General features: G+C 34.7%; 60 protein-coding genes (2 of these 60 cut by a window edge). 32 read left to right on the forward strand and 28 right to left on the reverse strand.

Annotated features, from left to right (window positions below):
* The 7 genes from ACHRV3_RS20075 to ACHRV3_RS20105 form a co-directional block, all read right to left on the reverse strand.
* On the reverse strand, positions 1–941 hold the 5' portion of the coding sequence (locus ACHRV3_RS20075) for a glycosyltransferase family 2 protein (protein WP_395435910.1). The gene continues 31 nt to the left of window position 1, outside the view; 941 of the gene's 972 nt are visible here — the first part of the coding sequence; it begins with the start codon at positions 939–941; its stop codon lies beyond the left edge, outside the window.
* 120 nt (positions 942–1,061) lie between these two features.
* Positions 1,062–1,697, reverse strand: coding sequence for a sialic acid O-acetyltransferase (locus ACHRV3_RS20080; RefSeq protein ID WP_395435911.1), 636 nt, complete (start codon positions 1,695–1,697; stop codon positions 1,062–1,064).
* Entirely contained in the window at positions 1,697–2,707 is a 1,011-nt protein-coding gene (locus ACHRV3_RS20085) for a 3-oxoacyl-ACP synthase III family protein (protein WP_047776191.1), read from the reverse strand. The genes ACHRV3_RS20080 and ACHRV3_RS20085 overlap by 1 nt, the downstream gene beginning before the upstream one ends.
* Positions 2,697–3,785: an aromatic ring-hydroxylating dioxygenase subunit alpha gene (locus tag ACHRV3_RS20090; protein WP_395435912.1), complete on the reverse strand. Its 1,089-nt coding sequence runs from the start codon at positions 3,783–3,785 to the stop codon at positions 2,697–2,699. Before ACHRV3_RS20090 ends, ACHRV3_RS20085 begins: the two co-directional genes overlap by 11 nt.
* Before the next feature lie 6 nt (positions 3,786–3,791).
* Positions 3,792–4,529, reverse strand: coding sequence for an SDR family NAD(P)-dependent oxidoreductase (locus ACHRV3_RS20095; RefSeq protein ID WP_395435913.1), 738 nt, complete (start codon positions 4,527–4,529; stop codon positions 3,792–3,794).
* 3 nt (positions 4,530–4,532) lie between these two features.
* The gene (locus ACHRV3_RS20100) at positions 4,533–5,585 is read right to left on the reverse strand and encodes a 3-oxoacyl-ACP synthase III family protein (RefSeq protein ID WP_395435914.1); all 1,053 of its coding nucleotides are present in this window, start codon (positions 5,583–5,585) and stop codon (positions 4,533–4,535) included.
* 5 nt (positions 5,586–5,590) lie between these two features.
* Entirely contained in the window at positions 5,591–5,821 is a 231-nt protein-coding gene (locus tag ACHRV3_RS20105) for a phosphopantetheine-binding protein (protein ID WP_047776198.1), read from the reverse strand.
* 255 nt (positions 5,822–6,076) lie between these two features.
* Between ACHRV3_RS20105 and ACHRV3_RS20110 the strand changes: the two genes are divergently transcribed.
* Both ACHRV3_RS20110 and ACHRV3_RS20115 read left to right on the forward strand, forming a co-directional pair.
* Positions 6,077–7,153 (forward strand): DegT/DnrJ/EryC1/StrS family aminotransferase, encoded by a 1,077-nt coding sequence (locus ACHRV3_RS20110; RefSeq protein WP_395435915.1) that lies wholly within the window; start codon positions 6,077–6,079, stop codon positions 7,151–7,153.
* A gap of 54 nt (positions 7,154–7,207) precedes the next feature.
* Positions 7,208–7,780: an L-threonylcarbamoyladenylate synthase gene (locus ACHRV3_RS20115; protein ID WP_047776201.1), complete on the forward strand. Its 573-nt coding sequence runs from the start codon at positions 7,208–7,210 to the stop codon at positions 7,778–7,780.
* A gap of 382 nt (positions 7,781–8,162) precedes the next feature.
* Here the strand turns inward: ACHRV3_RS20115 and ACHRV3_RS20120 are convergent, their stop codons facing one another.
* A complete protein-coding gene (locus ACHRV3_RS20120) occupies positions 8,163–9,287 on the reverse strand; it encodes a cysteine desulfurase family protein (RefSeq protein ID WP_230001537.1) in 1,125 nt (374 codons plus the stop codon).
* Positions 9,288–9,370: 83 nt separating this feature from the next.
* On the opposite strand from ACHRV3_RS20120, the gene ACHRV3_RS20125 reads away from it, so the two are divergent.
* The gene (locus ACHRV3_RS20125) at positions 9,371–10,357 is read left to right on the forward strand and encodes a hypothetical protein (protein ID WP_395435916.1); all 987 of its coding nucleotides are present in this window, start codon (positions 9,371–9,373) and stop codon (positions 10,355–10,357) included.
* 144 nt (positions 10,358–10,501) lie between these two features.
* Here the strand turns inward: ACHRV3_RS20125 and ACHRV3_RS20130 are convergent, their stop codons facing one another.
* Positions 10,502–11,053 (reverse strand): Smr/MutS family protein, encoded by a 552-nt coding sequence (locus tag ACHRV3_RS20130; RefSeq protein WP_395435917.1) that lies wholly within the window; start codon positions 11,051–11,053, stop codon positions 10,502–10,504.
* Positions 11,043–11,228, reverse strand: a complete 186-nt coding sequence (locus ACHRV3_RS20135; protein ID WP_230001531.1) for a hypothetical protein — start codon at positions 11,226–11,228, stop codon at positions 11,043–11,045. Before ACHRV3_RS20135 ends, ACHRV3_RS20130 begins: the two co-directional genes overlap by 11 nt.
* Positions 11,229–11,333: 105 nt before the next feature.
* Between ACHRV3_RS20135 and ACHRV3_RS20140 the strand changes: the two genes are divergently transcribed.
* Positions 11,334–11,612 carry a DUF2752 domain-containing protein gene (locus ACHRV3_RS20140; RefSeq protein WP_395435918.1) on the forward strand — a complete coding sequence of 93 codons (279 nt, stop codon included), beginning with the start codon at positions 11,334–11,336 and terminating at the stop codon, positions 11,610–11,612.
* Between the two features lie 20 nt (positions 11,613–11,632).
* Here the strand turns inward: ACHRV3_RS20140 and ACHRV3_RS20145 are convergent, their stop codons facing one another.
* The gene (locus ACHRV3_RS20145) at positions 11,633–12,334 is read right to left on the reverse strand and encodes a DUF1003 domain-containing protein (protein WP_395425978.1); all 702 of its coding nucleotides are present in this window, start codon (positions 12,332–12,334) and stop codon (positions 11,633–11,635) included.
* Positions 12,335–12,526: 192 nt separating this feature from the next.
* Here ACHRV3_RS20145 and epsC point away from each other — a divergent pair, with 192 nt between their 5' ends.
* The 3 genes from epsC (at position 12,527) to ACHRV3_RS20160 (ending at position 14,863) form a co-directional block, all read left to right on the forward strand.
* Positions 12,527–13,318, forward strand: a complete 792-nt coding sequence (epsC, locus tag ACHRV3_RS20150) for a serine O-acetyltransferase EpsC (RefSeq protein ID WP_047776320.1) — start codon at positions 12,527–12,529, stop codon at positions 13,316–13,318.
* A 1-nt stretch (position 13,319) separates the two neighbouring features.
* Positions 13,320–14,207 carry a cysteine synthase CysM gene (cysM, locus tag ACHRV3_RS20155; RefSeq protein ID WP_230001527.1) on the forward strand — a complete coding sequence of 296 codons (888 nt, stop codon included), beginning with the start codon at positions 13,320–13,322 and terminating at the stop codon, positions 14,205–14,207.
* A 212-nt stretch (positions 14,208–14,419) separates the two neighbouring features.
* Positions 14,420–14,863, forward strand: a complete 444-nt coding sequence (locus tag ACHRV3_RS20160; RefSeq protein ID WP_395435919.1) for a hypothetical protein — start codon at positions 14,420–14,422, stop codon at positions 14,861–14,863.
* Here the strand turns inward: ACHRV3_RS20160 and ACHRV3_RS20165 are convergent, their stop codons facing one another.
* Positions 14,864–15,850, reverse strand: a complete 987-nt coding sequence (locus ACHRV3_RS20165; RefSeq protein WP_240478080.1) for a sensor histidine kinase KdpD — start codon at positions 15,848–15,850, stop codon at positions 14,864–14,866.
* A 221-nt stretch (positions 15,851–16,071) separates the two neighbouring features.
* On the opposite strand from ACHRV3_RS20165, the gene rlmD reads away from it, so the two are divergent.
* From rlmD to ACHRV3_RS20180, 3 genes are read left to right on the forward strand one after another with little or no spacing between them, the layout of a single operon-like run.
* Positions 16,072–17,484, forward strand: a complete 1,413-nt coding sequence (gene rlmD / locus ACHRV3_RS20170; protein WP_047776222.1) for a 23S rRNA (uracil(1939)-C(5))-methyltransferase RlmD — start codon at positions 16,072–16,074, stop codon at positions 17,482–17,484.
* A gap of 11 nt (positions 17,485–17,495) precedes the next feature.
* Positions 17,496–18,023 (forward strand): DUF6452 family protein, encoded by a 528-nt coding sequence (locus ACHRV3_RS20175; protein WP_395435920.1) that lies wholly within the window; start codon positions 17,496–17,498, stop codon positions 18,021–18,023.
* The gene (locus tag ACHRV3_RS20180; RefSeq protein WP_047776226.1) at positions 17,995–18,801 is read left to right on the forward strand and encodes a DUF6048 family protein; all 807 of its coding nucleotides are present in this window, start codon (positions 17,995–17,997) and stop codon (positions 18,799–18,801) included. The genes ACHRV3_RS20175 and ACHRV3_RS20180 overlap by 29 nt, the downstream gene beginning before the upstream one ends.
* A 284-nt stretch (positions 18,802–19,085) precedes the next feature.
* Here the strand turns inward: ACHRV3_RS20180 and ACHRV3_RS20185 are convergent, their stop codons facing one another.
* Both ACHRV3_RS20185 and ACHRV3_RS20190 read right to left on the reverse strand, forming a co-directional pair.
* Complete coding sequence (locus ACHRV3_RS20185) at positions 19,086–19,322, reverse strand: hypothetical protein (protein ID WP_047776321.1); 237 nt, start codon at positions 19,320–19,322, stop codon at positions 19,086–19,088.
* Positions 19,323–19,471: 149 nt separating this feature from the next.
* A complete protein-coding gene (locus ACHRV3_RS20190) occupies positions 19,472–20,635 on the reverse strand; it encodes a class I SAM-dependent RNA methyltransferase (protein ID WP_395435921.1) in 1,164 nt (387 codons plus the stop codon).
* 159 nt (positions 20,636–20,794) lie between these two features.
* Between ACHRV3_RS20190 and ACHRV3_RS20195 the strand changes: the two genes are divergently transcribed.
* From ACHRV3_RS20195 to ACHRV3_RS20250, 12 genes are all read left to right on the forward strand, one after another.
* Positions 20,795–21,559 carry a bifunctional 2-polyprenyl-6-hydroxyphenol methylase/3-demethylubiquinol 3-O-methyltransferase UbiG gene (locus ACHRV3_RS20195; protein ID WP_047776229.1) on the forward strand — a complete coding sequence of 255 codons (765 nt, stop codon included), beginning with the start codon at positions 20,795–20,797 and terminating at the stop codon, positions 21,557–21,559.
* 90 nt (positions 21,560–21,649) lie between these two features.
* The gene (locus ACHRV3_RS20200; RefSeq protein WP_047776231.1) at positions 21,650–22,318 is read left to right on the forward strand and encodes a ZIP family metal transporter; all 669 of its coding nucleotides are present in this window, start codon (positions 21,650–21,652) and stop codon (positions 22,316–22,318) included.
* A 191-nt stretch (positions 22,319–22,509) separates the two neighbouring features.
* On the forward strand, positions 22,510–23,322 hold the full coding sequence (murQ, locus tag ACHRV3_RS20205) for an N-acetylmuramic acid 6-phosphate etherase (protein WP_230001517.1): 813 nt from the start codon (positions 22,510–22,512) through the stop codon (positions 23,320–23,322).
* A 236-nt stretch (positions 23,323–23,558) separates the two neighbouring features.
* On the forward strand, positions 23,559–23,780 hold the full coding sequence (locus ACHRV3_RS20210; protein ID WP_047776235.1) for a DUF6095 family protein: 222 nt from the start codon (positions 23,559–23,561) through the stop codon (positions 23,778–23,780).
* A gap of 27 nt (positions 23,781–23,807) precedes the next feature.
* Entirely contained in the window at positions 23,808–24,038 is a 231-nt protein-coding gene (locus ACHRV3_RS20215) for a hypothetical protein (protein ID WP_395435922.1), read from the forward strand.
* Positions 24,023–24,337, forward strand: a complete 315-nt coding sequence (locus ACHRV3_RS20220) for a type II toxin-antitoxin system RelE/ParE family toxin (protein ID WP_395435923.1) — start codon at positions 24,023–24,025, stop codon at positions 24,335–24,337. Before ACHRV3_RS20215 ends, ACHRV3_RS20220 begins: the two co-directional genes overlap by 16 nt.
* On the forward strand, positions 24,325–24,897 hold the full coding sequence (locus ACHRV3_RS20225) for a pentapeptide repeat-containing protein (protein ID WP_047776237.1): 573 nt from the start codon (positions 24,325–24,327) through the stop codon (positions 24,895–24,897). Before ACHRV3_RS20220 ends, ACHRV3_RS20225 begins: the two co-directional genes overlap by 13 nt.
* Before the next feature lie 2 nt (positions 24,898–24,899).
* Positions 24,900–25,475, forward strand: coding sequence for a DUF1572 family protein (locus ACHRV3_RS20230; RefSeq protein WP_395435924.1), 576 nt, complete (start codon positions 24,900–24,902; stop codon positions 25,473–25,475).
* Between the two features lie 155 nt (positions 25,476–25,630).
* Positions 25,631–26,002, forward strand: coding sequence for a DNA topoisomerase IV (locus ACHRV3_RS20235; RefSeq protein ID WP_395435925.1), 372 nt, complete (start codon positions 25,631–25,633; stop codon positions 26,000–26,002).
* A 17-nt stretch (positions 26,003–26,019) separates the two neighbouring features.
* Positions 26,020–26,790 carry a TerC family protein gene (locus ACHRV3_RS20240; protein WP_047776241.1) on the forward strand — a complete coding sequence of 257 codons (771 nt, stop codon included), beginning with the start codon at positions 26,020–26,022 and terminating at the stop codon, positions 26,788–26,790.
* A gap of 614 nt (positions 26,791–27,404) precedes the next feature.
* On the forward strand, positions 27,405–28,886 hold the full coding sequence (locus ACHRV3_RS20245; protein WP_230001507.1) for a hypothetical protein: 1,482 nt from the start codon (positions 27,405–27,407) through the stop codon (positions 28,884–28,886).
* A gap of 68 nt (positions 28,887–28,954) precedes the next feature.
* Entirely contained in the window at positions 28,955–30,748 is a 1,794-nt protein-coding gene (locus ACHRV3_RS20250; RefSeq protein ID WP_395435926.1) for a cytochrome-c peroxidase, read from the forward strand.
* A gap of 364 nt (positions 30,749–31,112) precedes the next feature.
* Here the strand turns inward: ACHRV3_RS20250 and ACHRV3_RS20255 are convergent, their stop codons facing one another.
* The 9 genes from ACHRV3_RS20255 to ychF form a co-directional block, all read right to left on the reverse strand.
* Positions 31,113–33,836: a DNA gyrase/topoisomerase IV subunit A gene (locus ACHRV3_RS20255; RefSeq protein WP_395435927.1), complete on the reverse strand. Its 2,724-nt coding sequence runs from the start codon at positions 33,834–33,836 to the stop codon at positions 31,113–31,115.
* Between the two features lie 354 nt (positions 33,837–34,190).
* Positions 34,191–34,394, reverse strand: a complete 204-nt coding sequence (locus ACHRV3_RS20260) for a DUF1016 N-terminal domain-containing protein (RefSeq protein ID WP_395435928.1) — start codon at positions 34,392–34,394, stop codon at positions 34,191–34,193.
* 14 nt (positions 34,395–34,408) lie between these two features.
* Positions 34,409–36,280, reverse strand: a complete 1,872-nt coding sequence (locus tag ACHRV3_RS20265; protein WP_395435929.1) for a DNA topoisomerase IV subunit B — start codon at positions 36,278–36,280, stop codon at positions 34,409–34,411.
* Positions 36,281–36,443: 163 nt separating this feature from the next.
* Complete coding sequence (pncB, locus tag ACHRV3_RS20270) at positions 36,444–37,619, reverse strand: nicotinate phosphoribosyltransferase (protein WP_047776246.1); 1,176 nt, start codon at positions 37,617–37,619, stop codon at positions 36,444–36,446.
* A 75-nt stretch (positions 37,620–37,694) separates the two neighbouring features.
* Entirely contained in the window at positions 37,695–38,678 is a 984-nt protein-coding gene (locus ACHRV3_RS20275) for a transglutaminase domain-containing protein (protein WP_395435930.1), read from the reverse strand.
* A 42-nt stretch (positions 38,679–38,720) separates the two neighbouring features.
* Positions 38,721–39,701 carry a transglutaminase domain-containing protein gene (locus ACHRV3_RS20280; RefSeq protein WP_395435931.1) on the reverse strand — a complete coding sequence of 327 codons (981 nt, stop codon included), beginning with the start codon at positions 39,699–39,701 and terminating at the stop codon, positions 38,721–38,723.
* Positions 39,702–39,704: 3 nt separating this feature from the next.
* Positions 39,705–40,229, reverse strand: a complete 525-nt coding sequence (locus tag ACHRV3_RS20285; protein ID WP_047776252.1) for an NADPH-dependent FMN reductase — start codon at positions 40,227–40,229, stop codon at positions 39,705–39,707.
* Positions 40,230–40,396: 167 nt separating this feature from the next.
* Complete coding sequence (locus ACHRV3_RS20290; RefSeq protein ID WP_395435932.1) at positions 40,397–41,311, reverse strand: YihY/virulence factor BrkB family protein; 915 nt, start codon at positions 41,309–41,311, stop codon at positions 40,397–40,399.
* Positions 41,312–41,633: 322 nt separating this feature from the next.
* Positions 41,634–42,728 carry a redox-regulated ATPase YchF gene (ychF, locus tag ACHRV3_RS20295; protein WP_047776258.1) on the reverse strand — a complete coding sequence of 365 codons (1,095 nt, stop codon included), beginning with the start codon at positions 42,726–42,728 and terminating at the stop codon, positions 41,634–41,636.
* 313 nt (positions 42,729–43,041) lie between these two features.
* Between ychF and ACHRV3_RS20300 the strand changes: the two genes are divergently transcribed.
* Positions 43,042–45,717 carry a TonB-dependent receptor domain-containing protein gene (locus ACHRV3_RS20300; RefSeq protein ID WP_395425958.1) on the forward strand — a complete coding sequence of 892 codons (2,676 nt, stop codon included), beginning with the start codon at positions 43,042–43,044 and terminating at the stop codon, positions 45,715–45,717.
* Positions 45,718–45,789: 72 nt separating this feature from the next.
* On the opposite strand, the gene ACHRV3_RS20305 is transcribed toward ACHRV3_RS20300, so the two are convergent.
* Both ACHRV3_RS20305 and ACHRV3_RS20310 read right to left on the reverse strand, forming a co-directional pair.
* The gene (locus ACHRV3_RS20305; RefSeq protein WP_395435933.1) at positions 45,790–46,956 is read right to left on the reverse strand and encodes a hypothetical protein; all 1,167 of its coding nucleotides are present in this window, start codon (positions 46,954–46,956) and stop codon (positions 45,790–45,792) included.
* 168 nt (positions 46,957–47,124) lie between these two features.
* Positions 47,125–47,475: a 4Fe-4S dicluster domain-containing protein gene (locus ACHRV3_RS20310; protein ID WP_047776265.1), complete on the reverse strand. Its 351-nt coding sequence runs from the start codon at positions 47,473–47,475 to the stop codon at positions 47,125–47,127.
* 134 nt (positions 47,476–47,609) lie between these two features.
* On the opposite strand from ACHRV3_RS20310, the gene ACHRV3_RS20315 reads away from it, so the two are divergent.
* From ACHRV3_RS20315 to ACHRV3_RS20340, 6 genes are all read left to right on the forward strand, one after another.
* Entirely contained in the window at positions 47,610–48,674 is a 1,065-nt protein-coding gene (locus ACHRV3_RS20315; RefSeq protein WP_395435934.1) for an acyl-CoA reductase, read from the forward strand.
* Between the two features lie 93 nt (positions 48,675–48,767).
* Positions 48,768–49,838 carry a 3-phosphoserine/phosphohydroxythreonine transaminase gene (gene serC / locus ACHRV3_RS20320; protein WP_395435935.1) on the forward strand — a complete coding sequence of 357 codons (1,071 nt, stop codon included), beginning with the start codon at positions 48,768–48,770 and terminating at the stop codon, positions 49,836–49,838.
* A 213-nt stretch (positions 49,839–50,051) separates the two neighbouring features.
* Complete coding sequence (locus ACHRV3_RS20325) at positions 50,052–51,002, forward strand: D-2-hydroxyacid dehydrogenase (RefSeq protein WP_047776271.1); 951 nt, start codon at positions 50,052–50,054, stop codon at positions 51,000–51,002.
* Positions 51,003–51,106: 104 nt separating this feature from the next.
* Complete coding sequence (locus ACHRV3_RS20330; RefSeq protein ID WP_047776273.1) at positions 51,107–51,667, forward strand: hypothetical protein; 561 nt, start codon at positions 51,107–51,109, stop codon at positions 51,665–51,667.
* A 205-nt stretch (positions 51,668–51,872) separates the two neighbouring features.
* Positions 51,873–52,304 (forward strand): DUF6146 family protein, encoded by a 432-nt coding sequence (locus ACHRV3_RS20335; protein WP_395435936.1) that lies wholly within the window; start codon positions 51,873–51,875, stop codon positions 52,302–52,304.
* 33 nt (positions 52,305–52,337) lie between these two features.
* The gene (locus ACHRV3_RS20340) at positions 52,338–52,640 is read left to right on the forward strand and encodes a DUF6787 family protein (RefSeq protein WP_047776276.1); all 303 of its coding nucleotides are present in this window, start codon (positions 52,338–52,340) and stop codon (positions 52,638–52,640) included.
* A gap of 197 nt (positions 52,641–52,837) precedes the next feature.
* On the opposite strand, the gene ACHRV3_RS20345 is transcribed toward ACHRV3_RS20340, so the two are convergent.
* Together ACHRV3_RS20345 and ACHRV3_RS20350 are read right to left on the reverse strand one after the other, a co-directional pair.
* Complete coding sequence (locus ACHRV3_RS20345; protein WP_395435937.1) at positions 52,838–53,128, reverse strand: hypothetical protein; 291 nt, start codon at positions 53,126–53,128, stop codon at positions 52,838–52,840.
* Between the two features lie 6 nt (positions 53,129–53,134).
* Complete coding sequence (locus ACHRV3_RS20350; protein ID WP_395435938.1) at positions 53,135–53,854, reverse strand: phosphodiester glycosidase family protein; 720 nt, start codon at positions 53,852–53,854, stop codon at positions 53,135–53,137.
* A gap of 135 nt (positions 53,855–53,989) precedes the next feature.
* Between ACHRV3_RS20350 and ACHRV3_RS20355 the strand changes: the two genes are divergently transcribed.
* The 3 genes from ACHRV3_RS20355 to ACHRV3_RS20365 all read left to right on the forward strand — a co-directional run bounded on the left by ACHRV3_RS20355 (position 53,990) and on the right by ACHRV3_RS20365 (position 56,427).
* A complete protein-coding gene (locus ACHRV3_RS20355; RefSeq protein WP_395435939.1) occupies positions 53,990–54,655 on the forward strand; it encodes an ABC transporter ATP-binding protein in 666 nt (221 codons plus the stop codon).
* 219 nt (positions 54,656–54,874) lie between these two features.
* Positions 54,875–55,639 carry a TIGR02757 family protein gene (locus tag ACHRV3_RS20360; RefSeq protein ID WP_395435940.1) on the forward strand — a complete coding sequence of 255 codons (765 nt, stop codon included), beginning with the start codon at positions 54,875–54,877 and terminating at the stop codon, positions 55,637–55,639.
* Positions 55,640–55,878: 239 nt separating this feature from the next.
* Complete coding sequence (locus ACHRV3_RS20365; RefSeq protein WP_395435941.1) at positions 55,879–56,427, forward strand: hypothetical protein; 549 nt, start codon at positions 55,879–55,881, stop codon at positions 56,425–56,427.
* A 524-nt stretch (positions 56,428–56,951) separates the two neighbouring features.
* Here ACHRV3_RS20365 and ACHRV3_RS20370 read toward each other — a convergent pair.
* Positions 56,952–57,671, reverse strand: the end of a protein-coding gene (locus ACHRV3_RS20370; RefSeq protein WP_395435942.1) for a serine hydrolase domain-containing protein. 750 nt of this gene lie beyond the right edge of the window; only the last 720 of its 1,470 coding nucleotides appear in the window; the start codon falls outside the window, past its right edge — the gene reads right to left on this strand; it ends in the stop codon at positions 56,952–56,954.

Consider the following 57,671-nt stretch of genomic DNA (forward strand, 5'->3'; position numbering starts at 1 on the left):
ATAAAAAATTTGATTCGAGTTCCAATAGAGGCCTGATTTAAGAACTCTTTAATTGCAGTCTTTTGATTTGTGTTATCAATTGTTTTATCGTTCACCGTTTTTAAAGCTTCATTTGCTGAGGCTTTCAATAATGATTTCACAACACGCTTTATATTTGCCGTTCGCGACTGAGAAATTAATTCGTAAATTTCTTTAACATTCTGATAGGAAGAATAACGCTGAAAAAAAGGCTTCTGCAAAGAGTATATTCCTCCTGCATGCCATCTGTAAACGGAACTTTGAAAATTCATATAAGCTCCTTTTCCATTGCACAGCACCAACGCATAAAGCGTATTGTCCTTACTATGAACAAATTTTCTATATTCAAGAGGATCAACAGCCGTTTTTCTAAACAGTGATGTTAAAGTATAGGTACAATAAGGATCAAATAAATTATCAAAGTCAATTGTATAGATATCCGGTAGTGCATCTTTAAAGTCATTCGGAACCATTTCACTTTCCTTTTTTGTAAAAAAGTCCGTCCATGTGATGACATAATCTGCATTGTTTTCTAAGAAATCAACTTGTTTTTGCAATTTTAAAGCATCGATCCAATAATCGTCTCCTTCACACAGCGCCATGTATTTTCCTTTTGCTTCAGGAAATGTAATGTCGCTCCAGATATTAATGTCTTTTCTGGAATACTGATTAACTGTTTGGTAAATCGGTTTAATGATTAACGGATATTTAGCTGCAAATTCTTTAACAATAACCGCAGTATTATCTGTCGAGGCATCATCATGTACAATTATTTCAAAAGGAAAATTCGTTTCCTGAATTAAAAACCCCTTTAAAGTCTCACCTATAAAATCCTCATGATTAAAAGTAGTACATACAATACTTACTAAAGGCGCTCCTCCATTATTTATCCAATTTGAAATAATAGCATTTTGATCTTTCATACTAGATATTTTTTATTTTTTTTTAAGCTTAAACACAAGGCATTATACATAAAGAATTACTGCTCCGTTTTCACAGCTGTTTTGTGATCTTATAAATTCTCCTGAGGCTCTTTAATTGAATTAAAAATCCATCTTTCTGGCAGGAACGCCAAAAACCGTAGTATATTCTTTTACATTTTTTATTACCAAACTGGCTGCTCCGACCGTTGCTCCTTTTCTGATAATTACATTTGGTAAAACTGTTGCTCTTGTATTTAGACAAACCTCGTCTTCCAGTATTGCGTATCCGCCCGTGAAGCTGTAAGCGTTCAGGTGACACCATTTTCCTATTTTAGAATCGTGTCCGATAGCGACAAAGCCTTGTATCGTTACAAAATCATCTAAAACCGAATCGTTACTAATATTAGAATACATAAAACAAATGAGTCCTGTGCCCAGTTTTACATTGGTATGAATAATTACGGTAGGATGTATTAAATTAATAAACTGTCCTCCTTTAGCAATGATTAACTCGATATAATGCTTTTTCCATTTTACGCTACCCAAAGCGCAGCAAAAGACATCATTCTCCTCAATTACATAATCTTCAACAGTACCGATAATTTCAGGATACCCTTCAAAACCAACTAAGGCATCCGCTTTATCGTCTAAAAAACCTTTTACTACATAGTCTTTTTCATAACCTTCACACTGTAGGGCTAAATTATAAACTTCACGTCCATAACCTCTTGCTCCTATTATTATTAAGTTTTTCATTATTCTATTATTAAATTACAGGCTCCCCAGGAATATCCAACTCCAAAACCAGCCAATACCATATTTTTACGATGCTCCAACTTTCCTTCTTTTAAGGCTTCATATAAGGCAATCGGAATTGTTGATGAAACGGTATTACCGCAATGTTGCATACTGATATAAAACTTATCTTCTGTTATTTTTATTTTCTTTCTAAGATAATTCAGCATGTATTTATTGGCCTGATGAAAAACAAACAAATCAATATCATCTTGACTCAAGCTTGCTTTTTCAAGCATTCCCTGAATCAATTTCGGAACAAATTCACCTGTGAAATTAAAAATCTCACTGCCGTTCATAAACAAATTTTTATCGTTTCGAACATTTCCGAATTCATCACTTATATCTTCATTATCCTCTAAAACCGGAAAACGCATTCCGCCTTGTTTTACTATTAAGTTCTCAGCACCTTTACCGTCAGTTCCAAAAACAAAATTACCAATGGAGCAAAACCCTTTTTCACTGGAAATTAAGGTTGCAGCAGCAGCGTCTCCGAAAATCGTTTTATTGCTTTTATCTTTTGGATGTATAAACTTAGTATAGGTTTCTGAAGTGATCAGCAAAATATTTTTAGCCATTTCGCCCGCAATTAAACCCTTAGCGAGACTTAAACCATATACAAAACCGGAACATCCTAAATTATAATCTAATGCGCCAATTGTGGTTTCAAGACCTAATCTCTCCTGAATTATACAGGCGGTTGTTGGCAAAAAATAATCCGGACTTTGTGTGCAAAATAATAAAAAATCAATTTTTGATCGATCAATATTGTGCTCTTTGAATAATTTTTCGGCAGCTTTTACAGCCATATCCGACGAAAATTCGTCTTTGGCACTAATATGTCTGACATTTATCCCTGTTTTAGAACTGATTTTCTCAATATCCCATTCCGGAAATTCCTGATTAATCAAATCATTAGATAAAATTTCTTCTGGCAAATAATACGAAATAGCTTGAATATTAGCTTTCATGCTGTAAAAATTTTAAATACGTTTTTTGAAAATGATGTACACGTTCTTCCTCATCCGATAGTTTTCCGGACAAATTCGTGTGTCTTACTCCTTGCTGAACTAGTTGACAAACTGTTTTATCTTCATCAAATACTTGTCGGTTGAAGTTGATTAATGATTCTTCAAAACCTTTAATCAAAATCGATTTTTCCTTCGTACTTTCAGTTGATGCTGTAAAAACATAACTTGTAAATTTTGAAACATCGGGAGAAACTGGCTCAATAACAGAATAATTATACGATATACCGTGTGTAGTTGAGATCAATAAATTTGGAAAAATCAATATGTGCTTATACCCTCCAATGTCGTAAGCTCTTGGTGAAAAATAAGTATCTATTTTTTTATAACCTCCTTTATCTCTTGCAATATTCAATTCACTGGTCCAACTGGAGTTGTTTTCGTCAAATTCGAAGTCTAATCCGGATGGCTCTAACTTGGCAAGCGTTTCGGCATGAACCAAACCTACATGATAACTTTCTAAGGTATTTTCAACAATAACTTTCCAGTTAGAATTAATGTGCATGCTATTAACGTCTATTTTATCTCCTAAAGACAAAGACATTTCTTCCAATTCATTATAAAAAACACCTATAAAATCTTCCAGAGGTTCTACATTTTCATTTGCGGAAACAAAACATAAATTACCACAAAATGAAACTTTAAATTCTTTAAGTTTCATTTCGCAAAGCTCCTCTTTAGAAAACTTTTTAAACAAGGGTTTCTTCGGAATTCCACTTGGAATCCCATCTTTATCATATGCCCAGCCATGGTAAGGACACATTAAAGGTCTGTTCCCTGATTGTTCTTGCTGAATTATCGAAAACCGATGCGAGCAAACATTCAAAAAAGCTTTAATGTTTCCTCTAACATTTTGAACCACAATCGGGGTATCTGAGATTTTTAGTGTAACAAAGTCATTGTCTTTTTCAAAATCAGATTTAAACCCTACAAAATGCCACACTTTATTAAACAGCATTTCGCTTTCCTGGGCGAAAATAGTATTATCATAATAATGTACAGCAGGTATATTTGAATTCATATTCTTTTATTTCAGTGTAAATCCCCCATCAATAATCAGATCAGAGCCTGTCATCCATTTACTTACATCACTTAGCAAATACATGATTAATCCCGCAACATCGGCCGGTTCGCCATAACCTAAAGGATACTCCGATTCTGCTTTCTTTAATTCTTCATCAGATACTACATCGCTTGCCTGCTCAGTCATTGCCGTTTTTATAATTCCGGGGCTCACACTATTAGATCTTATCCCTTGTGATGCCAATTCTGAAGCTAGAACCTTTGAGAAAGCACTCAAAGCTGCTTTTGATGCGGTATACATTGCGGTACCGGGAACTCCTAATTTTGAAGAAATGGACGATACAAATACTAATGATCCTCCTTTTTTCAATAATTTACCTTTCATTAATTTCTGACTCAACACCACATTACTGTCAAAATTGGTACCAAAAACAGCATTTATTTTATTCTCATTTAAGAATTTAACCGGTAAATATTCTACCACACCGGCATTAAAAACAACACCGTCATAAGGAGTACTTTCGCTTATTAAGGTTGCTAAATTAGCAGAATCAGAAAGATCGATTACATGTACTTTATGATCATTTCCTTTTAATAAAGATAATGTTTCATTTAATTTTTCAACATTTCTTCCGATAATGGTCAATTTTGCACCCAACTCAGAAGCAGTAATAGCGATCTGTCTTCCTATTCCTGAAGAGGCACCGGTAACCAATATGTTTTTATCTTCTAATGTAATCATAATTTATAATTCAATTAATTCTAGAGATTCTATTTTGCAGTCTTTTGCTAACATTGTGCCCCATGATAAACCTACACCAAATCCGCACATGATTAAATTTGACGGTTTATTTAAAACTGCTTCTTTTAACTCAGAAACAATAGTCAGCGGAATGGTTGCAGAAGACGTATTTCCGAAATTTTTCAAAGAATACGGGACTTTCTCTAGTGGTAGTTTTAATTTTTTTGCGATCATTTTGTTCATCATCATATTGGCCTGATGAAAAACAAAATAGTCAATCTGATCTTTATCAAGTTCAAATGCAGCAATAAGTTTGTTGACGGTTTTTGGCGCTTGTGTAATGCCAAAGCTAAAAACATCCATTCCGTCTAAAACCAAATCGCAAGAACTTCTTTCTATTCCTTTTTCGATTGTTTGTACTTGTAGTGAATCAGAGTTGATTCTGTTTCTTGATCCTCCGTCGGGAACAATAATGGTTTTATAGCCCGCTCCGTCAGAACCTAAATCAAACAACAATTCTGCATTATCTGAAAGTTCTAATGCAGTTGCAGATCCTGCATCTCCAAAAAGAGGTAACGTACTTTTGTCTGTTTTTGAAACAATCTTACTGATTGTATCTCCTGCCAGCAATAATCCTTTTTTAATGCCGGTTGTTTTCATCATACTTGCCAAAATCGACAAACCATAAACATAACCGGAACATCCTAAAGGCACATCAAAAGCAATACAGCTTGTTGGCAATCCCAGTCTGTCCTGAAGTATCGCCGCAGAAATTGGTAAAATATAATCGGCCGTCTGCGAAACAAAAACCAAAATTTCTATTTCTTCTTTTTGCCAGTTCAGGTCTTTAATTACTTTTTCAGCAGCCTCACAGCACAAATCAGAAGTACAGATTTCTTTAGCGGCAACACGTCGCTCTTCCACTCCGGTTACATCTATAAATTTCTGAATTTCATCTTCTGCCAATATATCTAAATCTATATTGCGCTCCGTATTTTTCGGAACACAACATGATATACCTTTTATTGCAATATTATTTACTGAAAAAGTAGCCATTTCAATTACCCTTTATTTTTGATTATTTCGAAGATATCATTTAATGTATTGGAAGATTTAATATCATCTCCCGTCAATTTCACTGTGTATTCTTCATCTGCCATTGCGATTAACGACAAAGCCGTAAGAGAATCCCATTCTTCCAAATCTCTAAAAACAGTTTCTTGTTTTATTAATGTTGCATCTGTATCATCTAAAATGTCTGCAAAATTTTGCAAAAAAGTGTTAATCTCCATAGTATTCCTAAATTTGTATTATTTTAATTCTGTTTTTATTTTTGTACCAGACAAAAGGGAAATCCTTTACTTTATTCTAAGAAAACGATTCTTAAAATATTGTTTTTCAAAGCCTCAAGTACATCTAATAAAGGTTCTCTTTTTTATAATTCCCGCTTATGCTGATAAATCAGCATTCTTTTGTTATTTTTACCCCGCAAATATAACAATAGTTTGCCCTTAAAGGTTAATTAAACTTACTAAATCCATAATAAAATGATTCCTGTTACCAAAACTTTTCTACCTCCACAAGAAGAATACAATTCTTATGTAAAGCGTGCCTGGGATAAAGTTTGGCTCACAAATCGTGGTGAACTCACATTAGAACTTGAAGATAAACTTAAAAAATATCTGGACGTTCCTCATATTACAATTACTAACAACGGTACAATACCGCTGCAAATTGCCTTAAAACTATTTGGCAAAGGCGGAGAAATAATCACTACACCTTTTTCTTACGTAGCTACTTCGGCTGCTATTGTATGGGAAAATTGCACTCCTGTTTTTGTTGACATCAACCTGGAATACCTAACCATAGACGAAACTAAAATTGAAGCTGCTATAACTTCAAAAACAACTGCCATACTGGCTACTCACGTTTTTGGAAATCCATGTCATATTGAGGCCATAGAAGCTATTGCAAAAAAACACAACCTGAAAGTGATTTATGATGCTGCACATTGTTTTGGAGTGACCTACAACAAGCAATCAGTATTTAACTTTGGAGATGTAAGCACTTGCAGTTTTCATGCCACCAAATTATTTCATACCGGAGAAGGTGGTGCCATGTTCTGTAATGACGATGCAACACAACAGCAATTGTTTTACAGTCATAATTTTGGACATAACGGACCATTAGCCTTTCACGGCCTTGGAATTAACGCGAAGATTTCAGAACTGCAATCGGCCATGGGATTAGCTCTTTTTCCTTATATGGAGCATATTATTGCGGAAAGAAAAAAGGTAACTGATTTTTACAATACCCATTTGAATTTCAAAAACCTTAAAAGCATAAAAATCAGAGAAAATACAGAGTGGAATCATAGTTATTACCCTTTACTTTTCGAATCTGAAGCTGTCTTATTAAAAGTTCAGGAGGCATTAGCAGAGGAAAACATTATACCAAGACGTTATTTCTACCCTTCCTTAAATACCATTACTTATACTAATGGTGCTGAAATGCCGGTATCAGAATCTATCGCCTCCCGAGTAGTTTGCCTGCCGTTATACGTGGGTCTTTCTACCATTGATCTGGAGAAGATTGTCGCTATTATAAACAAATTAACTTCATAAAAAGCGGTATCGTTTTTTACGAAGTATTACAATTACAAAGTAAATTTTTCAATTATGAGTCAGGATATCAATCAGGAAATAATCAACGCCTACGAAGTTATTAAAGAAGGCGGAATCATCCTTTACCCTACCGATACGGTTTGGGGAATTGGTTGTGATGCCACCAATCCGGAAGCAGTTGCCAAAATATACAAACTCAAACAACGTGCAGAAACACAAAGTATGATTGTTTTGATGAATGGAGAAAAAATGATGTACAACGTTTTTAAAAACATTCCTGAAGTTGCCTGGCAGCTTTTAGACTTGTCTGAAAAACCAACTACCTTAATTTTAGATGAACCGAGAAATGTTGCCGCAAATATAATTGCAGCTGATAATTCGCTTGGAATTCGCCTCGTAAAAGAACCTTTTTGTTTTAAACTATTAGAGCGAATGAAAAAGCCATTGGTTTCTACTTCTGCTAATATTTCAGGACAACCAACACCCATCGCTTTTAAGGATATCAGTCCCGAAATTGTAAAAGGTGTTGACTATGTGGTAAAATTAAATCAGGATAAACTTGCCGGAAAACCTTCAACGATTATCAAATTAACGAACGATTCTCAGGTGAAGGTTATTCGCAAATAGATTTTTGTGTAAAATGTAAAATGGTCTTGGTTAAATTGTTGATTTGAAAAATGTAATGACTTGATTTAACTCAGGTGCGTAAAGATTTTAATCCAGGTTCGCAAAGTTTAATTGTAGCATTACGACTTCTTCTTAATTTTATATCTATTCTTTTTGCGCGCAGATTTGCCAGATTAGGCTGATTTTATTTACTTTTTATAAAAAATCTGTGCAATCTGCCAAATCTGCGTGCAAAAGAAAATCTTTCCGAGCCTTTTTAATCGCAAAGTAAAGACAAGGTTTTACGCAAAGTTCGCTATATCTACACGCTTTGCACCTTTAGGCCTCTAAACCTAAAAACTCAGAAACTCAGCCTCTCAGAACCTCAGAAACTTTAAAAAAACTAAACCGTTTTCAAACTCTCAATCAGCCAGTCAATATCTTCTTTGGTGTTGTAATGGCTGAATGAAATTCGCAGGTTTGGAAGTTTTAAATCTTCTTCTGAAAGCATTTCTTTTAAAACATGGGAAGGTTTAATACTTCCGGATTGGCAGGCACTTCCTCTGGAAACTGCGATTCCTTTCATGTCTAAACTAAACAAAAGCATAGCAGTTTTATCGGAAGAAAAAGGAAGAATGATATTGATGATATTGTAAAAATCCTCTTTTTTACCGTTGATTCTAAAGCCTGGGAAATGAATTTCAAGCTGCTCAATAAGATACATTTTCAAATCTGAAATATATGTTCTTTCCTGATCTAAATTTTCATAAGAAAGCGCCAACGCTTTTGCCATTCCGGCAATTTGGTGCACTGCTTCTGTACCTGCGCGAAGTCCCTTTTCCTGCTCTCCTCCAAAAATAGAAGGCTGTAATCCCGAATTTCTTCGAATAAAAGCAAATCCGACTCCTTTGGGGCCGTGAAATTTATGCGCACTAGCCGAAATAAAATCAACAGGCGTTTTTTGCAGGTCTATTTCTGTTTTGCCGACAGATTGCACCATATCAGAATGAAACAAAGTATTGTATTGCTTACAAATAACACTTACTCTATCCAGATCCAGAATAGTACCGGTTTCGTTATTTACATGCATTAAACTTACGATAGTCTTCTTTTCTTCAGACAACAAATTGGACAAATGAGTCAAATCAATGCTTCCATCGGGATTGATTTTTACATAATCAACCTGAATAGTATACTCCGCTTGCAAAGCCAAGGCGGTATACAAAACAGCATGATGCTCAATTTTAGTCGTAATAATACGTTCTATTTTAAGATCCTTTACTGCAGAACGCAAGATCCAATTATTGGCCTCAGTTCCACCTGAGGTGAAAATAATTTCCTGTGCGGAGCAGTTTAGGTATTTGGCAATACTTTTTCTGGAAAGCTCCAGAATTGTTTTGCCGTTTCGTCCAAAGCTGTGAGTTGAAGATGGATTACCAAAATCATCGGTCATGACTTTTGTTATTTCCTGAATAACTTCAGCACGCATAGCAGTTGTCGAGGCGTTATCGAGATATACTTTTTTCATTGCGGCAAAGTTAAGAAATATCAATTGTGAATTCTTAAATATCAATTGCCAAATTTTTCACTATTTTTGACCCAAATATATTTATGATGAGAAAATATGCATGCCTTCTGTTATTCGCCCTTATATTAAACGGCTGCGATGATGGTGATGTAACTGTTGAAACATTAGATTTTAGCGACATCAAACAAGCTTCTAGTTGTCCTAGTAGTAACAATCAATTGGTTTATAAAATTAAAAGTCAGGAATCACTGCTTTTACAATTAGACAAAGACACCTTCAAAAACGAACCAACACTTCCTGGAGATCCAAATACATATCAGATTGATGATAATAAATTCAAGCTTTACTATAGAAGCTACGATGGACCTGTAGCAATAACAAACATTTGCGACTTCATTCCTCCCACAACACCTAATGTGATTAATGAATGGTATGCAAAATCCGGAAGAATTGAAATTGCGACTACAGCAATAACATCTACAAACACAACCACCAATGCTATCACAATTACAGGATACAGTCATAATATTGTCATTAAAAATATAACCTATTCAGTATCCAGTCTGGATATCACACAACCTCAGGTTGTTTTTGGTGATTTTACAACAACCGTAGCTGATGTGGATAAACTGGATTTAGCCTTCACCAGACCACTAGTACAATGTCCTACTTCAAAACAAATCTACACCTACAATACCAAATCTGCAATGACAATTGATGCTATTGATCCACTATTAATTAAAAATGAAGTAACAGCTGCAAATTCCCCAAGAAGAGGGTTAATCGGGTCAAATGTAAACAAGCTTTTGTATAAATTATTTACTGGCCCTCCAGTTAGTGACGATTACTTTTGCGGTACAACTATACCAACTACACCTACAGTAAAAGAAACCTGGACCGGAGTCGATGGTGTAGCTAATACAAGTGGTATTATAGAGGTAACCACAACTACAGCTGTAAACAATCAGTTCAAACACACAATTGTACTTAAAAATACTTCTATAAAAAAAGGAAACAACTTTGTTAATTTAGGAACCAGTTATGTATTGGGGGAACTATTAACGAAATAACCGACCTTAATTCCTGTTTGTAAAAAAGTTTTTTTTCTTACAAAAAACAAGTCCGTTTTCATGCTAATTTAATTTCAAAATTAGTTCTGAAAACGGACTTTTTTTTGCCGTATATTTTAGGTGATCTCACACCCAAAAAGTACTTTACTTGTTATTTTGCCTAAAATAAACTTCGGTCGCTCCTAAGCCATATTTTTGATAATTGGCATCTTGAAAATCTACTCCGTCATATCGACCCAACAAAAAGTCAAGTTCTGATTTTAAAATTCCTTCGCCAACTCCGTGAATAAAAACTATTTTCGGAATCCGGTTTCTAATCGCAAATTCGATGTGTCTTTTTGCCGTCTCTGTCTGCAAAGTTAAAATATCATAGTTCGACATTCCGCGTTTGTTTGGAACCAGTTTTTCGATATGCAAATCGAATTCCGGAGCCGAAATTTCGCGTTTATCTTTGCGTTCTTTCACAAAACTTCTTGGTTTTGGCTCTGTTTTCTCTTTTGTAATCTCATCTAAATCAATTCTTTTAATAGAATTCATTAAATTACTGGTATCTTGAATTTTAAGTAATTCATTGACAAAAAATGTCATCATAAATCCATCCTCCGTTTCAATCAAAACCTCCTTATTTTTAACTGAAACCACTACTCCGTTTATGGCCTCGTCTAAAACAGAAACCTTATCTCCTTTACTTAACATCTTCTTCTTCTTTATCCTGGTTTTTACTTGGTGTTTTTGCACTCAACTGCATCATTCCATACATGAAAACCACTATGGCAATTATCATGATATAGACATTTTTCTCTGCCGAAACCTGCTCATATAAAGCGACCGATATGGCAAGTAGCATTATTAAAATTTTAAAAGCTTTCATATTTTTAAATCATAAGAACTCAAAAGTAAGAAACTTTAAAATAGCAGTTCTTACCTCCGGAAACATTATCATATATTTTTTGTAAAATTGTAAAAATTAAAACCCATGAGTTTAGAACATTATATGCTCCCCTGCCCTTTTAAAATGCTCTTTGGAACAGAGTGTTTAGGCTGTGGTTTTCAACGCGCTTTATTCTTACTTTTTCAGGGTGAGTTTTTAGCCGCTTTTAAGATGTATCCTGCACTCTATTCTACCCTTCTTTTTTTGGGTTTTATCCTTTTGTATTATTTCGACAAATCAAAAAACTACGCCAAATTACTTTGGATTTCCGGAATCTTAAATGCCCTTTTTATGGTTGCAGGATATTGGTATAAACACTTTTAAATTCAAATATTACACTCCAATTATTTTTTAATCTGGTTCAGAATATCATCCATCATTTCGATTTGTACTTTCTGAATTTCGATTAACTCCTGTTGTTGGTGCATGATCAAATGATCAATTTTATCGTGAATCATTCTAATTTCCAATTCCGATTTTAAGTTAATCATATAATCTTTTTTGGCACGATTTCTATCTTTTTCTTCCTGACGGTTCTGACTCATCATAATTACCGGAGCTTGTAATGCGGCAATACAGGATAAAATTAAATTAAGCAAAATAAAAGGATAAGGGTCGAAACCTTTATTCACCAAAATCCAGACATTCAAAGCAATCCAAACGATGATAAAAAACAGAAATGAGATTATAAACGTCCAACTCCCTCCAAAATCAGCTACCTTATCGGCTATTTTTTGTCCAAAACTTCTGTTCTCATCTTCATCCTCAACAATACTCACTATTGATTTATCTTCTTTTAATGACTCAATAACATTCTTTTCAAGATCCGAAAGGGCTCCAATCTCCGTAGATAAATAATTGGAGATGTATTTCTGACGATAGGCATTCAATTCCTTAACCGCTATAAAATCACTATCGCAAAAAGTCGGATAATCTTTTACAATAAGGCCTAAAATAGGATCGTGAATCGATTTTCCCGAAATTTTATCCTTTGCAGGGAAAGACAAATTAGAAATAGCACTTTTAAAAGTCGGATTGTTTTTCATTTTAATTTGTTTTTATTGCTAATTTAAGCATTTAACTTATTCCGAATCACAATAAATTAGTAGTCTGTTATTTTTCTTTATTTATCACAAATCCAATTCGCAAAACAAAATTTCTTTAGGCAAATCATGCCTTTGTTTCCAAAAAACACCTTACTTTTAAGGCTTCAAAAATATTCATTCAATTTTACAATTGTGTCAAAAGAACTTATCATACAAAATATAAAAGCGTTAAAAAGTCATTTAAATATAAATTACGGGATCAAAACCAAAACGGAAGACTTTACCGAAAAGCTTTTTTACACTCTTTTTGATTCTAATGCAGCGTTAGACCAAAGTATCCAGGAACTTGAAGTACGATTTAAAGAGATTGCTATTCTGGCCTGCAAAAAACCGGAAAACTTGTGCGAGTCGATCTGGGAACGTTTTCTGGAAAAACTTCCGGGTGTCTTAGAAAAACTAAATGAGGATGCAGAGTATATTTTAGAAAACGATCCTGCCTCTAATAGTATTGACGAGGTTTATTTAGCCTATCCGGGCTTTTATGCCATTGCTATTTACCGATTAAGTCACGAATTGTACCTTATGGACTTGTTACTCTTCTCGAGATTAATGAGTGAATATGCACATCGAATTACCGGAACCGACATTCATGCCGGTGCTACTATTGCTTCACCGTTTTTTATTGATCATGCCACCGGTATTGTTATTGGAGAAACCACCGTTATCGAAAAACATGTCAAAATTTACCAAGGTGTTACTTTAGGTGCTTTGAGTGTAAGCAAAGAAATGAAAAATGCCAAGCGCCACCCAACCGTGGAAAAAAATGTTTGCATTTACGCAAATGCGACCATTTTAGGGGGAGAAACCGTTATTGGCAAAAATAGTATTGTAGGAGGAAATGCCTGGATCACCAAATCGATTCCTGCCGATTCTATTGTAACAAATACCACCACTACAGAAATTAAAATAAAAGAAAAAAGATAATATGGGCCCACAGAAACTGCTAAACCTAATTGGAAATACACCATTGATGGAAACAGTCAATTTGGTTAAAAATAAAAATGTAAAACTGCTATTAAAATTAGAAGGAAATAATCCCGGCGGAAGCGTAAAAGACAGAGCAGCTTATAACATGATCGCATCGGCACTTGAAAGAGGCGACATCAAAAAAGGAGACAAACTAATTGAAGCAACCAGTGGAAATACAGGAATTGCACTTGCGATGATCGCTCAATTGTTTCAAATAGAAATAGAATTAGTATTACCGGAAGATTCTACAAAAGAACGAACGCAGACCATGCGTGCTTATGGCGCTACAGTGATCTTAACACCTGCCAGTGAAGGAATTATCGGTTCGCGTGACTATGCCGACAAAAAGGTTGCAGAAGGCGGTTATTTGATGTTAAATCAATTCGCCAATGAAGACAACTGGAAAGCGCACTATAAAACTACCGGACCAGAAATCTGGAACGATACTGAAGGAACGGTAACCCATTTTGTTTCGGCAATGGGAACCACCGGAACAATCATTGGAACTTCGACTTATTTAAAAGAAAAAAATCAGGACATTCAGATCATTGGTGCACAACCAAGCGATGGTTCTCAAATTCCGGGAATTCGCAAATGGCCAAAAGAATACTTACCTAAAATTTTTGATGCTTCAAAAGTTGATACTGTGATTGATGTCAGCGAAGACGAAGCGCGTCAAATGACCAAACGTTTAGCCCTAGAAGAAGGTGTTTTTGCAGGAATGAGCAGCGGAGGTTCTGTTGCAGTAGCTTTAAAAATAGCAGAACAATTAGAATCGGGAGTTATCGTAGCCGTAATCTGCGATCGTGGGGATCGCTATCTTTCTTCTGATTTATTTGATTAAGAAAAAGAGACTAAGTTTCTGAGATGTTAAGTCAAAAAGTTTTCTTTTCATTGTAAATCAAAATTTATCATTTTAGCCTCTCAGAATCTTATTCAAATTAAACAGAATCTTCCATTATTAGGACTAAACTCAGTCACTTCAAACAAAAAATTCCATTCCAAAATTAAACTCAGTACCTTAGCTCCTCAGGAACTTAGTCACTTCAAACAAAAATGCTTACAAAATCAAATTTCAAAGAATGGTTTAACAGGTATAAATATGCTGAATTAGCAAGTACAACAGCAGCACTTCTAACCTCATTCTTTAGCACAATCTACAACGGATTAACAACAGCCTACCTTATTACCTTTGCCGAATACCTGGCCTTTTACGGAACTATTCTGGTTTCTTCTTATAGAAAAATTGCACAGCAGAATAAACTTCAAAACAAAACAACCACATTTAGCGAGATGGTATCTCTTGTCAAAAATTTAGTTTTAGAGTTTGGATATCCGGCGTTTTTAGATTTTTTAGTCGTTCGCCCTTTTTGTATGTATTGGATGCCAATCTTATGCGGGAACTATTTCTTCGGAATTATTCTGGGAAAAATAACAGCAGATACTTGTTTCTATTTTTTCACCATTATCAATTACGAAATCATCAAGAAAAGATCCTGATTAGAGTTCAAAAACGATTTTAAATTCAGCTCCTTTATTTTTTCCTTCACTGGTAGCACTTAAGATGCCTCTATTTCTCTCTATGATTTTTTTACAGAGATAAAGCCCAATTCCGGTTGAGGATTCTTTTGCTGTCCCTAATCGGCTCATTGTGGTGAACTTTTTAAACAATTCATCAATTTGATGTTTATCAAAACCAATCCCCTTGTCAGTGACCGTAATAATCAATTCTTCATCTTCAAAATAGATTCTCACTTTAATTTCACTGTCAAAATAAGAAAATTTTATTGCGTTACTGATCAGATTCACTAAAACCTGCACCAACAAACCTTCTTCGATTCTCAGTTTAGCTTCAGATAGCTCTAAACTCAAAGTCAGCTTAATATTTTTATCAATCAGCCGTTGTTCAACCTGCTCATTGATAAAAGGCAAAATATTAGGGAATACAATCGTTTTTAATTCCTGATTCATTTTTACAATCTGATCCTGTTCATTCAACAATTTTATAAAATTATCGATATATCTAAATTGCAAATTAGTGGATTCACAAATCAAACCGGCCAGATGTTTCACAGAGTCTGACGGATTTTCGCTTATAATGAGATTGGCTAAACCCTGAGGATTTCCTGCAAAGTTTTTTAAATCATGTGAAAGCATATAAATTAAATCCTGCTTTTCATTTATATAACTTTCGGCTTCATAAATAGACTCCTGAATATTACACATTAGCAAACCTGCCTCATCACTGTATTCCGTTGGCAAAACCGATAATCTTCTATTATTCCTGTAATCATCCAAAGATTTTGAAGCCTTTGCTATCGGCTCAATTAAATTCTTTAAAACCAAGAGTGTTATCGCAGTTGCCAGTAAGGTCATTATTAAAGAAAAAACCAAAACAGAAGCCGGTGAAATAGAAGTGTCAAAATAAAGCACAAAAAACAAAATACCGATAAGGGGAATATGTATACCTATAAAAGCTACAAACAAGAATTTGAATGCGTAACTCTTCTTTAAAAAGCTAATTTGTGAAAGATTGTGATACAACTTCATAAAAAGATAACAAAACTATAGGTTAAAAATGTAGCTTTTGGGATTATTGCTAAAACAAAGTTACTTTTAAAAGTCGATTAAACTAACAATTTAAAAAAAATGGTAAAATATTTTAAAATTTAAATTTATAAAAGTTTACAAACCCTTATTTTTGCGCTATGGGAAGAAAAAATACAGACAAAGTTGTCTTTCATCAAATTCAAGTTCTTGATGCTGGAGCAAAGGGAGTATCAGTAGCAAAGGCTCCTGACGGAAAAGTGATCTTTATTCCGAATGTGGTACCTGGTGATGTAGTTGATGTACAAACTTTTAAGAAAAGAAAAGCCTATTATGAAGGCAAAGCGGTAAAATTTCATGAATTATCAGAGCATCGCATTGATCCTATTTGCGATCATTTTGGTGTTTGTGGAGGATGTAAATGGCAAAACATGAAATACAGTCAACAGCTGTATTACAAGCAAAACGAGGTAAAAAATCATTTACAACGTATTGGAAAAGTGGAGCTTCCTGAATTCGAAACTATTTTGGGTTCAGACAAACAGTTTTTCTACAGAAATAAAATGGAATTTTCGTTTTCTAACAGTCGTTGGTTAACGGAGAAAGAAATTGATAGTACGGAAGATTTAGGAAACAGAAATGCCTTAGGATTCCATATTCCAAAAATGTGGGATAAAATCCTTGACATTACCAAGTGTCACCTTCAGGAAGATCCTTCGAATGCTATTCGTAACGAAATCAGAGCATTTGCCAACGAGCATAATTTAGCTTTTTTCAATCCTAGAGAGCATTCCGGTTTATTGCGTACTTTTATGATTCGCACGGCTTCAACAGGAGAAATCATGGTTTTAATTCAGTTTTTTGAAGAGGACCAAAAGAACAGAGAATTGCTGTTAGATCATTTATATGAAAAGTTTCCACAGATTACTTCTTTGCAGTATGTAATTAATGGAAAAGCAAATGATACCATCTACGATCAGGATGTTAAATTATATAAAGGAAGAGATTATATCTTGGAAGAAATGGAAGGTTTAAAATTTAGCATTAATGCGAAATCATTTTACCAAACCAACTCTGATCAAGCATATGAATTGTATAAAATAACACGTGATTTTGCAGGTCTTTCGGGCAACGAAACCGTTTATGACTTATATACAGGAACCGGAACTATTGCTCAGTTTGTTTCTAAAAAGGCAAAAAAAGTAATCGGAGTAGAAAGTGTACCGGAAGCTATTTTGGACGCTAAAGCCAATGCAGAACGCAATAATATTACCAATTGTGAGTTTTTTGTTGGAGACATGAAAGTCGTATTTAATGAAGCTTTTATTGCACAACACGGAAAACCTGATGTAATTATTACAGATCCGCCAAGAGATGGTATGCACGCTGCCGTTATTGATCAGATTTTGAAAATTGCACCTAAAAAAGTCGTTTATGTGAGTTGTAATTCAGCTACACAAGCACGCGATTTAGCCTTGATGGATGAAAAATACAAGGTAACACGTGTTCGTCCGGTAGATATGTTCCCGCAAACGCATCATGTTGAAAATGTTGTACTTTTAGAACTTAGATAACAAAAATATACATGAAAAAAATAATCTCTTTTTTATTGCTTTTTGCTTTTGGTTTATCCGGCTGCGAGAAAGATGACATTTGTGATGCAGATACACCAACAACGCCACGTTTAGTAATCTCCTTTTATGACATAACCAATGCATCTATAAAAAAGAATGTAAAAAACCTTAAAGTAATTGGTAAAGATCAAGATAGAGGTATTGTTTTCAACAAAACCGGTATTGGTGATGCAATGTACATAACCAGTGCGAACACTATATCTATTCCTTTAAGAACAGATGCTGACACGACAACTTATACGTTTATATATGACTCCGGAAATCCGAATTCTCCTGAGTTTAATACGGATGTACTGGAATTTAAGTACACGCGTCAAAACATTTATGTTTCAAGAGCTTGTGGTGTTAAAACTATTTTTAATCTAGAAGCTTTTCTTCGAATAATCCCTGATGCTGACAACCCTTGGATGAAACAAATTAACATAAAAAAAACTAACATTGAATACGAAAATGAGACACATGTTGAAGTATTTTTTTAGTATTCCTCTCTTGTTTTCAATGTTTATGGTTCAGGCGCAAGAAACAACCAAAACAAAAGAAACTGTTCAGGAAAAACCAAAATCGGAAATCAAAAAACCAGCTGCTCAGCAGGTTACAACGGACACAATCCCACCAAAAACAGATCGATACGGTCTTCGCGTTGGTGTTGATGTCTACAAACTAACACGTGGTTTTTACGACAAAGATTATAAAGGTGTTGAATTTACAGGTGATTTTCGTCTGACGAAAAAATACTATTTAGCGGCAGAACTTGGTTTTGAAGACAAAACCACTGATGACGACAGAGTAAACTCCACAGCAACAGGAACGTATATAAAAGGAGGTTTTGACTACAATACGTATCAAAACTGGCTTGATATGGAAAACCTTATCACTATAGGCTTGCGAGGCGGTTTTAGTACTTTTAGTCAACAATTAAACACTTATAAAATCTATAATCGAGATCCTTACTGGTCATCACAAGAATCAATTGTTTCAGGTGAGAAATACAATGGTCTTACTGCTGCCTGGCTCGAAGTTGCTATGGGAGTTAAAGCAAAAGTTTTCAATAACGTATTCGTTGGTTTTGGTGTTCAGTTAAAACTTTTGGTAAGCAATAAAGAACCAGGGAATTTTGAAAATCTTTACATTCCCGGTTTTAACAGAACCTATGACGGAAATTTTGGAGTAGGTTTTAATTATACCGTTTCTTATTTTATTCCGCTTTACAAGAAAAAAGTAATCATTCCGGAGATTAAAGACATTCCGAAGAAATAGGTTTTTCTTAAGTTGCTAAGTTCCTAAGTTGCTAAGCTTCTAAGTGGCTAAGTTTCTAAGTTTTTTAACTGAGAAAAATATAGCAAAAAAATAAGCCCCAGATTCATGAATCTGGGGCTTATTTTTTATGAGAGAAACTCAATCTCGAACGAATCAAAACCAAAAATTATGATACACTTTGTCTCGTTTTAGAATCTCGCAAAGACGCAGAGTCACTAAGTTTTTTTCTTAGAAACTCAGTCACTTAGAAACTTAGCCACTTAGAAGCTTAGCACCTTCAACACCTACCCTATTTCTCTAATTCCTTTTATAAAAATCCATTTCATAAAAAGCTTTTCACCGTCTTTGGTTTTTACTGCTTGAAATTTAGGCGAAATCAAAGTTGCGGCAATAAAAGAGGTCACCGGAATCCAAAGTCCCGTTAATCCCGTATAGCTTGCTACCAAATACCTTCCCGCTATAAACAAAATAGCGAAACATCCCAACTGATATAAAAAACCTCTTACTTGTAGTTTTGTCATTTTTTTTAAAGTTGCTAAGGTTCTGAGATACTGAGTCTCTAAGATTTTTTTAATCTGGCAACTCAACATCTTAGAACCTTAAAATTATTATTTTAAATTGTATAGAAAAGCTTAGCACCTCAGAAACTTAGTCCCTTAGAAACTTTTTCCTATTCATTAACCTGAAACTTAGTTCTCTTACTTCCCTCGTACATTTCGTACTTCACCAAACGCGCTTCTAAACTTGCGTTGAAAAGTTTGATTTTTCTGGAAGGTTTTAATCCAACAAATTTCAGTGCTTCAAGATTGGCTGTAATAAACCAGGCGTTTGTTCCCGGGTAGCTTTTCTTCAAAGTATCTCCAATATTTTTATAGAATTCTTCCATATGAATATCCAAACGTTCATCATAAGGAGGATTGAAAACCATGTGTAATTTACCTTCAACCGCTTTTTCGCTATCAAAAAAGTTGTTTTCCTGAACCGTAACGTAATCTTCTAAATTAGCGTTTCTGATGTTATCTTTAGCTTTATTTACCGCACTTGGCGCTTTGTCAAAACCTTTTATGGTGTAATGAAATTCTTTTGTCTTTTTCATCAGACTGTTTACAATCTGATCAAATAAATCGTTGTCCCAGTCTTTCCATTTCTCAAAAGCAAACTCTTTACGATTAATGTTTGCCGGAATATTACAAGCAATCATAGCAGCTTCTGCCAAAAACGTTCCCGAACCACACATTGGATCCAGAAAATGACTTTGTCCTTCCCAACCTGACAACAATAAAATTCCTGCTGCCAAAACCTCATTAATCGGTGCAATATTCGTAGCAGTTCTGTAACCACGTTGGTGCAATGAATTCCCTGAAGTATCCAACGCAACCGAAACCTGATCTTTATCTATATGAATGTTAATTCTTAAATCCGGAAAAGCTTTATCAATACTCGGACGTTGCCCTGTTCGCTCTCTAAATTGATCTACAATCGCATCTTTACACTTTTGAGAAACAAACTCAGAGTGATTAAAATAAGTAGAATGTACTGTAGCATCAATAACAAAAGTCTGATTGGCATTCAATAATTTAGACCAGTTTACACCTGAAATTCCTTTATACAATGCCTGTTCATTATTCGCTCTGAAAGAATATATAGGTTTCAAAACTTTAAGAGCAGTACGCAACGACAAATTGGCTTTGTACATAAATCCTTTGTCGCCTTTAAAACTAACCATTCGCACTCCTTTTTCTATATCCTGAGCACCAAGCGCACGCAACTCATTTTCCAATATTTCTTCAAAACCAAAAAAACATTTGGCTATCATTCTAAAATTTTCTTCCATTTTTTCTCTAAATTAAAACAGATTTCTTATCAATCTCAAATCTGCATTAAAAATTTCACCTTACACACAATGATTCACGAGGTATCATTGCGAAATAGTTATTTTTCGGCAAAAATACACTAAATTTGCGGGACTTTTGAATTAATTGAAATAGAATAAATGTCTGACGCATCGAACTCATCCACACCGAATCAGGAACGTAACACCGAAAATTGGTTTACTTCGTGGTTTGACACTCCCTATTACCACATTCTTTATAAAGATAGAAACTACCGCGAAGCTCAGATTTTCATGGATAATCTTACACATTATCTAAATTTACCTGAAAAAGCAAAAGTACTCGATCTTGCCTGCGGGAAAGGCCGTCACTCTATTTACTTAAACCAATTAGGTTTTAACGTAATAGGAGCCGATTTATCTGAAAACAGCATCGCTGAAGCAAGCAAAAACAGTAATGAGACACTTCATTTTAAGGTGCACGATATGCGTGAGCCTTTTGAAGAAAAATTTGATGCGATATTCAATTTGTTTACCAGTTTTGGTTATTTCGAAAGTGATGACGACAATCTCACCACCTTAAAAGCCATAAAAGAGAGTTTATCCGAATATGGTTTTGCTGTAATTGATTTCATGAATGTAACTCAGGTCTTAGAAACTTTGGTTCCCGAAGAAATTAAAACAGTAGACGATATCGATTTTAAAATCAAAAGATATCTACAAGATGGACATATTTTTAAAGAAATAGATTTTGAAGATAAAGGCCAGCATTTTCATTTTACTGAAAAAGTAAAAGCCTTAACATTAAAGGATTTCGAAGAGTTAATGAATGAAGCAGGTATTTTTCTTTTAGATACTTTTGGAGATTATAAACTAAAAAAGTTTCATAAGACTGAAAGCGAACGATTAATCATGATTTTTAAATAAAATGGTTTAATTGCCACTTTGTTTAACCGTTGCATCGATTAAACAACTCAACAGTTAAACGATTAAACTTAACAAACGATTAAACAAAAAATGAACTACTTATTACCTTTATTTTCGGTACTTCTGGGCTATATTGTAGCTTTGTTTTTAAAGCCAAAAAACAAATCCAATCTAAAACTTTTATTAGCTTTTAGCGGCTCGTTTTTACTATCCTTGACGGTTATGCACCTGTTGCCGGAAGTTTACGCGTCACACAATCATAATATTGGTTTGTTCATCATGGTAGGGATCCTGTTCCAGATCATTCTGGAATTTTTCTCACAAGGTGCAGAACACGGTCATGTTCACGGGCACGAAAAAATGAACCAAATCCCGTGGTTGCTTTTTATAAGTTTGTGTATTCATGCTTTTTTAGAAGGTTTCCCAGTCAGCCATCATCATGATTTAGCGATTGGAATTGCAATTCATCATTTGCCAATTGCCATTATATTAACGACATTTTTTCTAAACGCAAGCTTAAACAAAAAAGCCATTTTTGCTTTTATGCTAACTTTTGCAGTTATGACGCCGTTAGGTACAATCGCATCAGAATATTTGCCGATTTTAAACGAATACTATACAGAGATTACAGCAGTTGTCATCGGTATCTTGTTTCACATCTCCTCTACTATTATTTTTGAAAGCAGTGAAGGACATAAATTTAATGTCGCTAAAGTGTCGATGATCGTTCTTGGAGTTCTGTTGGCTTTTTTCTTATAATTAACATCAACAGATATTGACAAGAGATTTTATTTGACAAATCGCTTACAATACCCACATTTCATAAACATACAGAAGCAGGTTGTTTCTAATTCCTCACAAAAAACTAAACGGTACAAATATATTTCGTTGTTATAAGCCTTAAAACTTTGTAACTTTGAGGCTTTGTAACACAGCACATAAAAGATACCATGATTTTTACAAAAACTACAGAACAAGCATCAAAATATGATCATTTAGAAAAAATGTCTGTCCATGAATTGCTTGCGAATATCAATAACGAGGACAAAACCGTTCCGCACGCCGTTGAAAAAGCGATGCCACAAATTGAAGCTCTTGTAGCACAAGTTGTAGCCAAGTTAAAACTAGGCGGAAGAATGTTTTACATCGGAGCCGGAACATCGGGACGTTTAGGCGTTGTTGATGCTTCTGAGTGTCCTCCTACTTTTGGAGTTCCGTTTGATCTAGTAAACGGAATTATTGCCGGTGGTGACACTGCAATCCGTCGTGCCGTAGAAAATGCCGAAGACGATGCAGCACAAGCCTGGATTGATTTACAAGCAAATAATATTGGAAAAAATGATATTGTTATCGGTATTGCCGCTTCCGGAACAACTCCTTATGTAATTGGAGGTTTAGAAACTTGTAATGAGAATAATATTACTACAGGCTCTATTACCTGTAACGCAGGAAGTCCATTAGCATTGACAGCACAATTTCCTATTGAAGTGGTTGTAGGACCTGAATTTGTTACCGGAAGCTCCAGAATGAAAGCCGGAACTGCACAAAAATTAGTTCTGAATATGATTTCAACTGCAGCCATGATCCAAATTGGAAAAGTAAAAGGAAACAAAATGGTCGATATGCAGCTCAGCAACATCAAATTGGTCGATCGCGGTGTCAAAATGATTATGGGAGAAATCCCTGTCACTTATGAAGAAGCTTCTGATTTGTTGAAAAAATATGGTAGTGTCAGAAATGCCGTTGACAACTATAATTTGTAAAATGTGAAATGTTTTTGGTGAAAGGACTATCGATTTGTCATTTTGGTCATACGATTTGTCATTTCGAGGTACGAGAAATCACACTCAATATTCGACAAAGATTAGCGATTTTCATAACGGAATTTCTTGTGTGATTTCTCCTCCGTCGAAATGACAAGATTGCGAAAAACTTGAAACCTGAAACCTGAAACAACTTTAAACCTGAAACACTTTTAAACCTGAAACCTTTAAAAAATATGTCAACAAATAAAGAACTACTCGGAAAAGGCATCAAATACGTGACAGGTTCATTACCGTTACTATTCATTGGACCATCCTTAATTTATAACGCTTTTATGAATCAGCACACCAACTGGCACTATTTGGTTTTAGGAATCGGAATTGTAGCTTGTTTAAGTGCCATGTTTTTAATTTTTTATGGATTGAAAATCATCATGAAAGGTTTGTTTAATGATTAATTTATATCTTTACTAAAACTCTTTATTATGGATATGCAAGCAGAAATAAATTGGATTCATCAAGAAATTGACAAGGTCAAAGATCCTTCCTTTGTAGAGAAACTAAAACATCTTTTACAATCTGTCAATAGCACTACTCCTGATTCTGATACTGCCTACAATTTAGATATAGAAAATGCTTTAGAAGACATTAAAAAAGGGAATTTCCATTCTGAAGACGAAGCCAAAGAAATAGCCAAAAAGTGGGGAAGAAAATAATTTGGTCAGGTAACGCTCTACAACAATTAGAAGATATTCATTTCTATATTTTCTTTGAGAGTAAATCACTCCAAATTGCCGACAAAGTAATTAATTCTATTTTTGACAGTACCGATATACTAAAAACACAACCTGAAATTTATAAACTTGATAAGCAAAAAACCAATAATGATGGTAGTTTCAGAGTTTATACGATCTATAATTTCAGTGTTTCATACCAAATTACCAATCAAGTAATTCAAATTTTACGGGTAAGACATACTGCCCGGAAATCAAAAAAATATTCATGGAAAGTCTAATACACATTCAGAAAACATTTGACAAAGTCATTTATATTGATAAAAAAATAAACAATCGGGAGTTTGAAGATTGTGTATTTAAAAATTGTGATTTTTCCAACAGCAATTTTGCTTACAATACTTTTTTAGACTGCGAATTTATAGACTGTAATCTGTCGATGACCAGTTTAGCCGGAACAAGTTTAAAAAATGTGACTTTTAAGAATTGTAAACTTTTAGGAATTGCCTTTAATGAGTGTGATGACTTTTTATTTCAGGTTTACTTTGAGGAAAGCACTTTAGACTACGCTATTTTTTCGAACAAAAAAATGCCCAAAACTAAGTTTATAAACTGTTCTGTGAGAGAAGTAACTTTTATAGGAACCAATCTCACAAGCTCTTCTTTTGATAATTGCAATCTTGAAGGCGCTATTTTTAACGAAACTCAATTAGCGGCGGTTGACTTTAGAACAGCTTATAATTACAAAATTGATCCTGAATTCAATCCAATGCGAAAAGCACAATTTGCAACTCAGGGAATTGAAGGCCTTTTAGACAAATATGACATTAAAATTGTTTAGTTATGGATGCAACCGAATCGTATTTAGAAAGTGTTAAAAAGCAATTTTTATATTACAAAATCTTAGGCGAAAAAGCAATGGCTCAACTGGAACCCGAACAGCTTTTCACTGCCGTAAATGAAGATACGAACAGTATCGCTACAATCATAAAACACATTTCGGGCAATATGTTATCACGTTGGACTGATTTCCTAACAACTGATGGGGAAAAAGAGTGGCGCAATCGTGATGCCGAATTTGAAAATGACTTACAATCAAAAGAAGAAGTTTTAGCGGTCTGGAATAAAGGATGGGATTGTTTTCTAACTACTTTAGAAAATTTAAAACCCGAACAACTTTCCCAAATAATCTACATCAGAAACGAAGGCCATACAGTAATTGAAGCCATCAATCGACAATTGGCGCATTACCCCTATCATATCGGACAAATTGTTTTTTGTGCCAAACAATTAAAAAAAGACGATTGGAACAGTTTATCAATTCCGAAGAATAAATCGGGAAATTACAATGCCGAAAAGTTTGCCAAAGAAAAAGAAATTAAGAACTTTACGGATGACGAGCTAAAAAAATTGAAATAATCGTATTATCCGTCTAAACGAAATCGAATGTCGGTGTGAACGAACCCGAATGTCAGTCTGAGCGAACCCAAATGTCAGTCTGAGCGAAGTCGAAGACCTACTAAAACTGCTTCGACTTCGCTCAGCACGACACTAAAAACAACATAAACAAAAAAATGAAAAAAATTATATTCTTACTTCCGTTATTAGCATTAGTATCATGTTACAACGCAGAACACAACTGCAAGGACTTCAAAAACGGAAAATTCAAATTTGAGTTTGAAGTAAACGGTGTAAAAAAAACCACAATATTTGAACGCAAAAACAATATAGAAATTGAAACCTTTGATGGCAAAACAGACACATCAACTGTACGCTGGGTAAGTGATTGTGAGTACATTCTGCAAAAGAAACACCCAAAAAATATGGCAGAAGAAAAAGCAATCAGCATGAAAATCCTAAACACTACAAAGGATTCTTATACATTTGAATTTGGAATGGTGGGCTCTGAAGAAAAACAACGCGGAACAGTTCATAAAATAGAATAAATTAAAAGCTCTTAAAAATGGAAGTATTCTTAAACCCCGATGCCTGGATTGCACTCTTAACACTTACTTTTCTTGAAATTGTTCTGGGAATTGATAATATCATTTTTATCTCCATTGTAACGGGTAAACTTCCGGAAGAAAATCGCAAAAGAGCCACTAGAATTGGTTTGTTTTTAGCCATGTTCATGCGTATTGCCTTGTTGATGGGGATTTCTTATCTAATTGCGATGAAAGCCATTCTGTTCAGCATAAACTGGGGTTGGTTAAATGCAGATTTTACAGGACAAGCACTGATTTTATTTTTCGGAGGATTGTTTCTTATTTATAAAAGCACCAAAGAAATCAGCGAGAAAGTAGATCATAAAGGTGAAGAGGAAAAAAACATTAAGACGGCAGCAAAACAATCCTTCTCCAATGTTATTCTACAAATCTTATTAATCGATTTAATCTTTTCGGTTGATTCTATACTGACTGCGGTTGGAATGACAAACGGCGTAAATGGCGCTTTGACTATTATGGTAACTGCCGTTATTATTTCGGTGGCGGTAATGATGTTATTTGCAGTTCCGGTTGGGAATTTTGTCAATCAGAATCCTTCTATACAAATATTAGGATTGTCTTTTTTAATCTTGATTGGTTTTATGCTGATCACCGAAAGCATGCATTTATCTGAGGCAACACTGGCAGGAGAACACATTGGCGCGATTCCGAAAGGGTATTTGTATTTTGCTATAACATTTTCGTTGGCTGTTGAATTTGTCAATATGAAGATTCGAAAGAAACAATAATATCTTTCTTAAAAATAAGCTTCTTTTCGGGGGATTTTAACCGCAAAGCGCGCAAAGGGTTTACGCAAAGTTCGCAAAGTTTAGTTATAGCTTTGCGAACTTTGCGTTTTTTCTTTTGCACGCAGATTTAGCAGATTAGGCTGATCTTATTACCTCTTAAAAAAAATCTGTGCAGTCTGTTGCCCGAACGATAGCGAACTGGCGAAGTAAATCTGTGTGCAAAAAAATTAGGTATAAAGTTAAAAAAGTGCCGCAATACTATAATTAAACTTTGCATACCCTACCGTTTAAACTTTTTAGCTCAAAAGAGACAAAATCATTTTTAATCTTTAAAATCTGTGGCTACTTTTTCTTGCGACAGATTAAACGGATTGGATGGATTTATTTTTAGGGTTATTTTTTCAATTTCGCATCCTTACTATAGTAGCATACTTCTATTTTTTTTCGCAGTTTTATGATAACTTCCCCACACGCATAAAATTTACAATTAACTTCCAATATTTACGATTTAATAATATATACCTTATAGTTTATTAGCAATTATAAAAAACTGACGTAACATGTATTTTGTTTTTGAGGGATAGCTTTGCTCAAAATAAAAAAACCAAAATATTATGAAATTTAATTTTTTAAGATCGCTAGCATTGCTTGGTATTACGGGTCTTTCTGCAATCAGTTGTCAGGATGATGACAACAAAGGTGCTACTAACGAGGTAAAGTCCTCTATCGATTTCACATCACACTCAAAAGTCCCTGCTTTTGTTTTTCCGATGACTGGTTTCGAAAACCTTCAGATTAGCACCTTGATCAGTAGTGCAGACGTTTTACCGGAATCTCCGAAATTTGTTTATGGAGCACAGCCAGATGGGGCCGGGTTCATGAAAAATCCAAACGGAGAAGGTTATATCTTAATTACCAACCACGAAATATTACAATCTGTCTCAAGAGTTTATTTAGACAAAACTTTTAAACCAGTAAAAGGAGATTATCTAGTAGACGGAATTGGAGGTTTAACACGTTTGTGTTCGGCAACTTTAGCCACTCCTGAAATTCACGGATTTGGTCCAATCTTTTTAACTGCCGGAGAAAGTGGTCAGGAAAGTATGGTTCACGGAATTAATCCACTGGGATTATCTTCAGACAAAAGTAAAACCGACAGAGTTTTACCTGCTTTAGGAAAAGCGAGTATGGAAAATGCAGTTCCATTACCAAAAGAAGCGTATCCTGGAAAAACAATTATCATGATTGGTGAAGATCAATCTTACGCAACTTCACATGCAAGTGCGGGACAATTGATCATGTATATGAGTACTGTAGGAGATTTATCAAACGGAAAATTATATGCTTTAAAAAGAAATGACGGAAATCAGGTAGAAACTGCCATGACTTTAAACAATTCTTACCCTGTTTCTTTTGTTGAAATTCCAAATGCAAAAAACCTGACAGGAGCTGTAATTAATACTACTGTAAATGCATTAGGAGCTATTCGTTTTTCAAGAGTAGAAGATGTTGACTACAGAAAAGGAAGTGCCAGCAATAACAGAGAGGTTTACTTTACAGCAACCGGACAAGCTACTTCAAACGCTCCTGTTGACGGTTATACGATGTGGGGAAGAGTTTACAAACTAAAAATGGATGCTGCTGATCCTTTAAAAGGAACTTTAGAATTAGCCGTTGAAGGTGATAGTACTCCGGGAACAGGAATCATTAATCCGGACAACCTTTGTGTTACTGAAAATTACGTTTACATTCAGGAAGATGGTGATAGTTATTATGCTGATGCAAAACACGATTCGTACATCTGGCAATATAATATTGCTTCAAAACAAAACAAGCCTTGGTTAAACATGAATCACAAAAGAACAGACGCGTCTTGGAATGCCTTATACAATCAAGCTGGAGAGACAAGACTTGGTAGCTGGGAATTTGGTGCCATGCAAGATATCTCTGATTTAATTGGTGTACCAAACACTTTTACAGTAAATATTCACTCGCACACTTGGCAACTTGATGCATTCAAAAATGCAGATGGTTCAGGTATCAACACCAACAAAGAAGGTGGACAAACTGTTATTATTAGAAACGTACAACGCTAATAATTTCAACCTAAATTAAATTTACAACCCTTATTTTTTTGATAAGGGTTGTTATCTTTTTATATACTATGATAAAATTAAAATACTTTATTCCTCTGTTTATAATTTTTTGCCTGGCCATTTCATGCAAAGAAAATCAAGCTTCTCAAACTACCATTAATCAGGATTTGATCATTGATTTAAACAAATTAAACAATGAAATTGTACAATTTCAAAAATTAGTGACTACAGACCAATCCCAAAAAGAAATTGTAGAACAGTTTAAAAAGTCCCGTCTGGCCTATAAAAAAGTAGAATGGGCAGTTGAATACTTCATTCCTGAAACCGCTCGTTTTATGAACGGCCCAGCCTTAGACGAAATGGAACTGGAAGAAAACAAATCCTTCGAACCACATGGTTTTCAGGTTATGGAAGAACTTATTTATCCGGAATATGAAATTACGAACAAGGAAGATTTAGTTCGAGAATTAAACATTTTCGCCTCCAACATAAAACAGTTGAAAAGCACTTTTGAAGTCATTACAATTAGTAACGATTATGTCTTAGATGCTGTTCAGCAAAACGTTTTTAGAGTAATTGCCCTTGGTATAACTGGTTTTGACAGTCCAATTTTACAGACTTCAATTCCTGAAGCTGGTGAAAGTTTAATCGGTATTCCAAGTCTACTCGAAAGAATTGATGGCAATAGTAAAACGTTGGCAGATTTAAAAAAGTTAATCACAGAAGCGCAAAAATATTGCAAAAACAACAACAATTTTAATGCCTTCAACCGAGCCGTTTTTATAACTCAATATCTGAATCCGATTTCAAAAAAAATAAAAGCTTTCCAGAAAGAAGAAAAAATTCAAAATGTAAAAAAAAGCAGTCCGTTAAAACCCACTGCAGCCACTTTTTTCGATAAAGAGGCCTTTGACGTAAACGGATTTGTTCTTTCGGATGCGCATAATTTTACCGCTGACAAAGCTACTTTAGGAGAAAAATTATTTTATGATAAAACGCTTTCCAAAAATAATGACCGAAGCTGTGCTACCTGTCATCATCCTGAAAAAGCCTTTACCGATGGCCTAAAAACAAATGTTTCACTAAATGGCAGTAACTTGATGCGAAACACGCCTACCCTGACTTATGCTTCACTACAGAACGCACAATTTTGGGATATGCGCCAATTAGATTTAGAAAAACAAAGTGTAGATGTCATTGAAAATAAAGACGAAATGCATGGCTCTTTAAAAGATATTCATGCTCAGATTTTACTGGATGCCGAATACGTAAAACTTTTCAAAAAGGCATACCCTAAAACAGCAAAACCGGAAGCCTGGCAAATTCAAAACGCAATTGCCAGTTACGTAAGGTCGCTTAATGCTTTTGATTCTAAATTTGACGTTTATATGAGAGGCGAAGAAAATACGCTGACCAATCAGGAAATAGAAGGAATGAATCTTTTTATGGGTAAAGCAAAATGTGCGACCTGCCACTTTACGCCTCTGTTTAACGGAACTGTTCCGCCAAATTATTCCAAAACCGAACACGAAGTTATAGGAACTCCAAATGACGTCTCAGGAAAAGCATTGAGCCCCGATACCGGCAGATATTTATACAATAAAATGCCTCAGTTGGTTGGAGCTTTCAAAACACCAACGGTTCGAAACATTGCTGTAACAGGACCCTATATGCACAATGGTGTTTTTAAAACTTTAGAAGAAGTTGTTGACTTCTACAATAAAGGTGGTGGAAAAGGATTGGGTTATGCAGTAGACAACCAAACATTGCCTTTTGATGCACTAAAACTGACTAAAAAAGAAGAACAATCGTTGGTTGCATTCATGAAAACACTAACGGATAAAAAATACCAACAAAACTAAAATAACACCTTATCACCAATAAAAAGGATGTCTCGCAGTTAGCGAAACATCCTTTTTTATTACTTCTTTTTTCTGAACAGCTCAAATTTCGCAAATTTGCGCTCGCTTTTTTTACCATTTCGATACGAGAAATCACACTAGGTGCTCTATTTTTTTCTACAATTTTGTCATACTGAGGAATGAAGTATCTTCACAAGTAATTCCGTAAAGTGAAATTCAACGGTATCGATTCAGCAAACGTAGATCCTTCGTTCCTCAGGATGACAAACTGTACGGAGTTTCTTGTGCGATTCATCGTGCCGGAATTGACAATTATAAGCAAAAAAAAACCGCCTCAAACTGAAACGGTTTACACTAATTTATCTTAATCCAGAACCAGTCCAATCTGGCCATCGTCATCTAATTCGGTTTCAACTGAACCATCGTCATTATAACTCACTTTTCTTTCTACAACCTCTTCTACAGGCTCTTCGTAAGGCAATGGCTCTAATAAATTAACCTGTTTCAATTTATCAGTGGTCAATTGATTTCCTAATGCTTTAAATCCTTTTACAGCAATAAAATCCTCAACATCAATATGTAAATCTTCTTTCTGAACTCCTTTTACTTTTGCAAAAACCAATTGCGCAAGCGGACGATAGTCTGTCGATACAATTTCTAATTGCGAATTTGGGTGATCGGTTATAAAAGTTTCTTCCTTGTTTTCGGTTTCTACCAGAAAACGTTTCAGGAAATAACGCTCTTTTTCCCCATCATAATAAATCGCCGAGATTGGTTTCTTAGGTTTCCATTTCTCCAGAACAATCATATCTTCATCAAAATGCGTAGACAATTCCGGAATAATAACTTTTACTTTACCTGCCTGGCTAATGACCAATATCTTATCACTTGGCTTAAATTCGCCTAACAGTTCGCCTCGTGCATCTACATTCAAACGTTTTACCGTATCGTCGAACCAAACTTTTCTTGGCAGTAAAGTTGAAATTCCTTTCTCTTTTAATTCGATTTTTTTAATTGGATATTTAGTAACCAGATTCCCTTTTGAAGCGCGTCCTTTAATAGCCAAATTGGCAAAATCGATATCAAATTTCAATTTTTTGATGGTTCCAATCTGACGCAATAAAATAGTCACTACCTCAGCTTCTCCGTTTGGATTATGCGAAAAATAAACGACCTGTGAACCATTTGTACCATTTGTCAAATCGTAAGGTTTGTCACGGGTAACTCCAGTCACGTTAAAACGTTTTATATAAGAAGGACCCGATTTACCATCACGATACATCATGTTGTAAATTGTACGTTTGTCTCCTTTATCAAAAACGGCAACATGTATAATATCTTTTCCTGTAAATGTTTTGGAGTCGACCTTTGTAATCATCAATGTACCATCACGCAAAAACACAATTACATCATCAATATCAGAACAATCCGCTACATATTCATCTTTCTTTAAACTCGTTCCGACGAAACCTTCTTCGCGGTTTACGTACAGTTTTGTGTTTCTTAAAACTACTTTTGTAGCCTCAACATTATCAAAAATACGAAGTTCTGTCTGGCGTTCACGACCTTTTCCGTATTTCTCTTTTAATTTCGTAAAGTAGGCAATGGCAAAATCTATCAGGTTTTCTAAATGATGCTCTACCTCTTTCATTTCGTCTTCTAATCTGGCGATAAGATCATCGGCTTTGTCAGAGTCGAAACGGGTGATACGAATCATCGGAATCTGAGTCAGTCGTTGCAAATCATCGTCGTTGATTTCTCTGACGAATGCTTTTTTGAAAGGCTCAAATCGATCGTACATATATTTGTATAATCCTTCTTTATCACCATACAGCTTAAAGTCAATATACATTTCTTCACGGATGAAGATTTTTTCTAAAGTAGCAAAATGCCATTTGTTTTTTAATTCCTCCAATTGAATTTCCAACTCCTGACGCAGTAAATCAACCGTTCTCTCTGTTGAAATTTTCAACATATGAGAAACTCCGATAAACAAGGGTTTATTGTCTTCAATTACACAACCTAAAGGCGCTACAGAAGTTTCACAGGCTGTAAAAGCAAACAAAGCATCAATTGTTTTATCCGGAGAAACGCCTGGAAAAAGGTGAATTAAAATCTCAACATCGGCTGCTGTATTGTCTTCAATTTTCTTGATTTTGATTTTACCTTTATCATTGGCTTTCAAAATACTGTCAATCAAAGTCGTGGTATTGGTCGAAAACGGAATTTGTGTAATCACCAATGTGTTTTTATCCAACTGGGCAATTTTAGCACGCACACGCACACGACCGCCACGAAGTCCGTCATTATAATTGGACACATCGGCAATACCCTGTGTCATAAAATCCGGATAAAGTGTAAACGGTTTTCCTTTTAAAATCTTAATTGAAGCATCAATTAACTCATTGAAGTTATGAGGTAAAACTTTCGTTGAAAGTCCAACCGCAATACCTTCAGCTCCTTGTGCCAGTAGTAATGGGAATTTTACCGGAAGATTGTTCGGTTCAGCACGACGTCCATCATACGAAACACCCCAATCGGTAATTTTTGGAGAGTATAAAACCTCCAAAGCAAATTTAGACAAACGCGCTTCGATGTAACGCGAAGCTGCAGCACCGTCACCTGTTAGTATATTTCCCCAGTTTCCCTGGCAGTCAATCAATAAATCTTTTTGACCAATTTGTACCATGGCGTCACCGATACTCGCATCTCCGTGTGGGTGATACTGCATGGTGTGACCAACCACATTGGCAACTTTATTATAACGACCATCATCCAGCTCCTTCAAAGAGTGCATAATACGACGTTGTACCGGTTTAAATCCGTCTTCGATAGCAGGAACTGCACGTTCCAGAATTACGTACGACGCATAATCCAGGAACCAGTCTTTATACATTCCGGTTACTTTGGTAATCGTATCCTGACCTTCCTCTTCCTGATTTTCGTAAAAATGCTGGCCTTCGAAATGTTTGGCATCTACATCAATAATTTCGTCAGAATCTTCATCCTGATTGCCATCAGCTGCGTTTTCTTCGTAATTATTATCTTCCCCGTCCGGAATTATGTTATCGTCTTCTTCGTCTTTCATTATTTATATTCGAAATTATAAATTTAATGTTATCTGTTTTCAATGCGTTTTTTTAATACTGACTCACTAGGTAAAACGGTCTAATACTTGCTGGCAAAAATCTGCTCATTCTTTTCATCTTCCAAATGCTTTTTTCATCATCAATACGCATTAAAAATTGTAGTGCGTAAAACTCAATTTGAAAAACGAAGACAATGTTGGATAATCTAATTTACTACATTCCGCAGTCAGTGGCTGCGAAATTTATATTTCCAAAATACGAGTCACTGACTCGTATTTTGAATATGATAGGAAAAAAGCTCTCATATTCTGTAAATTGTCAACCGAAAATCCCTTTCCAAATCCTTCTGTTAACTATACAGAAAGCGTCTTTAATAGTTGTTTCCCGTATTCAGCTCTATCTTTACCCTTTTGCTCTTCGTCTACAATAATTCTTCCAATTTCAAAATAGGTAATGGTCATTGTTGAATTTACGGCACGTAAAACCTGCTGTCTAGCGTTTTGAAGCAACTCGACTACTTGTTGAAATACATCTTTATTTTGCAGATTGTTTGACAATAATATGTTGTTTTTTAAGCTTCCTCTTCAATCGCATCCAACTCCACCTTCAAATTCTTGATAATAAACTCTTGTCTATCCGGTGTATTTTTACCCATATAAAAAGACAATAATTGCTCAATCGAAGTATTTTTATCCATCATAACCGGGTCAAGGCGAATGGTATCTCCGATAAAGTTTTTAAACTCGTCGGGCGAAATCTCTCCCAAACCTTTAAATCGCGTGATTTCCGGCTTTGGTTTTAATTTCTCAATCGCGTCTCTTCTTTCATCTTCCGAATAACAATAGATCGTTTCTTTTTTATTTCTAACCCTAAAAAGTGGTGTTTGTAAAATATATAAATGCCCTTCTTTTATTAATTCTGGGAAAAACTGAAGAAAGAACGTAATCAACAACAAACGGATGTGCATTCCGTCGACATCTGCATCGGTTGCGATTACGATATTGTTATATCTTAATTTCTCTAATCCGTCTTCGATGTCTAAAGCGGCTTGCAGTAAATTGAATTCCTCATTTTCATACACAATTTTTTTGCTCATTCCGTACGAGTTCAAAGGCTTACCGCGTAAACTAAAAACGGCTTGTGTATTTACATCACGCGATTTGGTAATCGATCCCGATGCCGAATCTCCCTCGGTAATAAACAAAGTGCTTTCTAAGTTTCTTGGATTTTTTGTATCGGGAAGATGTGCACGACAATCTCTTAATTTTTTATTGTGAAGATTGGCTTTTTTAGCACGATCTGTGGCCAGTTTTCTAATTCCTGATAGTTCTTTACGTTCGCGTTCTGCTTGTAAAATTTTACGCAATAAGGCTTCTGCCGTTGGTGTATTTTTATGTAAATAATTGTCTAATTTGGTTTTCACAAAATCATTTACAAAAGTACGAACCGATACTGCAGGCGTTCCATCATCAGAGCCCATGTCCATGGAACCCAATTTGGTTTTGGTCTGAGACTCAAAAACAGGTTCCATTACCTTAATGCTGATCGCACTTACAATCGATTTACGAACGTCTGATGCCTCAAAGTTTTTGTTGTAAAATTCTCTAATGGTTTTCACAACAGCTTCTCTGTAAGCGGCTAAGTGTGTACCTCCTTGTGTGGTATTCTGACCGTTTACAAAAGAATGGTATTCTTCGCTATATTGTGTTTTACTATGTGTTAAAGCGATTTCAATATCATGATCTTTCAAATGAATAATCGGATATTCTAGATCTTCTTCACTGATGGTTTCTTCTAATAAATCTCTAAGACCGTTTTCTGAAAGGTATTTTTCACCATTGAAGATAATCGTCAAACCATTGTTCAAATAACAATAGTTTTTGACCATTTTGATTACATATTCTAAACGAAATTTATAGTTTTTGAAAATCGTTTCGTCCGGTGTAAAAGAAACCTTTGTTCCTTTTCGTTTTGTTGTATCAATTACATCTTCTTCTGAAACAAGATTCCCTGCCGAAAATTCTGCTGCTTTCTGTTTCTCATCACGAACCGATTCTACACGAAAACTACTTGACAAAGCATTAACTGCTTTTGTTCCGACACCATTCAGACCCACTGATTTCTGGAAAGCTTTAGAATCGTACTTTCCTCCTGTGTTCATTTTCGAAACTACGTCGACTACTTTACCTAACGGAATTCCACGTCCGTAATCCCGAACAGAAACCGTTTTATCCTTGATCGTCACTTCAATAGTTTTTCCGGCACCCATAACGAATTCATCGATACAGTTGTCTAAAACCTCTTTTAAAAGAATATAAATACCATCATCTGGTGAAGATCCATCACCTAATTTTCCGATATACATTCCCGGACGCATACGGATATGTTCTTTCCAATCGAGTGATCGAATGTTATCTTCGTTATATTGATTTTGCTCTAGCATAAATGAATTTAGGATTTTTGGCTAATGTACCATTTCTGGGTAAAAAATGAAAGCGTATCATTTTAAAGTTATCAATAAAAACGGCTTTTTAAAACTATTTAAATTGATTTTAAAATAATACGGACCTTAAAAATATAAAAAATCAACGTTACAACAAAAAATACTATTTGATTCCCAGTACTTCTTTTGCCAAAGCAATCATTTCGGGCGTTCCTGTATTTTTATTTTTTTCGTCAGAAAGTTTCACAACTCCCTGCCAATGTGTGTTATCTGGTTTGGTATCGGTTAATTTCACCACCATATTCATAGACGGAAGGCCGACATCATTGGTAAAATTAGTTCCGATTCCAAAAGACATTCTGATCTTGTCTTTACAGAAATCGGATATCACTTTTACTTTATCAAAATTAAGAGAATCTGAAAAAACAATGCTTTTTGATTTCGGGTCAATTCCCATTTTGGTATAATGCGCGATTACTTTCTGAGCAAATTCTACGGGATCACCACTGTCATGCCGAACACCATCAAAAAGTTTGGAGTATTTTTTATCAAATTGGTTGAAAAATATATCCGACGTATACGTATCTGTAAGCGCAATTCCGAGATCTCCTCCATACACCTGTGTCCAATGCTCCAAACTCATTGAATTGGCCATCTTAAAGCCGTATTGTGCTGCATGAAACATAAACCACTCGTGTGCATGTGTCCCCAGTGGTCGTTTATTGTTAACCATTGCAAAATGCACATTACTGGTTCCAATAAAACTTTGATTACCAAAATTATTCAGCGTTTCATTTACCAACTCCTGCACCTCGTAAGAATGGCGGCGGCGTGTCCCAAATTCCAAAACAGCCACTCCAAGTGTATTGTAATTATCTATTTTATCTTTGGTCAGACTTTTTATGGCATCATCGTTTAACCGGATCAGAAGATTGGCTTTATAAAAAAGTTCCGATATCAGAGCCATCAAAGGAACCTCCCACAAAATGGTACGGTACCAATAGCCTTCAATAGTAACTTTTAATTCTAATCCTTCCTGACTAATTTCGACTTCTGATGGATCAAAACTATATCCTTGCAAAAAATCCAAATAGGTGGGATCAAGGTAATGGGTATGATGAGACAAATAACGCTTCTCTTCTTTCGTCAATCGCAAATCTGCCATCGCGTCAACCGAACGCCGAAGCAAATCAGCAAAACCGGGCGGAAAAACATGCTTTCCACGATTGATAAAAGCATAACGTACCTTTGCTTTTGGAAAAAGTTTAATCACAGCATGCTGCATCGTAAATTTATAGAAATCATTATCTAAAATTGATTTCAGAAAAGTTGTTTCCATAAGTCCAAAACTATTTTTTTATACTTCTTGCTAAGATACGCTATTAAAATAATATTTCGAAATCTCCTTAAAAGTCTAAATCGTTTTTGGAACTACTTTAAAAGAAGCAAAAGCATTTTTATCAAGATACAAAGTAATAAAACGACCTTGTTTTCTATTATAAGTAATTTGAAATTCTAATACCCCATCCTGTTCTTTTAGATTTTCAATTTTAACTTTTTCTTCCTTTTTATCAAGATAATAAAGATCATCCCCTTTTGAAACATTTTTAATCTTAAAAGTTACCTTATCTCCTTCATTAGCATTGATTACACCAGAAAAGGGCATTAAGATCTCACACTTTTCCGCTATAAAATCGTTATAGATAAGTGGCCCATTCAAAAACTCATTTTTGTTTCCTGTATTACCTTTGTACATCGCAGCTTCAGGATAATGTTTGGCGTTAAAATATTTTGGCTCCATGTCAAAATAAATAGGCGTAAATTTCCTTACCAGTACTTTACGTTTGAAATCATAAGACCCCTGTCCCCAGGTAACATCAATTAAAATCCATTTTCCATCAACCTGAACCGTATTCCAAGCATGATTCGAAAGATAATTTCTTCTTCCAATATCCGGTAAATCTACTTTTGAATCCCCGGTTACTACCTGACATTTTAATCCGGTTAATGCAGCCAAATGTGCATACAAATTAGCAAATCCTTCGCATACCGCTTTTCGGGACCTAAATGCTTTTTGAGTAGTACTGGCATCGTTTAATTGCTTTTTTTTAGCCCAATCAGCATCCTCTTTGGCTGAAAAACTTTTTTTATCGCGTGGATTTAAAAATGTCTCCAAATCATATTCTAAATTTAAAGCAATCCAACTGTATATTGCTCTTGCTTTATCATGTTCTGAAGTAAAATCTATTTTAATTCTTTCTGCTAATTTTGTTGTGTTTCCAAAATCCGGATATTTTAATACAATACTGTCAATAGCGCTGTAATTTTGGGAATAAGAGGCATGTGAAAAAATCATATTCGCAAAAAGGAATAAGATAAGGAGTTTTTTTTGTGGCATTTAATTAAGGTAATTTTTGGGAAATCTGGTTTTAAGTTTTATTTATTTTTGAATAAATTTAAAGGAAACAATACTGCTTTTGTCAAGATAAAAAGTAAGGTATTGGCCGATATTCTGGTCAAATGTAACCTGAAATTCTAAACTTTCTCCTCTTTCTTTTGAGTTTTCGATTCGAACCGCCTGATTTTTTTGATTCAGATAAAAAAGTACCGCTGTTTTTGAAATGTTTTTAATTCTAAAAGTAACCTTATCGCCTTTTTTCACTGTAATAGTTCCCGATTGAGGTGCCATAATTTCATAGTCCCCTTCAATCGTTTTGTTATAAATCAGAGGTGCATTCAGGAAATCACTTTTACTTAATTGATCTCCAAGATAAGTACCTGAATCAGGAAAATGTTTGGCAAAAAAATAGGTTGGATTGGTATCAAAATAAATGTCCGTAAAATCTTTTGCCAATTTTCTTTTGCTTTGATCGTAATATCCTTCTCCCCAGGTTACATCTACCAATCGCCATTTTCCATCCGCCAAAACAACATTCCAGGCGTGGTTAGAGGTGGTGTTTTGTCGTCCGATATCATTCAATCTAGTTTTAGAATCTCCGCGGACAATCTCACACTTTAAACCAACCAATCCTGCCAAATGACGGTATAAAAGTGTAAACCCTTCGCAAACAGCCTTTCGGGTTTTAAACACTTTTTGAAGGTCTTTATCATTCTGAAGTTTTATTTTTTGCTGTTTATCCAATTCAGTCGTATAACTAAAACCTCGTGCTCTTGGAGGATTCAGATACGTGGCTAAATCGTAACTTATATTAAAAGCAATCCAACTGTAGATCGCTCTTGCTTTGTCGTAATCTGAAGTAAAATCTTTCTCAATTCTTTCTGCTAATTTTTCAGTACTGCTAAATTGCTTTGGGTATTTTAAAACAACATTGTCAACCGCATTATACTTTTGCGAGTAAGCGGATTGTAAAAAAAGGACACTTAGAAAAAGAACGAAAATGGTATTTTTTTTTAATATCATGGACTAGAAACTGGCTTTTATACTCTCTTTTAATTCTCTATCTAACTCTGTATTTGAAATTTTATTTTGCTCGATATCAAAATTAGCGTTGAAAGCCGGTAAGGAGAAAGTCGCTTTTATCTGCGCTCCATACCTTGGTAAAGCATTGTTTGCGATTTCTAAAACAGATGCTCCTCCTCTTGCTCCGGGTGAGGTCGCTAATAGTAACATCGGCTTTTGCTGAAAAATTTCTTTCATAATTCTCGAACTCCAATCAAAAAGGTTTTTGAAAGCTGCCGAATAATTTCCGTTGTTTTCTGCCAGAGAAATGACCAAAGTATCAGCACTCTCTATTTTACTCAAAAACAATTTGGCAATTTCGTGCTGTCCTATTTCTTTTTCCAGATCGACACTAAACAAGGGCATTGCATAATCATTTAAATCTAAAACTTCAATTTCTGCATTTTCGAATAAACCGGCTGCGTATGTTGCCAATTTTTTATTGATTGAATGCTGACTGTTACTTCCTCCAAACGCTATAATTTTCATATGTATAAATATTAATTTTTCTTTGTGTTTTTAAACATTTAAGGTACTCATTTTCTAAACCATATAAGTGATGTAAGTTCATTAAAGCTTTGCGCATAGTTTGAAAAGCTTTTTAATATGAACTTACATCACTTATATGGTTAAAAAAAAAAAAAAACATGTTATTATCATTCTTTGATTTCGAAAATTTCTTTTTTTATTTCGACCGAATACTCGTTTGGGACAATCTGTCCGCCGTATGATTTTGCATATACTTTCGTAAATTCAGCTCCAAAATATAAAATAATAGCCGAGTAATAAACCCAGACCAAAATAATAATTACAGAACCTGCAGCTCCGTAAACGCTAGCGATAGTTGAACTTCCTAAATAAAATCCAATCGCAAATTTACCAATCATAAAGAGAGCCGCTGTGCAGGAGGCTCCTATAAAAGCGTCTTTCCATTTTATGACCCCATCGGGCAGCGTTCTAAATATAATCGCAAAAAGCAACGTGATACTCGCCAAAACAAGGACTAAATTTATAACATAAAAAAGATATACCGTACTTTCGGGGAAATATAATTTCAACCTGCTGTTTAAAAGGTCTAAAACGGTATTCAACATTAAACTGACCAGCATTAAAAACCCCACAGAAGCAATCATAGAAAACGACATGATTCTGTTTTGAATGAATTTCTTCAATCCTTTATTAGGTTTAGCTCTAAGTCCCCAAATAAAATTAATGGAACTCTGAATCTCCGCAAAAACGCCCGAGGCCCCGATAAGCAACATGACCACTCCAAAAACAGTAATGAAGACATTACTATCTGACAATTGCACATTTTTTATCGCTTCCTGAATCTGAATGGCGGCATCATTTCCTACTAATCGGTTGATTTGTCCATAAAGTTCTCCCGTTACGGCTTCTTCTCCAAAAAAGAAACCACATATCGTTATAATGATGATCAACAAAGGTGGTAGTGCAAATAATGTATAATAAGACAGTGACGCACTTAACTTGATGGCGTTATCTTCGTTGAATTCAAAAAAAGTATCCTTCAGTAAATTCCATGATTTTAAAAATATATTTTGACGTTTCACGAGTTTCGGTTTTAGACATACTCTCAAATTTAAGGATTCAACAGAAAAATTACGTTTCGATATTCCCTTAGAAGTTTATCAGATTCCCATGTTAGTTTAAGGTAAATTAAGACGGGAAGCTTTTTTTTTAAACCATATAAGTAATGTAAGTTCATATTATAAAGTTTTCCAAACTATGCGCAAAGTTTAAATGAACTTACATCACTTATATGGTTAGAAAAGCGCATTATTTTTTGCACGCAGATTTAGATTTGGCGCATAAAAAAACCGCTAAATTTCTTCAGCGGTTCAATATATATTCTTTATTCTATCTTCAAAAAAATTATACGTTGAAACGGAAGTGCATTACATCACCATCTTTCACAATATATTCTTTTCCTTCTACTTTGAATTTTCCTGCTTCTTTTGCTTTGGCTTCTGAACCGTATTGAACGTAATCTTCGTATGAAATTACTTCTGCACGGATGAATCCTTTTTCGAAATCAGTGTGGATAACTCCGGCTGCTTGCGGTGCAGTAGATCCGATATTGATCGTCCAGGCACGAACTTCTTTTACACCTGCTGTAAAATACGTTTGTTGTTTCAACAATTTGTAAGCAGCACGAATTAAAACAGATGCTCCCGGCTCTTGTAATCCCATATCTTCAAGGAAAACCTGACGCTCTTCGTAGCTTTCTAATTCGGTAATATCTGCCTCTGCTCCTACTGAAAGGATGATAACTTCAGCATCTTCGTCTTTTACTAACTCACGAACCTGATCTACATATTTATTTCCGTTTACTGCTGAACTTTCGTCAACATTACAAACGTATAAAACCGGTTTTGCGGTAATCAATTGGAAAGATTCCATTAGAACCTCTTCATCATTCCCTTGAGGCACAATAGTACGAGCCGACTTAGCTTGTAATAAAGACTCTCTGATTCTGTCTAAAAGCCCTTTTTCTGTTTGCGCTTCTTTGTTTCCGGTTTTAGCGGCACGGTTTACTTTTTCTAAACGTTTTTCAACCGTTTCTAAATCTTTCAATTGAAGTTCAATATCAATTGTTTCTTTATCACGAATTGGGTTTACATTTCCGTCAACGTGTACAATATTATCATTATCAAAACAACGTAAAACGTGAATAATAGCGTTACACTCTCTAATGTTTCCTAAAAATTGGTTTCCAAGACCTTCCCCTTTACTTGCCCCTTTTACCAAACCTGCGATATCTACAATATCAACGGTTGCCATTTGTACGCGTTCTGGCTTTACTAACTCTTCTAATTTGTTAATTCTCGGATCCGGAACGTTTACAACACCAATATTAGGCTCGATAGTACAAAACGGAAAGTTGGCACTTTGCGCTTTTGCATTAGATAAACAATTAAATAATGTTGACTTTCCAACATTTGGTAATCCTACAATTCCTGCTTTCATCTGTTGACTCTATTTATTTTTTATGTAATCCCGATTTTATCAGGACTTCCCACCTCATGTTATCCTTATACAGGAGTCACTTTAAACGGGTTATGATTTACGTATTGTTCTTATTCTTCTGTCAAAATATTATTTTTCGACTTTAAAATTTTGCAAATATAAGATTTAATAGCTCGCCAGTGAAGTAAAAATGATGATTAATATTTTTAAAAGCATCCTCTTGAAAATAATTATATTTTTTATTAATTTTTTGTTAAAAAACATTACTTTTATAATATACCAAACAGAAAAAGTAAACCAAACTTAAGTAACTATGAAAAAGATTGCACTATTATTATTTCTATTTAATACGGTATTTCTCTTTGCTCAAAAAGAAATATCGGGAGTTGTAAAAGACAAATCAGGCACACCAATACCAGGAGTTAACGTTCTTGAAAAAGGAACAACAAATGGGGTATCTACCAATTTTGAAGGCGGTTACCTTATAAAAGTAAAAGAAGGTGCTACCTTAATTTTTAGTTATGTTGGCTATACTAATGTAGAAAAATCAACAACAAACCGTATAACTGACGTTACTTTAGACGAAAATGGCGGACAAGTACTAAGTGATGTCGTAATTGTTGGATCAAGAAATTCCAAAAGAACTGTGGTCAATTCTGCAGTTCCAATTGACGTTATTAGTGTAAAAGATGTTACTACCCAAAGCGGTAAATTAGAAATTAATGAATTACTGCAATATGTCGCTCCTTCTTTTAATGCCAACAAACAGTCCGGTTCTGATGGTGCCGATCACGTAGATCCTGCTTCCTTGAGAGGTTTGGGACCGGATCAGACCTTAGTTCTTATTAATGGAAAAAGAAGACACCAATCGTCACTTATTAATTTATTTGGAACTCGCGGGCGTGGGAATACAGGAACGGATTTGAATGCAATTCCGGCTACGTCTATCAAAAGAATTGAAATTTTACGAGATGGTGCCGCAGCACAATACGGCTCTGATGCTATTGCGGGGGTTATTAATATTGTATTAAATGACAATGTTGATGAACTAACCGGATCCGTAACTTATGGCGTGTTTAATACCAATGCAAAAGGTGATTTCCTGGATGGAACTCCAAATACCAAAGATTTCAGATTGGATCAAAACGGGAATGGAAATTCATACGGCAAAAACCAATCTTTTGATGGTGGATCCGTAAAAGTAGCTGCCAACTATGGTGTTGCTATTGGTGAGAAAGGTGGTTACGCCAATTTCACTACCGAATACATCAACAAAAACAAAACACTCAGACCTGCTTATGATTTTAGAAAAGGTTTTGGAGATGCCGCCATTCAAGGCTTTAATCTTTTTGGAAATTTATCCATTCCTATTTCTGAAAAAACGCAGTTTTATGCTTTTGGAGGCCGAAACTACAGAGATACCGATGCTTATGCTTTTACCAGAAATGGTGGTGAAAGAGTTGTAGAATCTGTATACCCGGGTGGTTATACACCAAGAATTACCTCTAATATTGTGGACAATTCTCTGGCAGCGGGATTTAAAACCAAAACAGCCAGTGGATGGAATATCGACATGAGTAATACTTATGGGAAAAACCTTTTTCATTACTATATAAAAGGAACTATAAATGCTTCATTAGAAGATAAATCTCCAACAGAATTTGATGCCGGCGGACACAGTTTGACTCAAAATACTACTAATTTTGATCTTTCTAAAAATTACGATTCGGTATTGAGTGGTTTAAATCTTGCTTTTGGAGCAGAATTCAGAACAGAAAAATTCAACATTTTTGCCGGAGAAGAAGGTTCTTATGCAACCTATGATACTAATGGAAGACCTATCACGGATCCTACAACGCAACAGGCCCCAACAATCCCAAATCCGGATTATGATCCTACTAAACCTACTTCGCCTGATAATCCTTTAACAATTTCAAGACCAGGAGGATCACAAGGTTTCCCAGGATATAGTCCTGCCAATACAGTTGATAAAAGTCGTACCAACTTATCCTTATATACAGATGCTGAGTTGGACGTAACAGAAGCCTTTTTATTAAGCGGAGCGGTTCGTTTTGAAAACTACAGTGATTTCGGAAGTACTTTAAACGGAAAATTAGCTGCCAGAATAAAAGCAGGAGAACATATTAATTTCAGAGGATCTGTAAGTACCGGTTTCCGTGCTCCGTCATTAGCACAAATTTACTATAACTTACGTTTTACAAATTTCAATGCAGGCGGTGCTACCGAAGTTTTACTGGCTCCAAATAACAGCCCTGTTACAAAAGCTTTTGGAATTCAAAAATTAAATGAAGAGAAGGCCGTGAACGCCTCTTTGGGTTTCACAGCTACATTTGGTGACTTCACAGCAACAGTAGATGGTTATTATATCAAAGTAAAAGATCGTATCGTTCTTACCGGATATTTTGATGCAAGTGCTTTTAATCTTGGCGTTGACAAAGCACAGTTTTTTGTTAATGGCGTTGATACCAGTACACATGGTTTAGATTTAGTTTTGGCCTGGAAGAAAAAATTCGGAGCCTCACAATTTGGAGTAACTTTGGTTGGAAACATCAATGACATGAAAATTGATAATGTGAAAAATGGTTCTCTGGATGAAGCTACTTTCTTTGGAAAACGTGAGAAAGCCTTTTTATTATCCTCTGCTCCGGACAGCAAATTTGGTTTAAACTTAAACTATTCTAAAAATAAATTTGATGCGGGCTTAGCGTTCACACGATTTAGTAAAGTAGTATTAGTGGATTATGGTGACGAAGACGATGTTTACAACGCAAGATTAATTACAGATCTAACAGTTGGTTATAAACTGACAAACAACCTGAAATTAAGTGTGGGTAGCAATAACTTATTTAATGTATACCCAACCAAACAAGACGAATTAGGTAACACCGAAGCCGGTGGTTATTGGGATGCGGTTCAAATGGGTTTCAGCGGTGCTTACTACTATGCTAGAATTGGATTTAATTTCTAATAGGTAGTACATAAAAAAATAAATCCGACAGGTTTCAAAAACCTGTCGGGTTTATTTTTTTATTTTTTTAAGCTACAGCTTAAAATCTAATGCGCTGATTAATACTTTTTCTTCTTCAGTAGCTGTGAATCCGGAAATATCCCAGTAATTAGTCAAAATCTTATTGCGTTTATTAAAAAGGGTTTTCTCTTTAAAAACATCGCTATCCTTATAACTAAACTTTTGTTTATTGAAATTGGTCGTAATAAAATTATTGCGAACATGGATTTTTTTAACTTTATTATCTTTTAGAATAAGATCATACGCGATCTCTTCATTCGAACTCAATAAATAATAGTCTAAGCCATCCAGTCTGTAATTTACTTTCACCACCGATTGGGTAATATTCTTAGCTCCAACTCCTATTTTATCTACTTTTTCGGCTAATGTTCTCGGAGTAATCGTAATCGAAAACTCCATAATTACTTTTTTTACCGGATCGTACACAATTTCGAAATTATCTACTGCAATTTTAGATTTATCGCGTGGACTAATACTCATTATATAATAGTCCGTATTTGAGGGATGCCCTTTGGTAAAAAAATCGTACTCTTTTTTTGCTTTTGCGCTTAAGAGTGGATCCAAATAACTTAAATTCGAATAATTCTCCATGATATTATTCAAATTATATCCTTTTAAATCTGCGCTTACATCATTTTCCAATAAACCATACGAACGATTTTGCTCTACCAATAAGGTAGTATTCACTTTCTTCTGGTTCACCGTAAATTGAAAATTAACAAGACCGTCATTATAATACGAATATTTGTTATCAAGACTAAAAAATTCCCTCACATACACCTTTAATCGATAAGGCATGGCCAGTTTCTTTCTGGAACTGGAGATAATTTTTTGCAGTGTTTTTTGAGGAGATTCTTTAGATAAAACAATTTCATCTAATTTACTATGTCTGTTTTTTAAATAAACAACAAATCCACTTTCTTTTAAAACAGTCCATCGCACGGTTAAATCTTCATGATCCGGTTCCGAAACCTGAACATTAGTGCCACCATTTAATATAAAAGTAACTTTACCCTCTACATTACTCAATAAAATTTGCTTGGTTTTCATGATCACAACCGATGCATTTTCTATAGGCAACTGTGTTTCCAGGTCTTTTACAACAATAGAATACTCAGTGTTTTGAGCTAAAACACTGACACTAAAGAACACAAAAAGTAAAAGTAAAACTCTCTTCATAGGATGCTTTTAAAATTATCAAACAAAGTGTTAAAAAACATCGCCAAATTAACTAAATTAAATCCTTAAATACCAATACTATACAAAAATAAAATAAGAAATAGCTGGTAAAAAAAATCCCAAGTTCTAAAACTTGGGATTTTTCTTATGTTTAAAACTTGTAAAATATTATTCGTTGTGCAGAAATGCCTGACGCTCTAGTAACGTTTCTTCATCTTCTACATGATTATCATCAGGTACGCAACAATCAACCGGACATACTGCAGCACATTGAGGTTCGTCATGAAAACCTTTACACTCCGTACATTTTCCGGGAACAATGTAATATACTTCATCAGAAATTGGAGTTTGTGCATCACCTGCATCCACTTCAGTTCCATCAGGTAAAATTATTTTTCCGGATAAACTTGTACCATCTTTGTATCTCCAATCATCCGCTCCTTCATAAATTGCTGTATTTGGGCACTCCGGTTCGCAGGCCCCACAGTTAATACATTCGTCGGTTATAATTATTGCCATTTTTGTCTTAGTTACGAGTTAAAAATTACAAGTCGAGAAATAATCGATTAAGATTTTATTCTCCTTTGCCTTATAACTTAATATAGCTTATTTTTGTGCAAAATTACAATCAAAACAATTCATAAACAAACATTATGACATTAGAAACAAAAAAAAGTGTTTTTGTTGAATTAGGAAAATTCTTAAACCAATTTTCTGAGCAGGATACAATTAAAAAATCGGATGTTTTACACAACGATTTATTTTTTGATGATTTCGAAAAACTCATTCACTTATCGCAATCTCATAATGGCTGGTATACTCCTGAACAGGTTTATTTTGCTCTTCAATCCTGGGCTGCTGCCTTAACGGAAGAAAACATTACAAAATGGCTTTCTGCTTATTCGTTAGACGCTGCTGAGAACGACAAAACGGTAGCTTTGATATTAGCAGGAAATATACCATTGGTAGGTTTTCATGATTTTTTATCTGTTTTACTGACAGGAAATCGCGCTATTATCAAAACATCTTCAAATGATCAGCATTTATTGCCTTTTTTAGCAAAATACATCATTGCGGTTAACCCTGATTTCAAAGATAAAATCACTTTTGTCGAAGGTAAATTAGAGAATTTCGATACTGTAATTGCTACGGGAAGCAACAATACAGCGCGTTATTTTGAATATTATTTTAAAGACAAACCTTCGATTATTCGAAAAAACAGAAATTCGGTTGCTGTTTTAAACGGAAAAGAAACCAAAGAACAATTAGAAGCTTTAGGGGAAGATATTTTCAGATATTTTGGTCTGGGATGTCGCAATGTCTCGAAACTATTTGTTCCAAAAGGGTATTCTTTTACTGCTTTTTTTGAAGCAATTTTCAAATATCAGGACGTTATACATTATGAAAAATACGCCAACAACTACGATTACAACAAAGCGGTATTCTTAATGAGTAATTTTAAATTGCTCGATAATGGCTTTCTAACGATAAAAGAGGACCCAAGTTACGCCTCTCCTATTTCGAGTGTTTTTTATGAGTTCTACGATGATATCGAAGAGCTGGAAAAACGCCTTCAGGCTGATGCTGAACAAATTCAGTGTATCGTTAGTAACGATTTAGTAAAAAACAGTATTTCGTTCGGACAAACACAAAATCCGCAATTATGGGATTATGCGGATAACGTAGATACTATAACGTTTTTGTTAACAACAAAGTAACAAAATGTTCAAACATTTCTAATATTTTATCGCTTTTTCCGCTCCTATTGCCGAAATTTGCGTCTTTAAAATTCTCGACTATTAACAAAAACCATGAAAAAACACAACTACAGCGCAGGACCAAGTATCTTACCTCAAGAAGTTTTTGAGAAGGCATCACAAGCAATTTTAAATTTTAACGATTCAGGACTTTCTATCCTTGAAATCTCCCACCGAAGCAAAGATTTTGTTGCTGTAATGGAGGAGGCGCGATCGCTTGCTTTAGAACTACTTGGACTTCAAGGAAAAGGATACCAAGCCCTATTTTTACAAGGTGGTGCCAGTACAGCATTCTTAATGGCTCCGTATAATTTGATGAAAGAAAACGGAAAAGCAGCCTATTTAGATTCAGGAACCTGGGCAGCAGCTGCGATAAAAGAAGCCAAAAATTTTGGTGAAACGGTTATCGTTGGTTCATCAAAAGAAGAAAATTACAACCATATTTCAAAAGGTTACGAAATACCAAGTGATGCTGATTATTTTCACTGTACCAGTAACAATACTATTTTTGGAACTCAAATGAATGATTTCCCATCTACAAACGTTCCTGTAGTTTGCGATATGAGTTCAGATATTTTCTCACGTGTTTTAGATTACTCTAAATTTGACTTAATCTATGCCGGAGCTCAAAAAAACATGGGTCCAGCTGGAACAACTTTGGTTGTGATAAAAGAGGAAATTTTAGAAAAAACCGGAAGAACTATTCCAAGTATGTTAGACTATGCTAAACATATTAAAGCAGAAAGTATGTACAATACACCTCCTGTTTTTGCTGTTTATGTGTCGTTATTGACTTTACAATGGATTAAAAATAAAGGTGGTGTTGCTGCAGTTGAAAAATTAAATGACGCAAAAGCAACTTTACTTTATAATGAAATCGACAGAAATCCTTTATTCAAAGGAGCAGCAGCAGTTGAAGATCGTTCTAAAATGAATGTTACTTTCTTATTGAACAATCCGGATCACGCAGCTACTTTTGATGCTTTATGGAAAGAAGCTAATATTTCAGGATTACCGGGTCACCGTTCTGTTGGTGGTTACAGAGCTTCTATTTACAACGCAATGCCTATCGAAAGTGTTCAGGTTTTAGTTGATGTAATGAAAGCTTTAGAAACTAAAGTTTAATCGTTAATTCGGTTACTTTTTTAATCGAAATAATGGTTTACTCAGAATACCGGAAGCCCTAGCCCCGATGGGAGGGAAAATCCTTTTGCTTTTTTCTTTAAAAAGCAAAAGATTGGAAGGAACAGCGGGAAATAGCTCCTGAACAAAAAAGAAAAAATCGTAATACTTGGTTGATCAGTTAAACGATTAGCCATATAAACAAAATAGATACAAATGAAAGTATTAGCCAATGATGGAATTTCTAAAAGTGGAATTCTAGCTTTAGAGAAAGGTGGATTTGAAGTTATAACTACAAAAGTTGCACAAGAACAAGTTGCTAATTTTGTAAACGAAAACAATGTAAGCGTAGTTTTAGTGCGTAGTGCGACTAAAGTTCGTAAAGATATTATTGATGCTTGTCCGGGTCTTAAAATCATTGGACGTGGTGGTGTTGGTATGGACAATATTGATGTTGATTATGCTAAAAGTAAAGGAATTCATGTAATCAATACTCCGGCTTCCTCATCAGAATCTGTTGCGGAATTGGTGTTTGGTCACTTGTTTAGCGGTGTTCGTTTTTTACACGATTCGAACAGAAATATGCCACTTGAAGGAGATACAAATTTTGACGGTTTGAAAAAAGCTTACGCAAATGGTATTGAATTAAGAGGTAAAACTTTGGGAATTGTTGGTATTGGCCGTATTGGTCAGGCTACTGCAAAAATGGCGCTTGGCCTAGGTATGAAGGTTATCGCTGCCGATAGTTTTATTCCGACAGTAGATATTAAAGTGGAGTTTTTTGACGGTCAGTCGATCACTACAACAATTGTTTCTCAATCTTTAGAGTCTTTATTTAAAGAAGCTGATTTTATTACTTTACACGTTCCGGCTCAGGATGGTTACATCATTGGAGAAAAAGAACTTGCGATCATGAAAGACGGTGTTGGAATTGTAAACTGTGCCCGTGGCGGTGTTATTGACGAAGTAGCATTAGTAAAAGCGTTGGATTCAGGAAAAGTTGCTTTTGCCGGATTAGACGTTTTTGAAAGCGAACCAAAACCGGAAATGACTATTTTAATGCATACTAAAATCTCGTTGACGCCTCATATCGGAGCGGCAACCGGAGAAGCACAAGACAGAATTGGAACAGAATTAGCTTCACAAATTATTACTTTATTAAGCTAATTAACTATAATTAAATATCTTAAAAGGGATTTATTAACATCGTTTAATAAATCCCTTTCTTTTTTTCATTAAATTTGAGGATACCAATCCAAAAAAATTTAATCATGTTTGAACAATTAACACAATTAGTGCAACAATATGGAGGAGATGCTGTTGTAAATAACAGTGCTGTCCCAAATGAGCATAATGAAGCAGTAGTAAAAGAAGCTGGTAATTCGATATTTGAAGGACTGCAAAAAATTGCTTCAGAAGGTGGTGCAGAGCAATTGGCGGGTTTATTTAACGGAAGTACTCCAATAGACAGTTCAAATCCTGTTGTACAGCAAATAACACAACAACTAACCGGAAGCCTTGGTGAAAAATTCGGACTTAGTAGCGCTGACTCTTCAGGTGTGGCTTCTAATATGATTCCGCAAGTATTGAATTCTTTGGTTAATAAAGCAAAAGATCCAAACGATAGTAGTTTCCAGATTTCAGATATCATCAATTCAATCTCAGGAAACAGCGGACAAGCGTCAGGCATCATGGACACTATTTCTAAATACGGAATGCAATTTGGCCTGGATCAAAATGCCGACGGAAAAGTCGACATCGCCGATGCCGTTGCCATTACTCAAAGTAAAGGTGGTATTTCTGGTCTGCTTGGTAAATTATTTGGAAAATAGGTTCTTCTTATAAGTTGCAAAGTTTCAAAGGCACAGAGGAACAAAGTTTTTCTCTTTGTGAACTTCCTTAATACAAAAAGCTGTTTATTTTTTGAATAAACAGCTTTTTGTATTTTATTAAAACCTTTGAACCTTTGCCACTTTGTACCTTCCTTCAAACCAACCTTCACTTTTTTTTCGTAAATTTAAGATCAAATAAAAAGTCATGAAAAATGCTGTTTACATCCTGATTATTTTAGGTACTATTATCGCCTGCTCTACTACTAAAGCCAATGTAGAGCAGCCTGTAACTAAAAATGTAGCCTTAAGCGATACAGTCAGAATTGCGAATGATTCTTTAGAATATGAAGTTATTATTATTGATAACGGCTTTAGTACGTGGTTAGCTTCGAGAGCTTTTCCGCGAAACTATTATTCACAAAGCTACCTCGAAACAAAAAACAGACTTTACATAACCGAATGGAATAATCGTGTTTTACAACCACAACGTTACAGTCCGAATTTGTACGAAATGAATATTAATTACAATCCAACAATCGATTATGGATATGAAGTAAATTACCTCATTTACAATTACATGATTTATTTTCAAAATACTTACAAACAAAAGCTTTGGGGATATGTTCCGTCCAGATAATGTTGTTATATTTGTAATTGTTATAAATAAAGAATGAAGAGATTAAAAGAACGTTGGGGCATTACCTCAAACCTACAAGCCATAATCATACTTACCGTTTTTGCTATCACAGGATCATCTTCTGCATGGCTTTCTAAACCCTTTTGTGTTTTATTGGGAATTACGAAAGAAGATTTTGGAGGTTGGTTTACTCTAATTCGTCTGTTGGTTATTTTCCCTATTTATCAGGTTCTATTGGTTGCAATAGGAGCTCTTTTCGGTCAATTCCGTTTCTTTTGGAATTTTGAAAAGAAAATGCTTAAAAATATGGGACTTGGATTTTTATTTAAAGATTAATTTTAACTCGTCTTGTATAATCCAGCTAAAGACTGTTTAACACATAGAAACATAGATTTAGAATTGTCAATTTAAAGTGCTCAAGAAAATCATAATTTTTCACATAGTCTTATTAGTTATATGTGATTTATTTCAACAAAACATTCTTTTTAGCTATCCTCGATGTAATAAAGCTAATTGAAGTCAATAGCTTAATTCTACTCTTTCTTCTGAATATAATAGGTGTAAATCCATGTAAGGGTAAAGGATGGAATTATATCTGTAAAGGGTAAAATCTCTTCTACAAAAGTCAAAATACCGGCTACTTTCCCTACCCTGCCTTTGTACATATATGTCATTAAGAAACCAGCAAGCGGTGCCCAGATTACATCGGCAAAATCACCAACTAAAGGAATTGTAAAAGAAAGCATTCCTATACCATCAAAAAGTAAACCCAGCAACAATTTTTTCTGTTTTTCTTCTTTTAAAATTATATTTTCTGTTTTCATTTCATTTTATTTTCTTGTTGTTACTGCAAATAGTACACCAAAATTTCCATCAGTCTGAATCCATTTTTCAGATGGAACGTAAGCACGTGATACAAATCCGTCAAGATATAAGGCATTTTTACATCCTAAGTCCTTAAAATATACTGCAAAGTCATAAAAATTAATTTCTTTTTTTGATAAAACAAAAACTACTTTACCACTTGGCAAAATTCCAACCCCATTTCTGATATTCAAATTAGGAGAACCTTTTTTAAATTCGGGATGAATATGACCGTCAATCACTAACATTGGCCCGGATTGCGTAGCATATACTATTTTACCATTATTATAAAACTTTTCAGTCCTGCAAACTTTAGGAACGTTATCTGTCGTTAAATAAAACACTCCATTAGGTTTTAAATAAAAATTCCCTTCCGATTTTGTTGTATCTAAAGGAAATAATACTTTCCCTTTTTCAATGTAAAGTCCTTGGGGAGAATTGTCTTTTTTATACATACCGCCATTCATAACAAAATCAAGTTCTAAATTCTTCTTCTCTATCGATAGTTTTAGATTTTGAATACTTCCAAAATTTTGCCCTCTTTCATTTTTCCAATACAATTTTAAATCTTGTTTTTTCAAATCAACAACATATGTTAAAAAGCGATCATCTGAATATACTTTTAGATTGATAAAGAAACCAAAAAGCAAAACCATCGATATTAAAATGCCTATTTTTAATCTCATATTCTTTTTCCAAATTTTCAATAAATATAAAAGAAAAATTTCAATAGTTCTTTATGAAACATTCTTCCCAAAATTCTGTTACAACCCATTTTAATATCGACAGAATCTTTGTTTCTTTGTAAAAACAGTTTCATCATGATACACGCAAAAAATATACATAAGTTCTACGATCAGCTTGAGGTTTTAAAAGGAGTGGATCTGCATATTAAAAAAGGTGAAATTGTTTCCATCGTTGGAGCTTCAGGAGCCGGAAAAACAACGCTTTTGCAAATTTTAGGAACCCTTGATAAACCTTCAAAATCAGCGAATGAAACTTCATTAATCATAAATGGAGAGAACATTTTAGGGCTTAACGATAAAACATTATCCAAATTCAGAAATCTGAATTTTGGTTTTATTTTTCAATTTCATCAGCTTTTACCTGAATTTACTGCCTTAGAAAACGTGTGTATTCCCGCTTACATTGCAGGCAAAAAACCCGCGGAAACAGAAGCAGCAGCAAAGAAACTTTTAGACTACTTAGGATTATCTCACCGAATTAATCATAAACCAGGTGAACTTTCAGGCGGTGAACAACAACGTGTCGCCGTTGCAAGAGCTTTAATCAACAAACCCGATGTGATTTTTGCCGACGAGCCTTCAGGAAATCTGGATACTCATTCTGCCGAAAACCTACACCAATTGTTTTTTCAGCTTCGTGATGAATTTGGTCAAACTTTCGTAATCGTCACTCATAACGAAGAATTAGCCAATATGGCCGACAGGAAACTAATAATGGTTGATGGTTTAATTAGTAATTAGTCACTTTAAGCTATAAGCTCAATGTTACTAAATTAAGCTGTCTTCTCACGCAGATTCTGCGGATTTTGCAGATTCTACGGATTTTTTATTTCAATGCTAAAATCTACGTGAGACTTTTTTTGATAATCTTTAACTTAATGATATTGGGTTATAAATTGTAGGCACAAGCTAAAAACTAAGAACAAAAAAACACAAACCTCCAAGAACTTTCATTTTATCATGACCCAAAAAGAACTCAAAGAATTTCTCGACGAAAAAGTCATTCAATACAACAATCTCGATTTTATTGAAAGCGATCCGGTGCAGATTCCGCATTTGTTTACACAGAAAGAAGACATCGAAATTGCCGGTTTTCTGAGCGCTACCATAGCTTGGGGAAATCGCAAAATGATTATCAAGAATTCACATACCATGATGGAATTAATGGGGAATACACCTTATGATTTTATCATGTCCCATTCGGATGAAGATTTAGAAAGATTAGAAAATTTTGTACATCGAACTTTCAACGGAAAAGATTTTACAGGCTTTGTAAAAGGACTGCAAAACATTTATAAAAATCACAACGGCTTAGAAGCTGTTTTTGCTAAAAATCAGGAAAAAGACAGTTTGCAGAAAAGTATTCATGAGTTTAAAAAAGTCTTTTTTGAAATTGACCATTTACCGCGAACGCAAAAACACATTTCAGATCCTTTAAACAATTCGGCAGCCAAAAGAATCAATATGTATTTGCGCTGGATGGTACGCCAAGACACAAAAGGAGTCGATTTAGGCATCTGGAAAAGTATTTCGCCAGCCGCTTTATCTTGTCCACTAGATGTGCATTCCGGTAATGTTGCCCGTAAACTGGGCATTTTAACCCGAAAACAAAACGACGGAAAGGCTTTGACTGAATTAGATCTTAAACTGCGGAAAATGGATCCTAAAGATCCTGTAAAATATGATTTTGCTCTTTTTGGATTAGGCGTTTTTGAAGGTTTTTGAAAGATTCTAATCCTCATAAACACCTTTATGTAAACACTGATTTCACAATTATTCTAGTTCAAATAGGTTTTTATTTTTTTCTGCTTGACTACAAGTATCTTTTTGCCAAATAAAACATGTCGAGACTATATTTCTGCTATACCCTATCTTGTTAAATAAATATAAGCTTTAATTAATTTGCGTATTTTCTTACAATTAATCAAATTAATTGCTAATATTGTAGTTTAGAAAAATAACAGATGGCTGGAGAAAGACCGAGAATAAAATCTATTATCACCGACTCAATTGTTAACCTTGAAGCATATTCTGAAAATTGCTGTTCAAAAAATGCCCGACAGGTACTATTGAGTCCGCATAAATTCAACTCAGATGTATGGGCAGATAAACACTATACTATTAGAGTACAACAAGGTGATGATAATGGAGTTCGAGAAGGAATTGAGCTTGAAGCAATTTTAGAGCTTATAAGAGACACATTTAATCATGTCATTAATTATTCACTTAAATATGGCAAAATTGTTAATTTTCCACCATTTGCGCCGCCACAAAGCACAAGAATAATTATTCAAAATCATGTTGATAATGAAGAGCATTTTTTAAATGTTGCTCTCGAATATCATTTTCTCGATGTTGATACTTATGAAGTAACGGTCTGGACCGCCATGAAACATAAAGGCTTCCATATCAGAGAAGGGCAATATATTATCCAGTTACATCATGACAAAACTATTCTTTTACAATTTGTAAAAAGAGCTCTTAAAGAACTACATACTTTTGACAGAAAATAGCTATAAACTATAGAGCAGAATATTCTAATAGATTAATACAATTGATTTTATTTACGTAAATAAAAAAAATACCTACCTTTGCTTAAACAAAGACAGGATAAAGAATTTGACAGGTCGAAAGACAGAATTCTTAATCTGAAAGGTCTTTAAAAAAACCAAAGCTCCATTAGTGGAGCTTTTTTTATATGAAATTCTTATCCTTCTTGCGAACAAATTAGGGATCAAGACATATTGTTGTGGAGGAACAAATATCTTATAGTTCTGTAATTTCGAATCAAGTTAAAAAGTTGTGGAATAATTTTTAGAAATTTCTTTTGTTAGAAGTAACAGATCTTATACTTTTTCGCCACAGCTTTTTAAGTACCTAATTTTCCAACTTCTCGCTTTGACGATCTCGCAAAGACGCCAAGTCGCAAAGTTTTTTTTCTGTTTTTTCATTAAAACTTTGCGATTTTGCGACTCTGCGAGATTTTTACTTCCCCACAACTTTGGGACTTGATCCCAAATTGGCATCAAACCACTAGCTATTTTGCTTTTGCAACTATTTGAACTTTAGCATTCAAATTACCTCTTGTTAAGATTACAGAACTTAGTTTTCCATCACTGTAATCAAATTTTAACAAGTTCGGGTAATCTGTAATTTTAAACAATCCGTTTTTAAGATAGATTAATTCAATATCATTTCTCTCCATGAAATGGCCCAACATTACAGATTCTATATAAAGACGATTATTCTTTTCTGTTATTTTGGTTTCTCCTCCCATTCCGTAAAGGAAATCGTCGTAAGTTCCGATTAGTTTCTCTCTTAGCGCTAAGGGGATATCCTGAACCTCGTCAATTGCTACTTTATTATTCCAGTTCATCAATTTCAGAATCTTCATTTGCGTATGTTTTATCACAGGAATTCGGTTCTGTTTTTCGCCGTTAGCAAGAAAAGCAAAGCCATTTCCATCGGTCATTGTAGCAAAAACGCTGCCGCCCACTCCGGTATTAGAGCCATTGCATGACAACCAATCATAGTTATTATAACTAAAAGATCTTTGCCATCCGCTACTCCAGCCCCCAACAGCATTTTTTAAAGCAGCTACTTCTGCTATTTTTTCGGCCACGCTATGAGAAATCACTTTGTTGTTTTTATTACGTAAGGCATTTTGCATTTCAAACGAAAGTTTAGCTAAATCTGTCGGTGTTGACCACATTCCTGATGCTCCAACTTGCGGCGTGATTGGCAAACCAGTTCTGAT

Origin of the sequence: Flavobacterium sp. FlaQc-49 (genome assembly GCF_044005985.1) — a bacterium.
GTDB classification, from domain to species: Bacteria; Bacteroidota; Bacteroidia; order Flavobacteriales; family Flavobacteriaceae; genus Flavobacterium; species Flavobacterium cupriresistens.

Excerpts from the sequence above, each read along its gene's own strand:
- ACHRV3_RS20085 (WP_047776191.1), bottom strand. The coding sequence starts at position 2,707 with ATGAAAGCTAATATTCAAGCTATTTCGTATTATTTGCCAGAAGAAATT.
- ACHRV3_RS20360 (WP_395435940.1), top strand. The coding sequence starts at position 54,875 with ATGACCCAAAAAGAACTCAAAGAATTTCTCGACGAAAAAGTCATTCAA.
- ACHRV3_RS20325 (WP_047776271.1), top strand. The coding sequence starts at position 50,052 with ATGAAAGTATTAGCCAATGATGGAATTTCTAAAAGTGGAATTCTAGCT.
- ACHRV3_RS20340 (WP_047776276.1), top strand. The coding sequence starts at position 52,338 with ATGAAGAGATTAAAAGAACGTTGGGGCATTACCTCAAACCTACAAGCC.
- ACHRV3_RS20345 (WP_395435937.1), bottom strand. The coding sequence starts at position 53,128 with ATGAAAACAGAAAATATAATTTTAAAAGAAGAAAAACAGAAAAAATTG.
- ACHRV3_RS20100 (WP_395435914.1), bottom strand. The coding sequence starts at position 5,585 with ATGGCTACTTTTTCAGTAAATAATATTGCAATAAAAGGTATATCATGT.
- ACHRV3_RS20265 (WP_395435929.1), bottom strand. The coding sequence starts at position 36,280 with ATGCTAGAGCAAAATCAATATAACGAAGATAACATTCGATCACTCGAT.
- ACHRV3_RS20160 (WP_395435919.1), top strand. The coding sequence starts at position 14,420 with ATGCTTACAAAATCAAATTTCAAAGAATGGTTTAACAGGTATAAATAT.
- ACHRV3_RS20335 (WP_395435936.1), top strand. The coding sequence starts at position 51,873 with ATGAAAAATGCTGTTTACATCCTGATTATTTTAGGTACTATTATCGCC.
- ACHRV3_RS20140 (WP_395435918.1), top strand. The coding sequence starts at position 11,334 with ATGAGTTTAGAACATTATATGCTCCCCTGCCCTTTTAAAATGCTCTTT.
- ychF (WP_047776258.1), bottom strand. The coding sequence starts at position 42,728 with ATGAAAGCAGGAATTGTAGGATTACCAAATGTTGGAAAGTCAACATTA.
- ACHRV3_RS20280 (WP_395435931.1), bottom strand. The coding sequence starts at position 39,701 with ATGATATTAAAAAAAAATACCATTTTCGTTCTTTTTCTAAGTGTCCTT.
- ACHRV3_RS20195 (WP_047776229.1), top strand. The coding sequence starts at position 20,795 with ATGTCTGACGCATCGAACTCATCCACACCGAATCAGGAACGTAACACC.
- ACHRV3_RS20310 (WP_047776265.1), bottom strand. The coding sequence starts at position 47,475 with ATGGCAATAATTATAACCGACGAATGTATTAACTGTGGGGCCTGCGAA.
- ACHRV3_RS20365 (WP_395435941.1), top strand. The coding sequence starts at position 55,879 with ATGGCTGGAGAAAGACCGAGAATAAAATCTATTATCACCGACTCAATT.
- murQ (WP_230001517.1), top strand. The coding sequence starts at position 22,510 with ATGATTTTTACAAAAACTACAGAACAAGCATCAAAATATGATCATTTA.
- pncB (WP_047776246.1), bottom strand. The coding sequence starts at position 37,619 with ATGGAAACAACTTTTCTGAAATCAATTTTAGATAATGATTTCTATAAA.
- ACHRV3_RS20300 (WP_395425958.1), top strand. The coding sequence starts at position 43,042 with ATGAAAAAGATTGCACTATTATTATTTCTATTTAATACGGTATTTCTC.
- ACHRV3_RS20285 (WP_047776252.1), bottom strand. The coding sequence starts at position 40,229 with ATGAAAATTATAGCGTTTGGAGGAAGTAACAGTCAGCATTCAATCAAT.
- ACHRV3_RS20145 (WP_395425978.1), bottom strand. The coding sequence starts at position 12,334 with ATGAAAAACAATCCGACTTTTAAAAGTGCTATTTCTAATTTGTCTTTC.
- ACHRV3_RS20330 (WP_047776273.1), top strand. The coding sequence starts at position 51,107 with ATGTTTGAACAATTAACACAATTAGTGCAACAATATGGAGGAGATGCT.
- ACHRV3_RS20250 (WP_395435926.1), top strand. The coding sequence starts at position 28,955 with ATGATAAAATTAAAATACTTTATTCCTCTGTTTATAATTTTTTGCCTG.
- ACHRV3_RS20120 (WP_230001537.1), bottom strand. The coding sequence starts at position 9,287 with ATGAAAAAAGTATATCTCGATAACGCCTCGACAACTGCTATGCGTGCT.
- ACHRV3_RS20080 (WP_395435911.1), bottom strand. The coding sequence starts at position 1,697 with ATGAAAAACTTAATAATAATAGGAGCAAGAGGTTATGGACGTGAAGTT.
- ACHRV3_RS20225 (WP_047776237.1), top strand. The coding sequence starts at position 24,325 with ATGGAAAGTCTAATACACATTCAGAAAACATTTGACAAAGTCATTTAT.
- ACHRV3_RS20180 (WP_047776226.1), top strand. The coding sequence starts at position 17,995 with ATGAGACACATGTTGAAGTATTTTTTTAGTATTCCTCTCTTGTTTTCA.
- ACHRV3_RS20190 (WP_395435921.1), bottom strand. The coding sequence starts at position 20,635 with ATGGAAGAAAATTTTAGAATGATAGCCAAATGTTTTTTTGGTTTTGAA.
- ACHRV3_RS20095 (WP_395435913.1), bottom strand. The coding sequence starts at position 4,529 with ATGATTACATTAGAAGATAAAAACATATTGGTTACCGGTGCCTCTTCA.
- ACHRV3_RS20275 (WP_395435930.1), bottom strand. The coding sequence starts at position 38,678 with ATGCCACAAAAAAAACTCCTTATCTTATTCCTTTTTGCGAATATGATT.
- serC (WP_395435935.1), top strand. The coding sequence starts at position 48,768 with ATGAAAAAACACAACTACAGCGCAGGACCAAGTATCTTACCTCAAGAA.
- ACHRV3_RS20200 (WP_047776231.1), top strand. The coding sequence starts at position 21,650 with ATGAACTACTTATTACCTTTATTTTCGGTACTTCTGGGCTATATTGTA.
- rlmD (WP_047776222.1), top strand. The coding sequence starts at position 16,072 with ATGGGAAGAAAAAATACAGACAAAGTTGTCTTTCATCAAATTCAAGTT.
- ACHRV3_RS20175 (WP_395435920.1), top strand. The coding sequence starts at position 17,496 with ATGAAAAAAATAATCTCTTTTTTATTGCTTTTTGCTTTTGGTTTATCC.
- ACHRV3_RS20235 (WP_395435925.1), top strand. The coding sequence starts at position 25,631 with ATGAAAAAAATTATATTCTTACTTCCGTTATTAGCATTAGTATCATGT.
- ACHRV3_RS20185 (WP_047776321.1), bottom strand. The coding sequence starts at position 19,322 with ATGACAAAACTACAAGTAAGAGGTTTTTTATATCAGTTGGGATGTTTC.
- ACHRV3_RS20315 (WP_395435934.1), top strand. The coding sequence starts at position 47,610 with ATGACATTAGAAACAAAAAAAAGTGTTTTTGTTGAATTAGGAAAATTC.
- ACHRV3_RS20090 (WP_395435912.1), bottom strand. The coding sequence starts at position 3,785 with ATGAATTCAAATATACCTGCTGTACATTATTATGATAATACTATTTTC.
- ACHRV3_RS20130 (WP_395435917.1), bottom strand. The coding sequence starts at position 11,053 with ATGTTAAGTAAAGGAGATAAGGTTTCTGTTTTAGACGAGGCCATAAAC.
- ACHRV3_RS20255 (WP_395435927.1), bottom strand. The coding sequence starts at position 33,836 with ATGAAAGACGAAGAAGACGATAACATAATTCCGGACGGGGAAGATAAT.
- ACHRV3_RS20110 (WP_395435915.1), top strand. The coding sequence starts at position 6,077 with ATGATTCCTGTTACCAAAACTTTTCTACCTCCACAAGAAGAATACAAT.
- ACHRV3_RS20240 (WP_047776241.1), top strand. The coding sequence starts at position 26,020 with ATGGAAGTATTCTTAAACCCCGATGCCTGGATTGCACTCTTAACACTT.
- cysM (WP_230001527.1), top strand. The coding sequence starts at position 13,320 with ATGGGCCCACAGAAACTGCTAAACCTAATTGGAAATACACCATTGATG.
- ACHRV3_RS20350 (WP_395435938.1), bottom strand. The coding sequence starts at position 53,854 with ATGAGATTAAAAATAGGCATTTTAATATCGATGGTTTTGCTTTTTGGT.
- ACHRV3_RS20210 (WP_047776235.1), top strand. The coding sequence starts at position 23,559 with ATGTCAACAAATAAAGAACTACTCGGAAAAGGCATCAAATACGTGACA.
- ACHRV3_RS20125 (WP_395435916.1), top strand. The coding sequence starts at position 9,371 with ATGATGAGAAAATATGCATGCCTTCTGTTATTCGCCCTTATATTAAAC.
- ACHRV3_RS20245 (WP_230001507.1), top strand. The coding sequence starts at position 27,405 with ATGAAATTTAATTTTTTAAGATCGCTAGCATTGCTTGGTATTACGGGT.
- ACHRV3_RS20105 (WP_047776198.1), bottom strand. The coding sequence starts at position 5,821 with ATGGAGATTAACACTTTTTTGCAAAATTTTGCAGACATTTTAGATGAT.
- ACHRV3_RS20355 (WP_395435939.1), top strand. The coding sequence starts at position 53,990 with ATGATACACGCAAAAAATATACATAAGTTCTACGATCAGCTTGAGGTT.
- ACHRV3_RS20305 (WP_395435933.1), bottom strand. The coding sequence starts at position 46,956 with ATGAAGAGAGTTTTACTTTTACTTTTTGTGTTCTTTAGTGTCAGTGTT.
- ACHRV3_RS20215 (WP_395435922.1), top strand. The coding sequence starts at position 23,808 with ATGGATATGCAAGCAGAAATAAATTGGATTCATCAAGAAATTGACAAG.
- ACHRV3_RS20115 (WP_047776201.1), top strand. The coding sequence starts at position 7,208 with ATGAGTCAGGATATCAATCAGGAAATAATCAACGCCTACGAAGTTATT.
- ACHRV3_RS20135 (WP_230001531.1), bottom strand. The coding sequence starts at position 11,228 with ATGAAAGCTTTTAAAATTTTAATAATGCTACTTGCCATATCGGTCGCT.
- ACHRV3_RS20230 (WP_395435924.1), top strand. The coding sequence starts at position 24,900 with ATGGATGCAACCGAATCGTATTTAGAAAGTGTTAAAAAGCAATTTTTA.